Source organism: Roseovarius nitratireducens, assembly GCF_002925845.1.
Classification (GTDB): Bacteria; Pseudomonadota; Alphaproteobacteria; order Rhodobacterales; family Rhodobacteraceae; genus Roseovarius; species Roseovarius nitratireducens.
The window spans coordinates 1-56,129 of record NZ_PDNI01000025.1; the positions used below are offsets into that span (position 1 = coordinate 1).

Genomic DNA, 56,129 nt, shown 5'->3' on the forward strand with positions numbered 1-56,129 from the left:
GACGGGCATCGCGCGGCAGGGCCGCCGCGTGACCGGCGTGGACTGGCAAGGCGAGGATGGAAGCAGCGGCCATATCGCCTGCGACATGATAGTCAATTGCGCGGGCATGTGGGGCCGAGAGGTGGGGCGCATGGCCGGAACCAACGTGCCGCTGCATGCTTGCGAGCATTTCTATATCGTATCCGAGCCGATCGCGGGTCTGTCGCAGCTTCCGGTCCTGCGGGTGCCGGATGAATGCGCCTATTACAAGGAGGATGCGGGCAAGATGATGCTCGGGGCGTTTGAGCCCAATGCCAAGCCGTGGGGGATGGCGGGCATTCCCGAGAGTTTCGAGTTCGATCAGTTGCCGGAGGATTTCGACCATTTCGAGCCGATCCTCGAGGCGGCCGTCAACCGGATGCCGGTGCTGGCCGAGGCGGGGATTCACACGTTCTTTAACGGTCCCGAAAGCTTTACCCCCGATGATGCCTATCACCTGGGGCTGTGCCCCGAGATGGACAACGTCTGGGTGGCCGCCGGGTTCAACTCGATCGGCATCCAGAGCGCCGGCGGTGCCGGCGTGACGCTGGCGCAGTGGATGGAGGATGGCGAGAAGCCCTACGATATCGGCGATGTCGATATCAGCCGGATGCATCCATTCCAGGGCAACCGGCATTACCTGTTCGAGCGCTCGAAAGAGACGCTGGGCCTGCTCTATGCCGACCATTTCCCCTATCGCCAGAAGGCCACCGCCCGCGGCGTGCGGCGCTCGCCATTCCATGCGCAGTTGCTGGAAGAGGGCGCGGTGATGGGCGAGGCGGGCGGCTGGGAGCGGGCCAACTGGTTCGCGGCCAAGGGGCAGGAGCCCGTGTATCAGTATAGCTGGAAGCGGCAGAACTGGTTCGAAAATTCGGCGGCCGAGCACAAGGCGGTGCGCGAGAATGTCGGCATGTACGACATGACCTCCTTCGGCAAGCTGCGGGTCGAGGGGCCGGACGCGAAAGCCTTCCTGAACCATGTCTGTGGGGCCAACATGTCCGTCCCCGTTGGCAAGATCGTCTATACGCAGTTCCTCAACACCCGCGGCGGGATTGAGGCGGACGTGACGGTGACGCGGCTGTCGGAGACGGCTTACCTTGTGGTCACGCCGGCGGTGACGCGGCTAGCCGACGAGACAAGGCTACGACGGCATGTGGGCGACCGGCGGGTGGTGATCACCGACGTGACCGCGGGAGAGGGTGTGTTGGCGGTGATGGGGCCAAAATCGCGCGCGCTGCTGACCAAGGTCTCTCCCGGTGATTTCTCGAACGAAACCAATCCTTTCGGCACGGCGCTGGAGATCGAGATCGGCATGGGGCTCGCCCGGGCGCACCGGGTGTCCTACGTGGGCGAGCTGGGCTGGGAGATCTATATCTCGGCCGATATGGCGGGGCATGTCTTCGAGACGCTCTGGGAGGCCGGACAGGATGTGGGGTTGAAGCTCTGCGGGATGCACATGATGGACAGCTGCCGGATCGAGAAGGCGTTCCGGCATTTCGGGCATGACATCACCTGCGAAGACAACGTGATCGACGCGGGGCTGGGCTTTGCCGTGGACCTTAAGAAGGACGACTTCATCGGCAAGGCGGCGGTGGCAGCGCGCAAGGAAAGCGGGCCGGAGAACCGGATGGTGCAGTTCCTGCTGGAAGACCCGGAGCCGCTTCTGTTCCACAACGAGCCGATTATCCGGGACGGCGAACACGTGGGGTATCTCAGCTCGGGCAATTACGGCCACCACCTCGGCGCCGCTGTCGGCATGGGCTACGTGCCCTGCAAGGGCGAGAGCGCGCAGGACGTTCTGGGCTCGACCTACGAGATCGACGTGATGGGCACGAAGGTGAAGGCCAGGGCGAGCCTCAAACCCCTATACGACCCGAAATCGGAGCGGATGAAAACGTGAGGCGCGGCGTGGCGGCGCTGACAAAGGAACCTGGGTTGAGGCTGGTTTCGCGTTGCACTTGAACTTGAACTGGCCCCATTTTCGACCGGACACCTAGGCCTGAACCAGGAGGCTTAGGCATATCCCTAAGCACGTGCTCATGTCTGAAGTTGAAATCATCATGGATGGTGGCCGCCGGCGCCGCTGGAGTTCCGCCGAAAAGCTGCGGATTGTCGAGGAGACGCTGGATGGCAGCGAGAGCATCTCGACCGTCGCGCGCCGCAATGGCGTGGCGCCCAATCTTCTGTATCGTTGGCGCAAGCTGATGCTGGAAGGAGGGAGTGTCGCGGTGACCGGGGACGACGATGTGACCAGCAACAAGAAGGTGCGGCAAATGGAGGATCGCATCCGCGAGCTCGAGCGCCAGCTCGGCCGCAAGACCCTGGAAGCCGAGAGCCTTCGGGAGGCGCTGGACAGGTCGCGGGCAAAAAAACCGACCTTGCTTGCCGGGTCGTTGAAGACGGACGGTTCCCGATGCGGGGAGGTCCAGTCGGATGCGCGGGTGCGCCCGATGATGTAGGTCAGCACTGCGAGGCGGACGGGGCGCAAACCGATATGCGGAGCAACCTCTGAAAGTAGCGCCATGACAGCGCCGTTGGTCCAGCCTTCCGGCAGGGCGGGGTGGGTTTGGGTCAGGTTCAATATCTTGTCCTTGTCAGCGTGGGACAAGGCCGCAACAGGGCGTTCGCATCCCATCAAGAGATACGTTTTTTCGTTGCCTTGACTGTCGGGACTGCTAGAACACGATCACAGTTTGAGTTGACCTATCGGAACGCCAATTCCGTTGTTCTTCGAGCCCCTCGCATGGTTGCCGCCTTGCGGGGGTTTCTCTTTTTTGGGGTGTCGAGTCCTTCTGTCTGGGGTGTGGGTCAGTAATTGACCTGCTCAGATCCGTAGGTGCCCTCGTGATCTTCCCAGTCGACAAAGACGGCACGGGTCCGGATACTCGGGCAGGTGGCTCCGAAACCTTCGTCGCCCTGGAAGGCCGGCGGAAGCTCCCCCGGGGACGCGATACGCCATCGAAACTGCCCCGTGCTGTCGTATGAACCATGTCGAATGTAGCTCCAGCGACGACAATGCTCGCCTTCGCCGACCACTCCCTGGGACAAATAAGCGTCAAAGACATCAATGGAGCGGATAAACGCAAAGGCGGACCCGCTGACATCGATATCAGCGCCACGCCCGACAGCTTGCGCGAGATGGAGCGTTTCCATTCCGGGTGCCGAGGAGACTGTTGGCTCGGGGTTAAACCCCGCCAACCTGTAAAGGCGCACGACCGGGTCCGGCATTTCAAGCGCCACGCGCATCGGGCAGCGCCAGATCTGCAGCGGCGGCTCGACCGGCCAGGGCGTGATCCGCCGGATGAACTCCGCGCGCGCCCGCGCACACGGAGCCGACGCGGGCCAGCCGCCTGCGAGGCACAAGAGGATCGCACAATCGATCTGGTAGCCTTGTGCGGCAGCGGGTTTGGGCGCAAGCGACACGAGACCGAACGCGATCATGGCGGCCGTTGAGAGGGGCCGCCTCATGACAAAGCACCGCCGCTAACCTGTTGGCGCATAATTGGATTTATGTTAAGCAAGTCATAAATACTGACATATTTTGTGCGTCGTTTCATTGGAACATCTCCTGGTAAGCGTCAAGCACAAGACGGACTTCGGCCTGCGCAGAAGCTGATGCTGCGGCGAGGCAATTCAGGTAGGTTTGTGCCTCATCGAAGTAGGCGTTGAACTCGGTTCTGATGTCGTCGCCGTACTCGTTCAGGAGCGCAGGCGAGGCCGACAGCTCCGGCCGCAACGGCAACACGCAGTCCATCGCCAGCGTTTCGGCGTTTGCTGGGATCGCTAGGGCGATGAATGTGCTACATGCCAGCAACCGCGACATCTGGTGGTCTCCCGACATTCTAGGGGCGAATCGTGTGTCGGACCTATCACCGAAAAAATATCGTAATCAATCTAAAGATATCTATTGACCACCTAAAGCGTTTTTCGATACGTCGCAACATATCTTGTGGCATGCACTGTTTGAAGCGGTGCAAAAGCAGGTTACTTTCGTAGGAACTTCTTTCCTTCGGAGGCAAAATGGCAGGAACAAAGTACCCAGTGATCCTAACGTCGCACATGCAAGAGGCGATCGAGGGTGGGGCATGGATCGAGGTGGAATGCGTTGAGGCCCCGGAAAAGGGCGGCAATACGCATAGGGGTGGCTGGACGGTTTTCGTCTGCTCCAATGACGGTCAAGACGGTGTGCACCGGTCGGTCTATGTGACCAACCGGGATCTGAAACCACGCGTCTTCAAGACCGCAGCAGGGCTCATGAGCTTCTGCCTGGAGCTCGACGCAAAAGTATTCAGTTGCCCGCTCCGAGAAGGTGAGAGAGGCACGTGGGAGTTTGAGACGACAAGGTATCCTGGCAGCGGCTAGCCTCGTTCTCTGGGGGCTTTCAGGCCCTTCCTCTTATGCACAATCCGTTATCGATCTCGATGCTCCAGACCGTGTTGGTCGACTGACCAGCAGCGTTCTTGACTTCGCAAGACCTCAACCCGAGCAAAGCGACGTTGTCGCACGTTCTGAGGTCACCCCTCTTAATTCACCCCGCCTTTCCCCGTCTCGGGTCCCATCAGGTCGCCCTGCGATCGAGGCCATGATCCTCGATGTGGGGTCGGTCTATGCGGACCACCCGGTCCTGCGCAGGGCCGGGATGACCTCTCGCGACTGGCTCGCATTCTTTCGCGCCAACATCGCTATTGAAAGCGCATTTGATCCAGGCGCGCGGTCGCATGTCGGCGCAATCGGGCTTGGGCAGTTGATGCCGGACACTGCACGCGTGCTTGGCGTCGATCCGCATGATCCTGAGCAAAACCTGCATGGGTCCGCCCGCTATCTGCTGACACAACTTGATCGTTTCGGGACGCCGCAGCTTGCGCTCGCGGCCTATAATGCCGGCCCCGAAGCCGTGGCGCGCCATGGCGGTATTCCCCCCTACCGTGAAACCCAAGGTCATGTCCGCAAGGTCATGGCCGTCTATGCCCAATCCATCGGAGACCAGACATGAAGCGCATTGATTATACCCGGGTGGCATTGGCCGCGTTGCTGATGTTAGCCGCAGCCCCGGCGCTCGCACAGGACCTCAGCCCGGTCTCTGACATGATCGACAATATCATCGACGCGGTGACGGGTCCGATCGGTCGTGGCCTCGGCGTACTCGCTCTCGTGGGGTCCGGTGTCATGATGTTTTTCGGGCGCCTCAACTGGCCGATCTTCGTGGCCGTGTTTGTCGGCGTGGTGCTGATCTTTTCGGCCGAGACCATCATCGACGGCTTTGCGGCTCCTTGATCTGACCGACCGCAGAGACCCGCATGCGCGACACACCACTCTTTCTGGGGCTGACCAAGCCGCCACGGATATTCGGTCTTCCGATCGGATATTTCGTGGCGTTGGTCTTCGCATCCGTGATCCCTTTCATTCTGGTTGACGACATGCGGTTCCTGCTGGTGTTCCTCGCGGGCTACCCACCGCTTTGGCTGGTCGCAGACCGCAATCCACATCTGTTTCAGATTTTGAACGTGGTGATGTCGCGCACACCGCGAACGAGTGTGCGATCCGGTGATGGGGGCGATCTCTATGTCGCGTGAGTTTCGGGGGCTTCGTGCCAGCAGTGCCGTTCGGGATGCACTTGGGGACAAGGCTTTGAAAGCCGAGCGTCTTGGGCGGCATCTACCCTACATCGCTGCGGTGCGTGACAATGTCATCCTGACGCGGCAGGGTGATCTGATGGCGTCGGTCACGCTCGGCGGGATCGACAGCTTCACCAGCGATGACGCCCGGATCGATGAGATCAGCGAAGGCTTTGCCCGGATCGTCAGTCAGTTGGGGGAGCGCTTCGGTTTCCACATCAACAAGGTGTCACGCCCGGACGTCGCGGACCTTGCTGCGCCTGACGGTATGCCTTTTGCAAATGCCGTAGACGCGGCTTGGCAGAGAAGCCTGCGCGCACGTGACTTGAAAGCCCGCACCTTGATGCTGACAGTGCTGATTCGTCCGTCGATGCCGCAGGCTTTCTCGAAGGTTCTGGGCGTCCTTGGCGGCGGCCGCGATTTCCAGAAAGACATCGATACGAGAATTGTTGCCCTGGAAGAGGCCATGACCCTGCTCATGGCGATGTATTCCGACGCAGGCGCGGCGCGACTGACAGTCTCGAGCGAGGACTGGCTTGCGTTGTTGGCCGCGGTTCACGGACAGAGCTACGGCAAGATCATCGCGGCCCCCGGACAATTGCTGGCCGACACGATGAGCAATTTCGACGTCAGCTTTCACGGCAAAACCATGCGGCTGGAAAGCGGTGGACGCTCAAGATTCGGCGCGATTTTCGGGATGAAATCCTATCCCAGCCGCACCTGGCCAACCATGCTTGACGCGCTGGAACTGCCCTATGACATCACGATCACCAATTCCTTCACGCCGCGGCGCGCCAATGAAATGGTTGAGCGCATTCAACGTACCTTTCGCCAGCGGGGTGCCTCCGAGGATGCCGGCGTCAGCCTGACAGAGCAATTGATCGAAGCCGCCGACGCCGTGGCATCCGGCCGGTCGACTTTTGGGACACATCATGCCTCCGTGCAGGTCTTCTGTGACAGCGCCGAGGAACTGGAACAGGCAGCTTCCGAGATCTGGCGGGCGGGGCAAGAGACCGGTGCCGTTCTGGTCCGGGAATCCTGGGCCGCAAAGGCACTCTATTTCGCGCAGGCGCCGGGGAACTGGGCCTACCGGATCCGTGACGGGATCGTTTCCTCTCACAATTTCGCGGAACTGGCTGCGTTTCACAAGACACGGCCAGGGCGCGGACCTGAGGCCAGCCCTTGGGGCAAGACGATCACGGCCTTCCCGACTGTGACCTCCAGCCTCTACCGGTTCAACTTTCACGAAGCGGGGCGCCGGACCGATGAGCCAAGTGTCGGGCACACGTTGGTTCTGGGCCGTACGGGGTCTGGCAAGACACTCGGCACGGCTTTTCTCATGGCGCAGGCCCGCAGAGTGGGCGCGCGGGTCATCGTTTTCGACAAGGACCAGGGGTTGGAGATGGCGATCCGCGCTCTGGGTGGCAGTTATAGTGAAATCAAGGTTGGCCAGCCCACGGGCTTCAACCCGATGACCACGGAGACCGATGCGCGAGGGGCCGCCTGGTTGACAGATTGGCTTGGCGACATTCTGGCCCGCCACCGTCCACTTGAGACAGTCCAGACCGCAGCACTTAACGAGGCGGTCCGTCAGATCGCCGCTGCGGAACCGGACCTTAGAACCTTCGACGGTTTGGCAAGCCTCGTGGCCTCTACCGATGATGACGGCGATCTGGTGTCCCGCGTGCGGGAATGGACAGAAGTCGGTCGGTACGGTTGGCTTTTCTCAAGGCCCAGTGCCCAGTCGATTGCCATCGGCGAGGATGTCCTTGGTCTCGACATGACCGAACTTCTGGACCAGGACGCAGAACGCTCCGCCCTCCTCGCCTACCTCTTCCGCCGTATCGAGCGCGTGATCGAGGATCGCAGACCAACGATCATTGTGATCGACGAGGCCTGGAAGATGTTGGCCGACGATATCTTCGTCAAGCGCCTCCATGACTGGCTGGTTACCATGCGCAAGCGCAACTGCGTGGTGATGATGTTGACCCAGACACCGGGCCATCTGGACCAAAGTTCGGTCGGCCAGATCATCGCGGAAAGTGTGGCAACCCAGATCCTGTTTCCCAATCCACGGGCAAACCCGGAGGATTACGGCATCCTGCGCCTGAACGCGCGCGAGGCGGATTTTCTTTCCAGCCCGACAGCCGGGTTGCGGCTGGCATTGATCCGTTCCGGGGCCGACAGCGTGTTCGTCAATACCGATCTCGCAGGCTTGGGCGGTCTGGTCACTGTTCTTGGTGGCGGCAAGACCGGCGAGGAAAAAGCGCCTGCCGATTGGCGCAAGAAAGAAGAATTCTGGAAGGACATGATGTGAAAGCACGATTTTTTCTGTTGGTCGCCATGGCGGCCCTGAGCGCTTGCGAAGGTGCATCAACAGGCGTGCGTTCGCCCTGTTTTGAGCGGCCAGCGATGGCGTTCTCGGCCCCTGCTCCCGACCGTGTTTCGCGGAATGCGCATTGTGATTTCCAGAGCTTCTAGAATGGCGGTTCCGTTGGCCTTGGGTCTTGGCTCGCTTGCCTCCGCGCAGGGCGTGCCAGTGATCGACGGCTCCAATCTTGCCCGGGCCGTGTCGCGCGTTGAGGAAATCGCACGCGACGCCTTGCGGCAGGGCCAGAAGCGCGACGCCCGCCAGGAACAAGCGGATATCTATCAAGAGCAGCTTGAAGCCTACGAACGTTTCCTTGAGGAGACCACCGGAGTCACCGACCTGAGTGGGTTCGAGGCTGGTGGGCCCGGCTGGGCGAGCGCTGCAGAGACTTACCCGGCACTGGAAGATAATCCTGATGCCGATCGTCTCTTCGGTGAGCCCAGCGACGTGGAACGCATGATCATCACGGTGGCGCGGCGCTATGAGGGTCACCCCGGCGTTGCGGCCGCCGGTCTGACGCCACTGACGTGGCGTATCCTGTTTCAGTCCTTGATCAAGCAGGAAAGCCGTTTCAACAATGCGGCTGTCTCCCCCGTGGGTGCGCGCGGTTTTTGTCAGCTGATGCCGGGCACAGCATCGGATCTCGGTGTGAACCCATATGATCCTTGGGAAAACCTGGACGGTGGTGCACGCTACATTCTCACGCAACTGAACCGCTTCGGTCGGATCGATCACGCTCTGGCGGCCTATAATGCAGGTCCTGGCCGTGTTCTCGAGTATGGTGGTGTGCCTCCTTTCGAGGAAACCCAGACCTACGTCCGGCGCATCAACGGCTATTACAACGACTATCTTGGCACCATCACCGGCGTCGACATGACGGGGTCACTGGCGGGCGTTGATGGCGCCTCGGCCGCCTGGGGCAACTGGGCGGATGCCTCGGTCGGCTATGGCGCCTACATGGGCACCCAGATCGATCAGGCCATGACCCGGATCGCGGCGCTTTTGCGTGAAGATCCGCCCGAGAACGCAAAAGAAGCGCTGGACCGCTCCACCTATATGCTTGCTGAACGGGCGCGGCTCATGGCGCTGACGCTGCGTCTGCGCGCGGCCCACGTGAAAGTCGAAGCGGCACAAGGTTTGACCGAGGCCGCCGATCACTTAGAGCAATCCACTTTCTGGAGGTATTCCGATGAGGGCTGACACCCGCCTTGCCGCTATCCTTGTCGCGGGCACGCTCATGGCGGCACACCTGCCCCCTGCCTTCGCTCAGGGTGTGCCGGTGATCGATGGATCGAACCTCGCGCAGAATATCGAGCAGCTGCAGGCCGCGCTGCGCGATGCGGAAAACCAGCTCCAGAAAATCGAGGAATTGCGCACCCAGATCGAGCGCCTCACTGATATTCAGGGCCTTCTTGATGACGTCCTGGGTTCAATTACTGGCCTGAATGAAATCGCAGCCCTTTACAACGATGTGGAGGACCTGCGTGCCCGCGCCCAGAAGATCACCGATCTATCGGGTTTCATGGACAGCCTGTCGCTCGGGGATTTTGACAGCCTGCTGGACGATCTGCTCGATGGCGACGTCACCATGGGAGAGCGCCGGGCCGCTGATGCCATGCGCGAGACGATGGCCAGTGCGGGGTTCACCTCGGAAAAACTCACCGAGCTGAACGACGCCGGGAACCCGCAAGGCGCTGCCATAGCCGATCTGGCGGCTGCCAATGCCATGGTTATCGGGCAAGCCCAGATTTCCTACGAGGAAGCCGCCCAGAGCATCGAGCGTATCGATGGGCTGGTGGAAGCGATTGGCGATCAGGAAACGCTCAAGGAATCGATCGATCTCAACACGCGTATGGCCGCGGAGACGAATTACATGCTGGGCCAGATGTGGCGCCTGAATGCCGCCCAAGGCTTGGCGCAAGGTCAAAACGGCATCGATTTCGCGGCCGAGCAGGCCCGCACACGCTCCTTCTTTGATTTTTCCGGCGCTGAGGACTGACCCTTGAATACATCACTCAAAGCACTTGCAGTTTTCATCACCCTCGCAGGCAGTGCGTGGGCCGAAGGCCAGCAAGACCTGCCCGACGATACATTGCTCGGAGAGGTCGTCACTGCCACCGAAAACGGGGAGAAAGAACGGCTCCTCAAGCTGATGCGCGAGGTACAAGCAAGGGGGCTTTTGATGTTCCCGAAGCCGAAAGCCTGCACCTTCAGCTATCCGGACACTGAGTTTTTCAACAACGAGATTTTCCGCGGGGCGGTTCGATGGGGCTTTGGCACGGACCTCAGGGAGCTTGCGATGTCGCAAGGCTTCTGCGGCTGCATCTATGATCTCGGATCGCTCGATGCGTTTACGCAGGAACGGATAGGAAAAGCGGCTCAGGGTGCGATCATCAGTGATTTCAGTGTCTTCCGCAAATACCGCCGTAGCGATTGGTCAGATGTAAACGAGCGCTATCAGACCTTCCAAATGGAACAGTGTGGTAGTTGAGGATGGCCATAATCGCTGAGGTTCTGGCATTGGTCGATGCAACTGTCGCGAACGTAGCAGCCGACACATATGGTGACACGGTTGCTGCGGTGCGCCCTGTTGTACAGGCCGCGTCTGTGTTGGTGGTCGTTCTTGTCGGCGCGAATATGGCTCTACAAGCCGTGCCGCTCTCTGTTTCCACAATCGTGTCAGTGGGGCTGCGCATTGTGCTGGTCAATGTGTTTTTGATCTACGCAAACCTTTCTGTTCCGTACGAAGCGCTGACAAATGCGCCTGCCGAACTTGGTGCAGGTATTCTCAACTCCCTCTCTGGTGGCGATGTCACAAATCTTTATGACGGCATCGACGATCTCTACTCCCAAGCCCTGAATGTCGGACAGGCGATCAGCCAGAATGGCGGTTGGCTGGCCGGTGCCATGACCAGCGTCGTCATGTTTCTTGTGGCCGCCGCCATGGCGACGATCACCATCATCGTTCTGTCGGCAGCCAAGATCATGTTGGCGGTATTGATCGCCATCGCACCTGTGGCCGTGGCCTGCACATTGTTCAAACAATCGGCGCCGCTGTTCGAGGCCTGGGTCAAACTCGCCATCGGTTTTTCCTTCGTCCCGCTATTCGTGGCTGCCATGGCCGGCTTCACCATAGCGACGGGTGAAGCCGTCGCACCTGATAGCCTCGACGGCGTCGAAACACTCGGGGACGCGATCTCATTCATCGTGGTGATGATGATCGGTGCCGGCCTGATGTTGCTCGTGCCAACTTTCGCCCAAGGTCTTGCCGCCACGAACATCGGCCTCGCCTCGATCGGTGCAAATGCCGCGCGGATGCCCGGGAATGCGTGGCGCAATACCGGTGCCGCAATCCGGGGCGGCGACGACATGCGACGAGGCTTCAACGCAGGGCTTCAGGGACAAGGCGTCTCTGACCGATCGTCCAGCGCGGCCCGTGCCGGGAGCTATGCGGGCGGTGCGGTCAAGCTCGCCGGAAAGATGAAGAAGGGATAGTCATGAGTGATTTCGACATCGATTTGGTGATGGGTCCGCGCCGGGCAGCGCGCGCCGCATGGATCGTTGCGGGCTGTTCCTGCGCCGTTACCGTGCTGTTGGCTTTGACCATCACGGTCATGTTGCCCCTGCGCGAAACCGAAGTGTTTACCGTTCTCGTCGACAGCACGTCGGGTGCAGCAGAGCGCATCTACCAGGTTCAGCCGACCGGTATCACCGATGAGGAAGCGATCAAGGAGTCGCTGCTTGTCAGCTATATCACCGACCGTGAGAGCTATTTTCGGGTCGGCATTCAGGAACGGCTCGAAAGTGTCCAGCGGCGCTCCAGTGGGCCAGCCCGCGCCTCGCTGATCGACCTCTGGACCACGGGGTCCGAGAATTATCCACCGCGCAGCTATGGCACGAATGCGCAGGTCGATGTCCGCGTGCGAGCAATCACCTTCCTGCAGGACGACGTGGCCCAGATTCGGTTCGACAAACGCCTCACGCGGCCCAACCAGGCACCGGTTACGCAGACATTCATCGCCACCGTGGGATTTGAGTTTGCCCCCCGCCGCGAACGCTCCCTGACACGCGTTTGGGAGAATCCCCTTGGCTTCTCGGTGACAGCTTACCGGGTCGACGCCGAAACACTGACACGAGAATAATTCATGAAAACTTGTCTACTTGCCATCGCAACGGTCTGGGGATTGCTCGCAACACCCGCCTTGGCCGAGCGCGCACCGGTCACCATGGGACAGGACGCCCGCGTTCGCCACGTGACCTTCAACCCCACGGATGTGATCCGGATCGACACCCACCTTCGAGTAAACACGTCAATCGAACTCGGTCCTGGCGAACGGATTAATCAAGTCCTGATCGGTGACTCCGCGTCCTATGAAGTGGAGGTTCTGTCGAACCGCAATACGATCTCGATCAAGCCTGTCGAGGCACGGGCCGCGACAAACCTGACGATCTTTACCAACCGCCGTGCTGTCGCCTTCTATCTGACAGAGGGACGCTCGCGGACACAGTCTTTCCGGGTCGTCGTAAACTTTCCCGACGAGCGACCCGCCGGGCGCCAGCTTGCGGCTGGAGGCCGAGATACCGGCTATCAATTCGCGGGCAGCGGTGCGATCCGCCCGGTGCGGGTCTGGAATGATGGGCGCTCGACCTTCTTTGAATTCCGGCCCGGCGTGCGGCCCTCGATCTTCGGCTTGAACGCCCAAGGCTACGAGATCACCCAGAACAGCCAAACCCAAGGTGCGGTCGTCCGTGTCACCGGCGTGCGGGACGCCTACACGATCCGCATGGGCGACGATCATATCTGCATCACCCGTGAGACTGGTGGGTTCACGACCGAGGCTGCTGCCGTGGCCGCCCTGCGTGGACGGGAGTTCTGATCATGAGCGACGAGAAAACCGGGGAAAAAGAATACAGTTTTGCGCCCAAGCGGCGCGCGTCGCTTGGGCTGAGGCTTGGTCTGGGGGCGCTCCTGTTGGCGGGGACCGCCATCATTGCCTACCCGCTTGTGCAAGGCAGCGGCGTCACTTCTGCCGTCGAGACATCGAAAGCCGACGACTTTCAGGATCAGGTCGATGGTGACGGGTTCGGCCGCATGATAGCCGAAGCTGAACCGACCGAACAAAGATCGGAGCCGAGGTTCGATCCCGGACCAATCGAGGATGAACTCGCGGCGCAGCGCCAGGCGCTGGAGGAGCAGAACGCCAAGCTTGCGAGCGACGTAGTCGCCCTACAAGCCCAGTTGACAAGACTGGCCGAGGCCCCTGCCCCCGACAATTCCGCCGAACTGGCCGAAGCGCTACGCTCGGTTCAGGAACAGAACACGGCGCTCATCGCCCAGATGCAAAGCGAGATGGACACCCGATTGGCAGAAGCCGATCTTGAAGCGCAAAAGCGCATCGCGACGCAGGTTGCCGCACGCGCACGTGTTGCCGATGGCCGGATGGAGCAGTTGATGGAGCAAATTCTCGGCCTGCAGCGCCAGAACGATGCCCTGCAACAGCAGATCGATGACGGTCTGAGTGACGCCCTGCGCGCGCAAACCGAGCGGGATAAGCTCGCCGCCGAGGAAGTAGCGCAACGGGCTGAACTGGACCGTCGGCGGGCCGAGGCGGCAGCGCTGCGCGACACGCAAATCCGATCCGAGGGGGTGATCTTTGATACGGGCGGCCAGACGGGCAGTCCGGCATCCGACCCCGAGAGGGGCCCTGCGGTCGGAGATGCCACCGCGCGCGCCTTCGTGTTGGAGGGTGCTCAGCCCGTTCAAGTCGCGACAGCGGAGGTTATCGCCAATCCTTCCAACACGGTTCTGCAGGGCACGCTCATCCAAGCGTCACTGGAAACCGCCATCGATTCCACATTGCCCGGACAGATTACCGCCATCGTGAACTACCCGGTCTCGAGTTTCGATCAGTCCCGCGTTCTCATTCCTGAAGGTTCCCGCCTCTTCGGGACGTACAATTCGAATGTTTCTTTGGGCCAGGCCCGCATTCTGGTTGGCTGGTCACGCATCGTCACACCCGAGGGGCAATCGGTACAGCTCGCCGCATTCGGTGCGGACGATCAGGGCCGCTCTGGCGTGACGGGCTCCGTGAACTCACGCTTCGGGTTGCGCTTTGGCACCGCTGCTTTGCTGTCGATCATCGGCGCAGGACCGGCAATCGCCGCATCCGAGGCCAGATCCGAGACCGGAGCAGAGATTGCCGAGGATGTCGCGGGCAGTTTTACGCAAGCCACCGATGCCGTGATCGGCGAATATGCCACCCTGCCTCCAATTATTTCGGTCCCGCCAGGGGCCGCGATCAGTGTGATCGTCGACCGAGATCTCGAGTTCTATTAAGTGCGTTTCTTGTGCCCCAAACTGACTATGTGGCGAAACGCGCGTTCGACCAAAGGGAGAGGCAGCGTGTTTCGACGCGACACAAACCTGAAACGCACGGGCGGCCTGCCATGAACCAGGCGGCAGAAAAAACCAGTTTTCTTTCGACCTATCTAAAACCGCTGGCTGCACCGCTCTCCGATCCCGCCGTTGTCGAAATAGCGGTCAATCCCGATGGAAAGGTCTGGGTGGAAACCCGGGGGGCTGAGCATATGGTTGGCCTCGAAGGCGTTTTCTACTCCCCTGCCCAAGCTCGGGACCTTGCAACGTCCATTGCCAGCGCCACCCACGGACAGATCAGCGAGAAAAAGCCGCTGGTGTCCGGCAAGATCGAGATGAACGGCAAGCCGATCCGGGCACAGGTCGTCTATCCACCCGTCGTGGATGGCGGGCCGTCGATCACCTTGCGCCGCTATAGTGAAGACAAACTCACCTTGGGCGACATCGGTCTGCTGCACGGTGAACTGGTAGACCTGGACACCGAACGACAGAAAAAAGCCGAACAGGTTATCGCACTCACTCAGGCGGGGAACATTCGAGCCGCCATGAAACTTTGCATCGACGAGCGGCTGAACATCATGATCAGCGGCGGGACATCTACGGGCAAAACGACCTTTGCCCGGGCGCTTCTCGCGCTGGTGACCGAGACGGAGCGTATCGTGACTATCGAGGACGCGTTCGAGCTCTTCCCGCCGCAACCCAATCGCGCGATGCTCAAGGCGGACCGTATCCCCTCAAGTGAACGCACCGCGGCCAAGTTGCTGGAGACCTCTTTGCGCATGCGTCCTGACCGGATCATTCTTGGTGAGCTGCGCGGCGATGAGTGCAAGACCTTCCTCGACGCGATCAACACCGGCCATTCCGGCTCTTTCACCACAATTCACGCCGATACCGCGCAGAAGGCGCTCGACCGCCTAGCCCTCATGGTCATGTCCGTGGGCATCAACATGAGTTTTGAGGAGATAAGGCGCTACGCTGCGTCCAGCATCGACGTCGTGGTGCAGCTTGGTCGGAAGGACGGGCGGCGTGGGGTCGAACAGGTGTGGGTGCCGGGCAGCTCGAATCCCTGAGGGGATTTGCTGGTTCACATCGGATGATGCGTGCGCGCAGCGAAGATGCATGACAATGCATCCCGCCCGGTAAACGGAAATAAATTCGTTTACCGGTTGTCACGGTCAACCCAAAATTATAGGTTTACCGAGACAGTCATCTGGAGGCCGACATGGCCAACCTAAGCTCAGTGGCACGCTCAGCCTATGGCGATCTCTTGCGCCTGCTGAAAGACGACATGGTCGCCAATGTGCGTGGCTCGCTCGTCACCAAGGAGCGCGGCGGCAAGGTCTACTGGTACGCAGCCGAAAAGATCGGCAGTGACGTAAAATTCTGGTATATCGGTCCGGATAGTGCCGAGACGCGCAATCGCGTGGACCGCATGAACGAACTGCGGGAACAGGCAGCGGAGCGCAAGCGCGAACGCGCCAGGCTCGCGCGGCTGCTGCGCGCCGAGGGCATGACCCCCGTAGATCGCGGCACAGGCGGGCTGCTGCTCGCCATGGCCAAGGTCGGAACCTTCCGGCTGGGCGGCACCCTGATCGGCACGAATGCCTTTCGTTTGATGGAAGGAGAGCTGGGCACCACCCTTCCCCTTGGCAGCGTGGCGAACACCGGGGATGTCGATATCGCACAATTCGAGCGTCTGTCGGTTGCCTTGCAGGACGCCGTCGAACCATCGCTTGCCGAAACCTTCTCGGCGCTCAAATTTGACCCCGTTCAGGGTCTTGACCGCGATAGTGTCTGGCGCTGGCAGCAAAGCGGACAGACCGGCATGATGATCGAATTCCTGACGCCATCTTTCGACGCGGAAGAGGGCATTCGCGATCTCCCCGCCCTCGGCGTCAAGGCGCGAGCCCTGCATCACTTGAACTATCTGATTTCCGATCCGATCCACGCCGTCGCCCTCTATCGGGACGGCATCCTTGTGCAGATCCCAAGGCCCGAGAAATTCGCCATACACAAGCTGATCGTTGCAGACCGCCGCCGCGACGGGCCCGAGTCCTTCAAGGCTGAGAAGGACCGCCTGCAGGCCGCGTTCCTTATCGAAACCATGGCCGAAGATCGCCCGTCCGATATCTGGGACGCTTACGCCGACGCAATGGCGCGTGGCCCCAGGTGGCGTGAGAGGATCGAACGGACGCTGCAGCGAATGCGCGACACACGAGAGATTCTGATAGCGTGCGAGGCAGTGTAGCACGGTCACTCGCGATGTGCAGGAATAGTCGTTTTCTGGTCTGGTTCCAAGGATCAGGTCGCGCGGGCGGCTCGCTTTGAAGGCATATGTAACTCCCGGAAACTTCGCTTGATTTTGGCGGGATAGTCAACTTATTGCCTGTCCTCTGACATCCGCCTCTCGGCACCGTTTCAAGCGACCATTGCTGCCGCAGTCTCGTTCCAATGATGGAAAGCTGCCGTTCTCGTTTGACTATAAACGGAGGCGGTCATTTTGTGGCGACGGGGACGGAACAGGTTTGCGGTTTCATCATGAACGGTCAGAAACCTTTGCGCCTGCCTGGCCGATTTGAAGCGCCCTTGTATCTTCTCCCGCTTTCGGGTCGGCCTGTGTGATCCTTCGATACGATTGTTCAATCCTTTATGTGCTCGATGATCGACGTCCAGCGTGAGCCGCCGCAAGGCCGCTCCGTAACTGCGCCATTTTATCTGTAATAATGACTCTCGGTTTTCCCCATCGGGCAACCAATCTGGCGATAAATCGCTTCGCGGCCCGCGCATTCCGGCGAGATTGAACCAGGATGTCAAGAACTTCTCCGTTGCTGTCGACGGCACGCTATAGCCAATGCTTTACGCCTCGGATCATGATGACCACTTCGTCCAGGTGCCATTTGTCCGAAGGTTGCCGTCGAGCCACCCTCACCTGTTTTGCGATCTGAGCACCAAATTTTCCGACCCAGGCTCGAATTGTCTCATAGCTCACCAAAATGCCGCGCTCCGCCAACAGGTCCTCGACATCACGAAGGCTGAGCGCGAAGCGATGATACGCCCAGACGGCATAGGAAATGATGGAGCGCGGGAAATGGTAACCCTTCAGGCGAGGTTGGGAAATCTGGCTGATCATCATCCCGCGCTACCGCCTGTCCGACGTAGGGTCAATAAGTTGACGATGCCCCGTGCTGTTCAACCAGTCCACCGCCTCGCTTCGGCCAAAGGCGCGCACGTCACGCGACTAACGCCCGTCACGGGATGTCGAGCAGCACCGCCCCCGCGCGTCCCGGGCGCATGACTGTTTCATGGGCGGTGGCACAGTCCTCGAGGGGAAATCGTGCGTGAATAACTGGTCGCAGTGTGCCCGCCTCGACGGCTGTGGAAAGGCGCGCGATGGCGGCCTGCCGCTTGGCATCCGGAAGGATGTAAATCAGAATGATGTCGATCTTGAGCGCCTTGAAGAGATAGGGCCCGAACGGGACCTGCGGTGTCATGTCCTTGCCGGACCCGTAGGCGGCGATGGTGCCGTTTGGAGCCATCACCTCGTGCAGCAGCGTGGCATTTGCCCCGAATTCCACCTCTATGGCGCGGTCGATCCCATTCCCGCCGGTTGATTGCAGGATCTTTTCGGCCAGATCGGGATCGGCATAGTCGAAGACCTGCGCCGCCCCCGCCGCGCGCACCCGGTCCATCGCGGAGTGCGAACAGGTGGCGATGACCTCCGCCCCCGCCGCACTGGCAAGCTGCACGGCATTGTGGCCGACCGCCCCCGCCCCGCCCGACACCAGCAGCCTTTGCCCGGCCACGCAGCCGCCGCCAAAGACGGTGTGCGCCGCCGTGAGGCCCGGTATTCCGAGGCAGGCCCCGATGTCGAAATCCACCCCCTTGGGCAGGGGAACCGCCTGCGCGGCCGGCAGCGCGATATATTGGGCCGCCGTGCCATAGGCGCGCTGCCACTGTCCGTTCCATATCCAGACGCGTGTGCCGATGCGCGCAGCAGGCACCCCGTCGCCGACCGCCTCGATCACCCCGGCGCCATCGGAATGCGGAACGACGCGGGGAAAGGCGGGCTTGGTAACACCGGGGCGGGCCCCGGCGCGGGCCTTAGCATCCGACGGATTTACCCCCGAGACATGCAACCGTACCAGAACCTCGCCCGGGCCCGGGTCGGGCGTCGGTATCTCGCAAGCGGCCAGAACCTCGTTGGGCGGGCCGAAACGGCTGTAACTTATGGCGTGCATGGTCGTGATTCCGATCAGGTGAAGGCAAGGTCAGAGCTGCCGCAGCGCATCGGTGGCTGCGGTTTTGCGCCCTTCCCCGGTCCCGCTCGCGTCGGCTGGTGGGCAGACTCAAACCGTTGATGCCGTCCGGAAGACGCCCCGCGAAGCGGTCTGGAGATTAGTGTCGCAGCGGCGCTTCGATTTGTCCACCGGCTAGTCAACTCGCCGCCCGCGTCGTCCCGCGCAGGATGCATTCGAGCGGGCACCTGATCCGGAAATGCTCCTCGGTTGCCCCCTCTTTGGTCCCTGTGATCAGCGCCGTGAACCGCTCGCCCGCGATCTTGCCGATATCGCGCGCGGGAATGCGGATCGTGGTCAGGCCGGGTTCCATCTCGCCCGATCCCTTGAAATCGCCGATCCCGATCACCGACAGGTCATCGGGCACCACAATACCACAGCTCTGTGCGCCGTAGATCACGCCTTGCGCGATAACGTCATTTCCACACAAGAGCGCGGTTGGGCGGTGCTCGCCCTGCAAGAGATCCTGCCCCAGCTGCTTGGCCTGGGCGATGCTGTAGGGCACTTCGCAGTGCCAGTCCGAGATCAGCGGGATGCCTGCGGCCAACAACCCGTCGCATGCGCCCGCGAGCCGGGCATCGGCGCGGTCATTCCCTTCGGAACGCGGAAAGATCAGCCCGATGTCGCGATGCCCCAGCCCAATCAGATGCTCGGCCGCGCGGAGTCCCGCCTCGCGATTGTCCGCGCCGACACAGGGCAACACGGCATCGGGTGCATAATTCCAGAGCCCCATCGCCGGGATGCCCTGTTGCTCCAGCAAGCGCATGCTGGCCTCCGCGTGCTCCAGCCCGACAACGGCGATCCCGTCCACCCGATGCTCCATCAGCTTGCGCATCATCGCGTATTCGCGGTCGAGGTCATAGGAATGCGAGGCGATCAGCAGGGTGAACTCGGCGCGGTCGATGGCCTCGGAAAAGGACTGGATCATCTCGGCAAAGATGGCGTGGTCGATGGTCGGCACGATCAATCCGATGGTGCCACTGCGTCGTCCATGCATCGACTGGGCGGACCGATTGCGGATATATCCCAGCTTTTCCACCGCGCGGGTAATGCGTTTCCGGGTCGCCGGGCTGACGAGCGCGGGATGGTTGAAACTGCGCGACACGGTGGAGGGCGACACCCCCGCGGCATTTGCAACGGACACGATATCCACTTTCCCTGGCTTTATATCAGACATCTGGACCGTGTTCCCGACCAATTTATGAAAACATTTGCATTCCTATTTTCATTACGTAGCGTAATGGGTCAAGCAGGCTGGTCCATGACCGACCGCGCCAGGCGCCGGGTACGGTGCGCCTAAGCCTGCCCATGATGTTGAAGAGGACTGCATGATGAGCGCACAGGATGATATCGCCGCTGTCGAGCAGGTTATGGCCCGGGCCCGAGCGGCGCAGCGCGCCTATGAGGCCGACGGCTCGCAAGAGCGCTATGACCGGGCCGCGCAGGCCGCCGCATGGGCGATCATGGAGCCCGCGCGCAACCGTGCGCTAGCCGAACTCTCGGTCGCGACCACCGGTTTGGGAAACGTGGCCGACAAGATCACCAAGAACCATCGCAAGACCCTGGGCCTGATGCGCGATATCGCCAAGGCGCGAACCCACGGCGTGATCCGCGACGATCCTGCTACCGGCATCACCGAGATCGCCCGCCCGATCGGCGTGATCGGTGCCGTGGTGCCCTCGACCAATCCCGGCGCGACACCGGCGAACAATATCATCAACGCACTGAAATGCGGCAATGCCATCGTGCTCTCACCCTCGCCCAAGGGGGTGCCCACCTGCGAGCGGCTGCTGGAGCATATCCATGCCGAGTTCGACAAGATCGGGCTGGATCATGATCTGGTGCAGATGGTGCCCGCCCCCGGCTCAAAGGCCAAGACACAGCGTATGCTGGAACTGTCGGATCTGGTGGTGGTGACCGGCAGCCAGGACAATGTGCGCCGCGCCTATACCTGCGGCACCCCGGCCATCGGCGTGGGCGCGGGCAATGTCACCGTGATCGTGGACGAGACCGCCGACCTGGCGGCGGCGGCGGCTAGGATCGCGGCCTCCAAGACCTTCGACAACGCAACCTCCTGTTCGTCAGAGAACGCGGTCGTGGTGGTCGATGCGGTGTACGATGCATTTGTCGCGGCGCTGGCCGAGGAAGGCGGCGCGCTGGTGCCCGAAAGCGCAGCGCCGGGCATCGTCGAGCGGCTCTGGCCCGACGGCCATCTGAACCGCGAGGTTATCGCCAAGGATGCAGCGCGCATGATCGAGGCGCTTGACCTTGCACCAGAGGCCCCCCCCAATACCCGCTTTGTCGCCGTCGAAACGCGCGGCATCGGGCCTGATCATCCGCTCTCGGGCGAAAAGCTGAGCCTCGTTCTGGCGCTCTACCGCGCCTCTGATTTCGAGGATGCGTCGTCCATCGTTGCGCGCATCCTGTCACATCAGGGGGCCGGCCATTCCGTGGGCCTCCACAGCGCCGAAGATACCCGCGCACGCCATTTGGCCGAAACCCTGCCGACCTGCCGGGTGATCGTCAACCAGCCGCATGCCTTCGCCACCGGCGGGGCCTTCAACAACGGCATGCCGTTCTCGCTGTCGATGGGCTGCGGAAGTTGGGGCGGCAATTCCATCGACGACAACCTTCACTGGCGGCATTTTCTGCAAACCACGAAGATCGTTCGTGAAATTTCTCCGCAGGAGCCGACGCTTGACGAGGTTTTCGCAGGCTACTGGCAGGTGGCGGGCCAATGAAGCTGCGGCGCGATGCCCCGCCCCGGGGCACCCTGCGCGATTGGATCGACGCCCGCGCCGAGGCGGGTGGCCCGGCGATGTGCTTTCCCGACGAGGGGGGGGCGATTGACTGGCCTGCTCTGCGCCTGCGTGCACGTGCCATCGCCGGGCTGCTGACCGCCAGGGGAATTGCCCATGGCGAGAGCGTGGCGATCATGCAGCCCAATGGGCAGCTCTCCATCGAGGCGCTCTTCGGCGTGCTTTACGGCGGGTTTCGCGCGACGATGATCAACCTCGTGGCCGGCGCCGATGCGATTGGATATGCTCTTGATCATTCCGGCGCGCGGGTAGCGTTCGTGCACCCCGCGCAGCAAGACGTGTTCCAGCGCGTCAATCCCGGCGGGTCTATCACGGCGCTCGACATGGTCGAGTCGGCGCCGGGCGCGAGCCTGCATCCAGTCGCGCCCGGCGATCATGCGCTGCTGATGTATACCTCGGGCACGACAGGGCAGCCCAAAGGCGTTGTCCACACCCAATCGAGCCTTTTGGCCGGGGGGTGGACCACGGCCATCGCCCATGAGGTGAACCCCACGGATACCGGGCTCTGCGTGCTGCCAGCCTATCATATCAACGGGCTCTGCGTGTCCGTGATGGCGGTGCTGGTCTCGGGAGGACAGCTGGCGATGTGCGCCCGGTTTTCCGCCAGCCGGTTCTGGGCGCAGGCTGCGGAGACGCGGGCGACGTGGTTCTCTGTCGTGCCTACCATCGTCTCGCATCTCGTGCATGGCGAGGCCAGCCCTGATCCTGAGACCCGCGCGCGGTTGCGGTTCGGGCGCTCGGCCTCCTCGCCGCTGCCGGTCGAGGTGCATTCCGCGTTCGAGGCCCGGTTCGACGTGCCCATCATCGAGACCATGGGGCTGACTGAAACCGCCGCACAGATCCTCTCCAACCCCCTGCCCCCCGGCACGCGCAAGATCGGCTCGCCCGGCATCGCCTATGGCAACATGGCCGAGGTGGCGGGACCGGACATGCGCCCCCTGCGTCCGGGCGAGGAAGGCGAGATCATCGTCAAGGGCCCGAACGTCATGCTGGAATATTTCCACAACCCAGAGGCCACGCGCGACAGCTTTACCCCAGATGGCTGGTTGCGCACAGGCGATCTCGGACGCAAGGATGCGGACGGGTATTTCTATGTCACCGGGCGGCTCAAGGAGTTGATTATCAAGGGCGGCGAGAATATCGCCCCGCGCGAGATCGACGAGGTGCTCTATACCCACCCGGACGTCGTCGAGGCTGCGGCCTTCGCCCGCCCCTGTCCGCAATACGGCGAGCGGGTAGAGGCGGCGGTGACGCTGCGCGAGGGGGCGACAGTGCGCGCCGGGGCGCTGCTCGAATTGTGCCGCGCGCGGCTGGGAGCGTTCAAATCCCCTGACCGGGTGCATGTCCTGGCGGATCTGCCAAAGGGACCCTCGGGCAAGATCCAACGCGTCAAGCTGCCGCAATTGCTGGATCCGGAGCCCGACGGCACCCTATGAGACGGGGCTTAGTCCTAGGATCTCGCGCGCCTGCGCCGGGCTGGCCACGGGCCGCCCGTAGCGCTCGCACAGATTCGCAGTGCGCGCCACCAGCGCCGCGTTCGAGGGGGCGAGCCGGTCCCTGTCGAGACGCACATTGTCTTCGAAGCCGGTGCGGCAATGGCCCCCCTCGGCGATGCACCATTCGTTGACCACGATCTGCCCTGGGCCGATCCCGGCGGCGCACCATTCCGCGTCCGGCATGAGGCGGTTGACGGTGCGGATGTAGAAATCGAACACCTCTCGATCGACCGGCATGGCGTTCTTCACCCCCATCACGAACTGGATGTAGAGGCTGCCGGGAATGCGCCCGTCGCGGTTCATCGCTGCGGCGTGGAAAATGTGACCGAGATCGAAGGCCTCGATCTCGGGCTTGATGCCGTAGGTCCGCATTTCTTCGGCCAGCCAGTCGATCAGCTCCGGCGCGTTCTCATAGACGCGACCGGGAAAATTGTTCGATCCGGTTGTGAGCGAGGCCATTTCGGGTCGCAAGCTCAGCATCGCGCCGCGCTCGCGGCCTGTGCCGGTGCGCCCGCCGGTCGAGAACTGCACGATCATGCCGGGGCAGTGCCGCTCGATCCCTTCCTTGAGGTGGGCGAATTTCTCCGGGTCGCTGGTCGGGCTCTCGTCATCGTTGCGGACATGGCAATGGGCGATGCTGGCCCCCGCCTCAAAGGACTCATGGATCGCGTCGACCTGTTCGGAGACAGTGATCGGGACCGCCGGGTTGTCTTTCTTGCGCGGCACGGCACCGGTCATGGCGACACAGATGATGCAGGGTTTGCTCATGGCTTGATCCTCCGTTCAAAGGTCGATCTCGGGGCGAGTCTCGGCGAAGGCGGGCAGATCGGCGCAGGCCTGCGAGAGCGCGCGCAGCGCAGGGACCCCTTGTAGGTCGACCATCTGGGCCATCGCGACGGCAAGGAAATCATGCGCCACCACGGTGGAAATCACCGGCTGCGACATCTCGGGCGGCAGGGCAGTGTCGGCAAAGCGCTCCTCCAGCCAGCCCAGCCCAGACATCACCTGCCCGATATTGTGGTCGATCCAAGGCTGATGGACCTTCTCTTTGGGACGCATGACGCGCTCGTAGCGGGCAGCCGCGGCCTTGTCCATGACGCCGAGCGCGACGGCGGTGACGCGCAGCGCCTCGCGCCGCGCGGGCCCGGCGGCGGGCAGCAGCGCGCGGTCCGGCCCCGCGATCCGGTCGATCTCGTCGAGGATGGCGCTGCTTTCGAAGATCATCTCGCCATCGTCGAGGATCAGCGCCGGCACCCGGCCCACCGGATTGAGCCGGCGCAACTCTTCAAGATCATGCCATGCGGTGAGCGGGCGGCGCTCGAACGGCAGGCCTAGCAGCTTGAGCGATACCGCGACGCGGCGGGTGAAGGGCGACAGGTAACGGCCGATCAGGATCATGGTGCCTCGCTTTCGGTTGCGGTCAGGTGCGGGCCTCGGCCCGTCTTCTTGCGTCCACGAAACAGGCGGCGAGACCCAGGATCAGGGATCCGCAAAGCATCAGGTCGAGCGCCACCGGGCGGCCATGCTGCGTGAGCGTCACATAGCCGAGCGCGACCACGAGGTAGAAATAGCAGCGCCCGGCCCATCCCAGCGGCATGAAGCAATAGCCGAAGGCCGCGATCGCCCCCGCCAGCTGGGTTGCCAGTACCTCCAGCACCGGCACGATCACCGTAGCGTCGATATCGGGAAAGCTCAGCAGCGGCTTGTTGAAGACGAAGGCGAATGGAATGATGAAGGTGGTGCTAGCGATCTGCAGGGAGCGGATGGCGGTTGTCCAGAACGAGGCCCGCGCCAGTTTCGCCGCCGCCAGAACCGAGACCGCCACCGGCGGCGAGAGGGTGGAGAAGACAGCGAAATAGAAGACGAAGAAATGCGCGCTGAGCGGTTCGACTCCCACCTCCTGCAGGAACGGAACCACGGCCAGCGAGGCCACCACATAGGCAATCGGCGTGGGCAGCCCCATGCCCAGCACCAGCGACAGCAGCATCGCCCCGATCAGCAGCAGGATCTCGTTATCGGGCAGGGTGGTGGCCAGCAGCGTGGCCAGCCGCCCGGAAAGATTGGTGCTGGTCATCACCTGCCCCAGCGGGCCGATGGCGAGAATGAGCAGCGACAGCAGCGTGGTCAGCACCAGCCCCTCGCGCACAGACGAAACAAGTTCGGCCCGCGACGGCCTGTAGGGCCCCTGAAGCTGCGACAGCACCAGCGCCGCGGCGATGCCCGCCAGCGCCGCGTAGCCCGCCGAGCGAAAGCCCAGAAGTAGCCAGATGACCAGCACCAAGGACACAAGGAACGTGGGTGCCATGCGCCGAATCAGCCGCCCATCCACCGGCTCGTCAAGTTTGGGCAGGTCACGGCGGAGCGCGTAGGTGCCAATCGAGAACAGGACCCCGGTGAGATAGAGCAGTCCCGGGATCAGCGCCGCCAGCGCCACCTCGACATAAGGAAGCCCGAGAAAGGCCGCGATCAGGAAACCGGCCAGCCCCAGGACCGGCGGCAGAATCTGCCCCGCCGAGGAGGCCGAGGCCTCAATCGCCCCCGACATCGGCGCGCCGAAGCCGTGGCGCTTCATCATCGGGATGGTGAACCGACCGCTGAGCACCACGTTGGAGACCGCCTGTCCCATCACAGCGCCGATGGAGCCGCTGGCGATCACCGCCGGCAGTGCCGCGCCGCCGCGCACCGAACGCCCCGTGGCCTTGCCGATCTCAATGGTCAGACGCAGCATTCCGGTGCCCAGCAGGGTGGTGCCGAAGATGATCAGCAGGAAGATCTGGTCGGCGGCGACGCCTGAGAACAGGAAAAAGCCTTGGTTGGTATTAAGCGATACATAGTTCATCACGAAACCGTCGGAATAGCCGGTGTGACGCAGAAGGCTCACCGGGATGTGCTGTCCGAAGAAGAAATAGAGAATCGAGCCGGCACAGAGCGAGGACAGCAGCAGCCCCCAGTGAAACCAGGTCAGGTAAATGATGCTGCCCATGATCAGGTAACCGGCCCAGAGGGTCACCGGGTCGAAGAACGGCGCGTTGACCACCATCCAGTCAAGATTCCACCAGAAATAGCCCAGCCCGCCGAGCCCGGAGGCGATAGCCAGCAGCACCAGCACGCGGTGCAGCCCGGCAGCGCGCACCCGGCGCCCGGCCTCGCCCTCGATCTCGGACGGGGCGTCGATCTCGCTCAGCGCCAGCAGCCCGCTCATGGCGACGATGGCCATGGCGAAATTCACATAGAAGACCGGTCCGCGCGACACCAGCCCGAAGACCGACAGCGAGAGATAGGCGATGAGGCCGAGGCCCGCGATCCAGATCGCGGCCTCGAGCGTACGGCTCAGCCCGGTTCGGCCTGATCTGGGCAAACGCTCTGAAGACATTGATCACGCCCTGTCATGATGGTGTATGCGTGGGGCGGGGGGCGGCCCGCGCCGCCCCCTCCCCTCGTGGTTCGAAAGGCTGTCCGTCCCGGTCAGTCGCCTGGATAGGTCATCGGCTCGAAGTCCTTGCGGCGTTCCCACAGGCCCAGTTCCTTGTAGGCGCGGATGGCACCGGGATGCGCGTTTTCCTCGCTCAACCCGGAGATCATGTTCGCCTCTGACCAGAACTTCCAGAAGCCCTGACCGCTTTCGCGCAGGCCGGGGCCGTGCTTGTGCACACCCATGACCAGATCATAGGCGACATCCTCCGGAAAATCCGGGTGGACGGCGGCGAAGATCCGGTTGGTTCCGGCGAGGAAATCCTCGGTTTGGCCGGGCAAGCTGCCTGCGGGCACGGTGACGCGGCCATAGGTCATGCCGAATTTCTCGTTCACCGTGTCGATCGCCTCGTCGGTCAGGCCGAGATAGCGGATCTGCTGACCCGAGGCATGCAGCTTGCTGGTCAGGGCATTGGTCCACCAGATGGTCTGGTCGCCATTTGTGACCAGTGCGGCCAGCGCCGCATCGGTGGTACCGTCGATCAGTTCCTGGGTCAGGACCGCGGGGGAGACGAAGCGGATATCGCTGTTCTCCTCGGTGATGCCGTAACCATGTTCGAGATAGAGTGCCGCCGACATGCCCCAGTCGCTCTGCGTGGGCAGGCCGATCGAGATGCTCTTGCCCTTGAGATCGGCAACCGACTTGATCTCGGGGTCGAAGGTCACGAAGAACTTGCCCTGAGCGACCACGCCTTCACCGTAGAGCAGCTTGAACTTGATCGGCACCGGCTGCGGGACGAATTTCGCAAATTCCTCGCGCCCGCCCTGAAACGCGGCCTGGATCACGGTGTCCTCGGTGCCGAAGACCGTGGTTGTCCAGCGCCGCTCCTCGGCCATGGCGCGCACGTTGAACATGAATCCCGGTGTCTCCTGCGCGGCGGGCAGCACCTGCGAGCCGTCCCGCGCCATGCGCGCGGCGAGCACGGTATTGGTCTGCACGGCACCGCAGCCCAGCGGACAGGCCAGGAACGGCACCACGGTTTCGGCGGCGGCGATGCCCGCCGTCAGCGTTGAGGCCGCGAGTGCCGCAGCAGCGGCCAGAGACCGCATCCTCATGAACTTGAAATGTTTCATTTAGTCCTCCCTTGGTTGGCTGTGTGCCGGTCGGACGTGATGCCGCCAGCAGCTTTGAGTGTCGTCAACGCAACTCCTCCGGCGTTGCTCCTCTTGCATGCGCTATTTCAACGTCCTGCCCCCATCGACATAGACGGTCTGTCCGGTGATGAATCGGCCCCCCTCCGACATCAGTAACAGCATGGTCGCGATCAGATCCCCGGCCTCGCCGAAGCGGCCCATCGGGATCTGTGCCAGGGCATGCGCCGCCATTTCGGGATCGGCGAGAATCGTGGCTTCGGTCAGCGGTGTCCGGGTCATGGCCGGGCCGATCGCGTTGACCGTGATGCCGGTCCGCGCCCATTCCAGCGCGAGCAGTTTCACCAATTGCGACAGCGCCGCCTTGCTGGTCGAATAGGCGGAGTATTGCTCGTTCACCACCCGGCTCGAAACCGAGGCCAGATGCACGATCCGGCCGCCACGCTCCTGTTCGGCCATGACCCGCGCGGCGCTGCGCGACAGCAGAAACGCCCCAGTCACGTTCACCGCCATGGTCTCGATGAAATCGGCGACCGACAGGTCCAGCGCCGGGGCGAAACGGGCGATGCCCGCACTGTTGAGAACGGCGTCGATCCGCCCGCCGTGGTGCTGCGCGCAGGCAATCACCTCATCCACGCTCTGCGGGTCGGTCACATCCAGCGCGCAGGACAGATGCCCCTTGCCGGGCAGCGTGCGAAGGGCGTCGGAGGTTTCCTGCTCCAGCCGGTCCGCCAGAACGATCCGCGCCCCGCGCGCCGCGAGCCCGGATGCAAGCCCGAGCCCCAGACCCTGGGCACCCCCGGCGACAAGGACCACATGGCCCGAGACATCAAACACCGGGTCAGCCATTGCCTACATCACCGCGCCACGACCCGAGGGGTCGTTCGTCTTGTGGTGCAGCATCCGGCGGGCATAGTCGATATCGGCCACCTCGCGGCCCAGTTCACTGACGATCCGGGCGGCGCGCTCGACCAGTTGCCGGTTGGTCTCCGCCAGCTCGCCCCTGGCATAGAACACCGTGTCCTCGAAGCCGGTGCGCATGTTGCCGCCCATGGCGACGGCCATGGTCGTCAGCGGCAATTGCGAGCGGCCCACCGAGACGATCTGCCAGTTCGAATTCTCCGGGATCGCATCGAGCATCGTCAGCAGGTATTTCGGCTCTGCCGGGATGCCGCCATTGATCCCCATGACAAAGCTGAAATGCATCGGATCGGAAATGATGCCCTCCTCGCGCAATTGCAGCATGTTGAAGATATGGCTGACATCGTAGACCTCCAGCTCGTTCACGATGCCACGTTCGCGGCAGCCAGTGATGAACTCGCGGTTCCATGCCTTGGAGTTGTTGAACAGGAATTCCGCATCCTTGTGCTGGAAATGGAACGTGCCGGCATTGACCGTCAGCATGTCCGGGGCGGGATCGAGATCGAGCAGCGCCATGCGCTGCTCCTGGGTGAAGCCGGACCAGACGCCGTTGCCCTCGCGGCGGATGCCGATGCCGTTGCCGACCTGGGTGATCATGTCGGGGCAGCGTTCCTTGATGCCTGCGATCACCTCGCCATAGATAACCGGATCGGCGCTTGTCCGCCCCTCCTTGTCGCGTACATGGATATGGGCAATGGTCGCACCCGCCTCGTAGCAGTCGGCGAATGTGGCGATGATGTCCTCGGGCTGCTCAGGCAGCCTCGGATTGGCCTCCTTGCCATGAAGCCCGCCGGTCGGTGCAATCGTGAGCACCACCTTGTCGGTGGATTGAAGTACCGGTTTCATTCACGTCCTCCCTGAGACCAAGAACCGCGCGCGTCCCTTGTTGCCGCGTCAGCCCGGTTTGATGCTGAACAGAACCTGTCCAAATTCGACCAACTGGGCATTCTCCGCGCCGATGCTCTCGATCACACCGTCGGTGTCCGCGTGGATAGTGGTGAACAGCTTCATCACCTCGATCACGCAGAGCGGATCGCCCTGCCTGACCGTACTGCCCTGCTCGACGAAGGGCGGCGCATCGGGCGACGGCGCGCGATAGAAGGTGCCGACCACGGGGGCGCGCACGAGGGCCGCGCCATTGTCCTGACCCTGCGATGCATCCGGCGCGGTCGCGTCCGGTGTCGCGGGGCTGGCCACCGGCGCGGCTGGCGCTGTCGGTGCGGCGTTCTCGCTCGCCGCACGCCCGGCACCCCGCCGATGCACGATAAGCTTGATGTCCTGCGTCTCGAGCACGACCTCCTCGCAGGAGGACGAGTCGATGATGCTCAGGATCTCGCCGACTTCCTTAAATCCGGGCATGGACATCTTCACCTTCTTCGGCCTCATCCATCGCCCAGGTCGCTGATATCTCTTCCGCCGCCGCCAGCAGACGCGGGACATGCTGGACCGCCACGCTCATCGGCATGCGCGCCTGCGGTGCGGAAACCGCGACCGCCGCGCAGACCTTGCCGCGCACATCGCGCACCGGAACCGCCGCGCAGATCACGCCAGCCAGGAATTCCTGATTATCGACGGAATAACCTTGCGTCCGGATCTGGGCGAACTGTTCCTCGAGCGCCGGAATCTCGGTCATGGTCGTGTCGGTATAGGCATGCAGGTCGGACAGGGACAGCAGATGCTCGCGCCGCCGCTTGGGCTGATGCGCCAGAAGCATCTTACCCATCGAGGTGCAATGCAACGGCACGCGCGAGCCCACTTCGTAGCGCAACCCGAATGGCCAGGAGGCCTCGACCCGGTCGGCATAGAGCAGGGCGCCGCCGGAAATGATGCCGAAGTTGCAGGTCTCGCCGGTGGCCGCCGACAGCCGTTCGAGGATCGCGTGCTTGGAGCCATGCCGCACCGCCGTCTGAAACACGTTGAGCGCAAAATTGAACAGCCGCGGGCCGGGCACATATCCCCGGCTGCCCGCCTCCTGCACCAGAAGACCGTCCATTTCCAACTGGTGCACGATGCGGTGCACCGTCGGGGTCGGCATGTCGAGCAGCACCGCGATCTCCGACACGGTCAGCGGACGGCCCGAGGATCCGATGCATTCCATCACCGCGAATGTCTTTTGCGATACGCTGGAGCGATCGCCGAGCGGATTGGCAAGATGTAGAGGGGCCGTCATTCAATCTGTCCTTCCCGTCAGGAGAATCTTCATATTATCAAAATCCGGAATGAAATTTTTTACAAGATGAAATTTTGCTTGCCAATCTGCCAGATATTGAGAGGCTATGAACCGTGGCAGCAAAAGGACCGGCATCACCGTGAAGAAAGTCCTGATCGCGAACAGAGGGGAAATCGCCTTGCGGGCGGTGCGGGCCTGCAATGCGCTCGATATCCGGTCGGTTGCGGTCCACTCGGAGCCCGACGCCGCCTCGCCGCATGTCTGGGCCGCGAGTCAGGCTGTCTGCATCGGCCCTGCGTCCAGCACGCAGAGTTATCTCAATGCCGACGCGCTCTTGCATGTCGCCTGCGCCACGGGTTGTGACGCGGTCTATCCGGGCTACGGGTTCCTTGCGGAAAATGCCGATTTCGCAGAGCGTTGCGCGACCGAAGGGCTGATCTTCGTCGGGCCCGAGGCAGACACCATCCGGCTGATGGGCGACAAGGCTGCGGCCCGCAGCGCCGCACTCAGACATGGCGTGCCGGTGGTGCGCGGATCCGACGGCGCGGTCCGTGAGGCGGACAACATCGAGGAACTGGTCGAACAGATCGGGTTTCCGGTCCTGATCAAGGCCAGTGCTGGCGGCGGCGGGCGCGGTATGCGAATCGCTCGCTCCGCCGAGGAGTTTGGCGCGCTGTTCGCACAGGCCAGCCGCGAGGCGCAGCAGGCATTCGGCGATCCTGCGGTCTATCTCGAACGCTTCGTGTCGAATGTCCGCCATATCGAGGTGCAGGTCTTCGGCGATGGCAAGGGCAACGCCGTGCATGTCGGAGAGCGCGATTGCACCGTGCAGCGGCGTCACCAGAAACTGCTCGAAGAGGCCCCCTCGCCGGTGCTGAACTCCGAGGAGCGCGCGCGCATCCATGACAGCGCCCTGCGCCTCACCGCCGGTGTGAATTATCGCGGCGCGGGCACCGTCGAGTTCATTTTCGACGCCGCGACGCGCGAGTTCTTCTTCATCGAGATGAACACCCGCATTCAGGTGGAGCATCCGGTGTCCGAAATGCTGACCGGCGCGGATCTGGTCGCCGAGCAGTTCCGCATCGCGCGGGGCGAGGGGATCTCGGTGGGCCCGCCCGCCGCCGACTGTGGCCATGCCATCGAATTCCGCATCAACGCCGAAGCCTTTCGGCATGATTTCCGCCCCTCCCCGGGCCGAATCACGAGGTGGGAGCCGCCACGCGGGCCCGGCATCCGGGTCGATGGCTTCGTCGCCGCTGGCAGCACGGTGCAGCCCTATTACGATTCGATGCTGGCCAAGCTCATTGTACATGGCACCGATCGCGGCCACGCCCTCGAACGCGCCCGCGCCGCGCTGGCCGCGTTCATGGTCGAGGGCATCGACACCACCATCGACCTGCACCGCGCCCTCGTCCGGGATCCGGAGTTTGCGGTGAGCGGAATTCACACCAAGTGGGTCGAGGAAAGTTTCTTGCCGCAGCTGTTCGAGAGGGAAACATGAGCCGCACGATCCGTCTTGTTGACGTCACCCTGCGCGATGCGCATCAATGCCTCTGGGCCACGCGCATGACCACCGCCATGATGCAGGAGATCGCCCCGCGGCTGGATCGCGCCGGGTTCGAGGCGATCGACCTCGTCGGCGGGGCGGTGTTCGATGTCTGCGTGCGTTACCTGCGCGAAGACCCGTGGGAGCGCATGCGCATTCTCAATCAATGGGTCACCGAAACGCCGCTGATCATCCACACACGGGGGCAGAGCCTCTTTACCTTTGAATTCTTTCCCGACGATATCGTGGAACTGGCGGCCGAACGGTTTGCCGCCAACGGCATGCGCTATCACACGCCCTATGATGCGCTCAACGACATGCGCAATCTGGAAATCCCGATCCGCGCCGCCAAGAGCCACGGTCTGCACGTCGTGGGCGGGCTGGTCTATACCTACAGCCCCGTGCACACCGACGCCTATTACCAGAAAAAAGCCAAGGAGTTGATCGCGCTTGGCGTCGATGGCATCTTTCTCAAGGATGCCAGCGGCCTCTTGCGGCCCGAGCGCGTCGCCACGCTGATCCCGGCGCTCAAATCGGTGATGGGCGAGATGCCGCTGCAGATCCACACGCATTGCAACTCGGGGCTCGCCCCCTATGTCGTGCTGCAGGCGGTCGAACATGGGGTCGACGTGGTCCATACCGCCACCTCGACCCTCGCCAATGGCGTCAGCCACAGCCCCACCGAACGGGTCACGCAGAACTTGCGGCGGCGCGGCTACGGCGTGGATATCGACCTCGGACCGGTGGAGGAGGCCGCCGAACGGCTGGCCTTCATCGCCGAGGCCGAGGGCAAGCCCGTGGGCGAGGTGCGCGAATATGACGAATTCCACTATTGCCACCAATGCCCGGGCGGCATGGTGTCGAACCTCGCCTATCAGCTTGAGGGCATGGGGCTTCAGGGGCGGCTGAACGAGATCCTGGAAGAGGCATGGCATGTGCGCGAGGATCTGGGCTACCCGATCATCGTCAGTCCCTTTGCCCAATATGTCGTGACCCAGGCAATCCTGAACGTCATGGGCCGGGATCAGGGCCGCGCGCGCTATGATACCGTCCCGAACGAGGTGCAGCTCTATGTGCGTGGCGGCTATGGCGAGATTGCGGGCACGATCGACCCGAACCTCTATGACAAGATCACCCGTGGCCAGGACCCAATCACCGAGCGTCCCGGCTTGCTGGTGCCTCCCGGCATCAAGCGGCTGCGCGATCAGCGCGGACCGTTCCAGAGCGATGACGACTTGTTGCTGGCGGCCTTCTACGACGACGGACAATACTCGGCACTCAAGGCCGTTGGTCCGATCCGCATGGATTATCCTCTGGGGGAGACGCCTTTGCTCACGCTCATCAAGGGCATCGCGGCGCGTCCCGACGTCACGGGTTTTCACTACTTCGAAAAGACGCTCCGGGGCTGACCGCCGCGCCTGCATGGCACGCGGTCATCGGGGGAACACATTGCGGCTTGATCCGCCGTGCCCTGGTGCCAATCACATTGCTACAATGGATGGTCCATTCATTGAGCGTAGCGCTCATTTTATGATCCCGTCTGGCTCCGAGCTAGGTGCCTGTTGACGTTCGGGATTGAATCGGGCCATGAGCAGAGGAGGCACTGATGGGTCGGGCGGTTGAAATTTGACACAGGGATTTGACGGCACGGGAGTTGCGCGCTGAAGCTGGGCGCATCAGGGACGGGCGTGTAGTTCGGCGGATGCTTGCGATTGCGCTCGTGCTTGGCGGGACGGATCGCAAGACGGCAGCCGAGAGTTGCGGGATGGATCGGCAAGCATCTGGCCAAGCACGGCTTTCGCCGCCTTTCGGTGCGCCCTGAGCATCCCGGGACCGATCCGGCGGCGCAGGAGGCTTTCAAAAAAAACTTCCATGATATCGTAGCTGAAACGCTCCCCCAGGAGGCCAGGGGCAAGCCGCCTGAGGTGGGGCTCCAGGATGAAGCCAGACTCGGGCAGCAGGGAACTCTCACACGCAAAAGGGCCCGGCGCGGCACCCGCCCGCGCGCACCTCGCGATACGCGATACAAATGGAGCTACATCTTCGGCGCTGCCTGCCCGGGCCGGGGTGTCGCGGCTGGGTTCGTCCTGCCTTACGTCGATACCGAGGCCATAAACCTCCACTTGGCCGAAACCGCCAAAGCCGTCGCAGTTGGGGCCAATGCGGTCCTTGTGCTCGACGGGGCCGGATGGCATGGCGCAAAGGCTCTGAGGGTTCCCGCCAACATCACGCTCCTGCCCTTGCCGCCCTATGCCCCTGAACTCAATCCAATCGAAAACGTATGGCAATACCTGCGCGCCAACAAACTGGCGATCACGGTCTTCGACAGCTATGCCGAGGTCGTCGATAAATGTTGCGATGCATGGAACTTCTTTGCTGATTGCCCAAACACAATCACCTCGATCACTTCAAGGGATTGGGCAACGGTCAATGCATAGGGCGGTTGGTATAAGAGCGCAGGATTTCACCCTTATCCGCAACTGAACTTAGAACTGAAGGGGCTAGATTAACTCGGGCTCCGCAAAGTCCGACGAAGCTTTTCGGCGACCAGATCGTGTTTTCTTTGGCTGTACCCTGGCGGCCTCTGCGTATCCCTGTAGTGCTCCTGTATAGGTCTGGACCGCAGTCTCGAATTCCTTGTCGCCCATGGAGATCGCCGCAGGCGCAGCGGGCTCTGGTTGTTCGAGTGTGATTTTCTTCGGCCTGCTCGAGATTGGTGTTGCAGCAGGAGGATAGGGCAAGGCATGCCCCTGCCGTGCTTTGTCGATCTCCGCAAAATGGCGGTCGGCATAGTAACGGATGTGATCCGCCTTGATGGGATATTGCCCCTCAGGCAGAACAAGGACCTTGTCGAGCGGGAAGCGCAGCAATTCAGCGGGGGATACCAGCGCCCGTTCTTCCGAACGGTGGCTGACATTTGCGCTTTCCGAGAGCTTGCGCACAGTTGCCTGTGATCTGGTCTTGCCCACGATCGTGCGCTTGCCCAGGGCTGCGGACAGCACGTCGGCGGTGCGATCATCCTGCGGGGTCATGTAAATCTGCACACCAGCACCGGCCTGCAGCGCTCGGCGGTCGGTTTCGCCGTAGATGCCTTCAAGACCGGGGATCGACTGCGAGATGATAAAGAGCCGCCCGCCATAAGAGCGGATCGTCTTGATGCTCTGCAGGACCAGGGGTTGTTTGCCCAGTTGATCGAACTCATCCATCAGGAACATGACAGGATGTGGCTCGTCCGGTCCGGGATGCGCGCGCTGCAAACATGCGATGGCATCGGCGAACAGGAGCCGGATCAGGGGGGCCAGTGTTTTCAGGTGCTCCGGCTGCACGACGATATAGAGCGACTGTGGCTCTCGTCGGAAAGTCCCAAAGTCGAAATCGCTTGCCTGTGTCGCCCGGTCCACCGCCGGATCGAGCCAAAGCTCCAATCCGGCCCCGCGGATCACACTGACATAGGAATCGAGAATCTTGTCCACTTCGTCGGCCATGCTCAGGAAAATCTCTGCCACCACCGGGTTCGCGGTCTGCATCGCAGCCCGCTTGTAGAATTCCTTTTTATTGCCGCCGCCGGTCATGAGCCGCAGCGCCTCACCGATCGTCGGCTTGCCGGTCTCGATGGCGTAGAGGCAAGACGCCACGAACAGGCTGCGTCCGGCCTGGAAAAAGCTCTGCGCGTTCACGCTTTCGACGATGAGGAACAAGTCCGCCATGGTGTTGACAGCGGTGTATTGCTGCTCGGGGCTGGGCAGATCGGCAATGCGCTGGAGAGGATTGAACCGGTGCGTGCGGGTTAGGACGGGCCCGTTCTTGCCTTCGGGCTGAACGTAGTCATAGGGCGAAAAGTACCAGACCTGGTTGTTCAGCGCCTTTTGGCGGTGGATGGATGTCTTCTCGAAATTCTCGCCCTTGACGTCGAGGATCACGGCACTGCCCTGGAAGTGCAAAAGATTCGGCAATACGAAACCAACCCCTTTGCCGCGGCCCGTGGGCGCGATCATCATCGCATGCGGGAAGCGATCTGGCGTGGCCGACACGAAGGGCGCGCGGGACGCAGGTGACCCGAGCTTGCCGAACAGAAAGCCATTCTGGGAGAGAGATGCCGACATACGATTGCGGCGGAGCTCGGGACGCGACTGGAAATGTGCATCATCATAATCGGTGAGCGACCCGCGATGAACGGATGTCGCCCCTGTCGCCGCCAGCAAAAGGGCAGGAAGTGCCGTGATGAGCCACGCAGTATGTTCCACCGCAGGGTTTGCCTTGATCCGTGGATCAGACAGATTGAGCAGCCAAAGTTCGAAAATATCGAACCCACCCAGGTCTTCGCCGAATCGCGCCATCAGATAGAGCGTGGCAATCGCGGCACCGATCCAGGTGCCAACACCGAGTCCGAGCAGGATGGCGATCGGATACCGCCAACGGCTTTCCATTGCATGCAGCATGTTTTGGATCCTCTAAAGGCCGTAATCGCCACTGGTATCGTCCCGGTCTCGCCCCCGCTCCTCGGCGCGCTCGAAAGCCTCGATCCGGGTCCGGTAGGTGGCGGCGGGTTCGCTGTCGCGGCCGGCAATGTCATCACCCGCATCCACCGCGGCGATGGCCTTTAGCTCCGAGAACACGGCTTGTCGCAGACCAGGGTCTTCGATGCGGTCCATGAGCGGATCGATCCGGCCCGCTGCCAGCTGATCCATATCCCCGTCGCGCAGGTCTTGCCGCACGTCGGAGATCAGCTTGTCCAGCGTGGCGATGTCGGCAAGGCGGCTGCCCTGCCCCGCGTCGAGAATGTCCTGACGCGCCAGATCCGCCAAAAGATCACGATCCATGTGCAGCCCCGTAAAAACATCACGCGCGCGCGCCTGCATGTCGCGTTCGAACCCAAGCCAGTCCGAGCGCTCCTGGGCGTCCACTGGACGTGACGCTTCAAGTTGCGCCTCGCTGCGATGGGGTGCGGTGAAACGGGCAGCAACTTCTTCGACGCTGCTGTCCGCCTCCTCGAGCCGCGCCTCCATCGGTGCCAGAACCCGCGCCAATTCCGCTCGGAAACTACCCAGTGCAGCATCGGCCTCAACCGAGAGCGGATTGCCCTCCTCTCCTGCCCGTGAGGCCAGCCCCGCAATCCCCTGCACACTGTAGGGATCGCGCTCCGACGACACCGATAAAGAATGATCCGCAAGAAAGTCGCGGCCCAGAAGCGTGCCCATTTCGCGGGCCTGCCCGGCAAAGAGCTGTTCCAGCTCTACCTTCTCGGCACCGGGCGCCATGTCCTGAATGGCGCTCCAGGCGGTTTCGGCTTCCGCCTGCAATGTCTCGCGGGCGGCGATCAGACGACCGATCACGTCCACTCCGGCCACGGGGATATCGGCCCCTTCGGCAAACCCTTCTTTCACCGGCAGTCCTTTCATAAAGTTGTTGGCGGCATGCTGTGCGCTCTCCGCGATGCGTCCGAGCCATCCATCCGGAGGGGTGTCGGCCTCCAGGCGCATCCCGGCAAGTTGCGCCAGCTGCCGATACCCCTCAGCGTATCCACGTATCTCGGCGTCTCGCAGGGCGCGGGTTGCAGGATCCAGCGGCGCAACCACTGGCTCCCGCTCCTCTTTGCGGGCCGCCTGCAAATCGGTGTCCCGCGGCGCGTTTTCCATGATGCCGCGCGACAGGCGGGAAGAGGCGTTCAGCACCAGCCCGTGCTCACCCGCGATCTGCGCATGCAACTCGCGCATCATGTCATAGCTGATCTCGGAATGACGGCTGATCGAGAGGAACTTGCCATCCTCCATCCCGACCTTGTCGACAAGAACATGGGCATGCACATGATCTGTGTTGCAATGAAGGGCTGCCACATACCGATATCGATCCCGGTAATCCCCGCCGAACACCTCCTGCGCCCATTCGCGCGAGATGGCTTCCGCCAACTCCGCCTCGGTTCCCTTGGGAAAGGACAGGATGATGTGATCGGTATGACCCCGTTTCGGGGCCCCGCACCAGGAAGCACTCCAATCGGCAATGACACTTTCCATGCCGCGCTCGCCAAAGACACGATCGATGCCGATCTGGTTCGACCAGGCTGCGACCTGCGCCTCGTCGCGCAGGATGTATTTCATCTGTCGGCGTAACTCTTTGGGCGAATGACACCCGCCCGTGCCAACCCGCTTCACCACGCTTTGCGGCACCCGCAGTGCGTTCCAGGACATTACCGCAACTGCCCCGCCGGACGTGCCACGCCGACGGCCCGACGATACGCGCGCTTCGCCTGCCATGGCTGCAGACCGCCGCCCCACATGAGGCAGTATCTCGCCCAATACCGCCTGCTGGAGGGTGCGTGTTTCAGCCATCGCGCTGCCCCTCCCCAACGTCCCGAAGATCGGACACTCGGACGAAGGACCCGCGCAGCGAGGCCGCGCGCAAAGCCTGCACAGCCCGGGCAACCTCTTCAGCCCGGTCCGCAAGCCGACCGACCAGTGCCGCGTCGCGCGCGTTCCACCGCAGCTTGCCCGCATGGGCAAGCTTCAGCATCTGCACAAGATTGCGCGCCAAGGCATTGAGCTGATTGGCCGACGCCTTGAGCGCCGCGACCTCGTCCCGGCGAAACGCGACAATGCCGGATGACAGACGGATCATGTGCCGGAGCAGACCCGACGTGGTCATGCCCGTCTCGGCCACAAGCGCCTCGAATGCTTCGGCCTCACGGGCGGACACCCGAACCTGCAGCACGTGGCCCTTTGTGGTTCGATCCGTCACCACACCGCGCGCCCGCACGCGGGCGACAGTGGGCCGGGAGCAGCCAACACGCACGGCGATCTCCCCATCGCCAAGCCCTTGAGCGGCAAGCCGGAGAACCTCTTGTCGGGCTGTGGTGGAGAGGCGTTTGGACATGGGCGGCAAGATTTATCATTAGATAGTTTTTGTAAACACGAAAACTCTAATGAGTCACCGCACAAGTTTTGTCATACACAATACCGTTCCTGTCAACGTCCCTTCGGTCCGTTGTCGCACCTTTGGTGATCAGCAGGCAGGGCCTTGGCCATGCGTGCTGCAAACCCCGCGCGACAACGAATAGACCGAAGGGACACCGCCTCCCCCGCGCCGCGATCCGGGACGTAGGCCCGGATCCTGAACAGGCGCGGGAATGACGTCGGCGCAGCCGACACGATATCGCTTCATTGGCGTTGAATGCTCAAAGGGGTTTTCCCGGAAGGAGAAGAAGACCTTGTGGGATTGGAACGCCTGCGCGGCACCGTGCTTATACCGTTGGTGCTGTCACGGATGGTCGAGGATCATTTGCCAGACGCCATAAGGCCCATGAGAGCCAACCCCTCGATGGCTTCGGGCAATGTTGGAGCATTGCCGCAACGGCGCGATGGCGCAAGTGATGCATGACACAACGCCTGCTTGCATGCATGCCCGATTGACTAAACGCGTACGCCGATGATTGCAGCAACAGCAGATCGCCTCAGCAGCTGCAGATTGTTCTGACCCAAAAATTGACCGCCTGTATCGCTCCAGGTCTGGACGCCATCTCGAGGCATCGCCATAACGGACCAAGATATACGTTATGGAGACATTTAATGCTTGTTGTGACAGCCATCTCCGCGAAGGGCGGTTCGGGAAAGACAACCCTCATACAGATGCTTGCGTCCGCCATGCTGGCACGCGGCCGCCGTGTGCACGTCATGGATGCGGATGCTGACAAGCAGATCCTCGAATGGGAATCAAAAAGCGCGCGCGCCGACTTCGGTGATCTGCCACGCCTTCCATGGCCCACAGGCTTGACCGTGGCCGATGCCCCCGAGACCGTTGAAGGCCTTTACCACGCGCTGGACAGCTTTGAGGCTGAAGGTGTGGATCTGGTTCTGATCGACACCCGCCCCGGCGAACACCCCGACACCGAAACACTGGCGCTGGCCTGCGACATGATCCTGGTGCCTGCCGTGCCGGTACAGTCGGATTTCGTGGCGGCCCTGAAAACCCTGACATGGGTCATTCGCATGATCGAGACCCTCGGGCTGGACGACCCCGCCCCGCTGTTTTCTGCGGTGTTGATGAACGCGGACAAACGCGCGATCGATTTCGTGACCGCAGGCGATGACTTTGAGCGTGATGCAGCAAGACGCAGGGTTCACCGGCAGGACCTTGAGGTCTTCGAGGTGATTTCAACCCTGCCGCTCCTACCAACGCCGGTGCCCCACCTCGCCGCGATCCAGCGCATGTCGCTGACCGGACCGCTCGGATACGTGCGGGACATTTATGAACAGGACCTGCGTCATCGGTTGCAGGCGGGGCATCTTTCCTCGGCCCTGACACTGTGCGGCGACGTCCTTTGCGACATCGAGGCCATGGTGGACGCCGCCAATGGCTAGGAAGATTCCAAACCGGTCCGGGACCGCTGTCTCGAACGAAGACAGGCTGGCACGGTCGCGGCAGTTCGCCACAAGCGCCACGAAATATGCAGCTTTAAATCAGAGTGCGGCGGCAGCGGTCACGACAGAAGGCCCAGCGGCAAATTCGGTGGACAAGAAAGAACCCCGGAAAGGGGAAAAGGCGGCCAAGGCTGAAACGGCGCGCATCAACTCGGGGGTATCTACCCAGCCGTTGGCGAATGATGCTTGCAGCAATAGCGCCGAAGGGCAGTCTCGAACCTATTACGTGCGCATCGGGGCTGAGGATCAGGCACGTATTGATGCGCTGGCAGAGCGATCTGGCCTTGACCCGGACTACGTTCGGCGTGCCTTGATCAAAGCGGTTCGCGCCCGCATTCAAAAACTGCGCGACACAGCGACCTGGCATGAGGTTGCCTCGGCTGCACGACCACGCCTGGCCGAGCCCAAAGGCACCGGTGCCCCCTTCATGAAATCGATGATCAGGCTCGAAGCCACCCATGTGGCGGCGTTGCAGACGAGCATTGATGACCCGCTCAACGTCTACGGGGCTACACAACTGTTATCCGCCATCGGCAAGGCGCTGCTGAGATCCGAGATCGACGAACTCGCCCAAAAGATCAGCGACATCGAAGTCCGGGCAGCGCGTCCTGATCCAGCGTAAAGGCATCTCGAGCAGTCACGACAGCGATTTGACCGCCCGCCTCGATCATGTCGATGAGCTGTGCCCATTCGGCAGAATCAGCATCACGTTGCGTTGCGATTCCGTCCTGCACAGAGAAGGCAGCCTGCTCGCCGGACGCCGCAAGAAAGACAATTCGTTGTGGCGCTTTGTCATCGCTGTGACGCGATAAAAAATACGCATGGCTCACGTTTGGGTTGTAGACACGGTCTGGATCGCAAACTAAGAGCAAAGTCCCGTCGTTTGCAGTCGCAGCATAGGTCTCCAGACCTCGCGACAAGCCGACCTCCCACTCGGCCGCGACGGAGGATGAAGCCGCGCCCAGAAAGAGCGCAATATGTAGAGGCCTGTAAAGCAAGTTAGTAAACTCCGTTTTGTGTTGGTTGCGCATATATAGGTACAGGTATCTACCTGCCACCTGATAACTGCGGCTCCGACCAAATGGAGGTCAGGAGTAGAGCATGAAGAATTATGCGGGTTACCCCGTAGAAGTCATTTGGGCGACAGTGAACGGTGAAGATGTCGAGGTCGGCGTCGTGTTCCAGTGGATCTGCGGCATGCGCCGTACCAGATGGTCCGATGGCTTTGATCAGGTGGACGGCGCAAACTTGAGATACGTGCCTTATGATGACGCGGGCTAGACCGCGATCAGCGCTACGATGCTCGTGAGCGAGCTGAGCAGGACACGATTGTGATCCGGGGGCAATAACACCGAGAGAGAGAACACGCGGGGCAGAGATCGTTGCAAATGCGACGACGGTTTGCAACGCTACCAAAGAAGACCGATAGGAGACCCATGAGATGAAAGAGATTTTCAACGTTGGCGAGACAATCTTGCTGGACGGCGCGCCGCTTGCACTGGTGACCCCCGATGGCGTCAAGGCCTGGATCGAAGACGGCGTTCAGCACAGCTTTCGCCACGACCAAGTGCGCGATCCGCTCAACGGCCAGTTGAAATACCGCTGTCTCTACGAGAAGGACGGGTCGGATATGCCGTTCGTGCTGGTAGGCAACCCTGACAGTCACGAAGGCGCGCACGTTATTCTGTTCGACCAGAAGCCAGACGCATAGCCCTTCGGAATCTTATCCCAGGTGGCGAACACTAGAGCCCCTCGGCTTCGCCCGGCGGCAGCGTCCACCTTGCAAGAGGGATGCAGACCCGTCAGGGCTGAAAGCGGATCGTGAAGGCGACCATGTGGCAAACGTCTTGGGATGGCTCAGGATGAGACAGACCAAGACGTATTGGCACAGGAAGACAGCAAGGTCAGAATTCAGGGCGGAGCCTCAGCAGCCCGGCCCCGCTTACGGGGCTTGCCCATGTCGAAACCTTCACCATTGTAGACAGTCACGCACATCGCAGCATGGAAGCCTCTTTCCCAGGTGCAGCATCGTGTTCGGCCCATACCTGTCAATTAACCATAGCCTGGATTGCTGCATTCGCAGCCCGCTTTGCCGACATTCGCCGCACGCTCGAAACCGTCAATTGTCAGCTGGGTAAATCTAATTGCAGCTCTGTGCACGCCCATTCTCTGTAGTCTGGTGAACAGTTCTTTAAGTATTCGTTCGGGTCAATCTCGGTCAGCACAGTGTCTCTTGGCACCGTAAATCTGATCTGATGCGCAAGAAGGCATCCGATCACATAGTCATCAAATTCATCCTCATGAAACTTGCACGCGGCGATCCCAAAGTGCTTGCTGAGCAAGGGGTCAATGTTTGAGTAGATGAAGTTAAGACAGGCGTATTGAACATCGCAATCTCGGTCATCGACAAAGTGCTGGATTTGGTTTCGGAGCGCTGCAATGCGCCGATAGCTCTCTATGTTCGGAACTTTGATGCCGGAGGTGGCCCATAACACGCTCGGCAGTCTAGAGAAGTCATGTGTTCGGCCGTTTTTTAGCAGCCAATCCAAGTCAATGTCGTCATCAGTGGTTTTTTCGCCAATGTTCTTGAACAAGAGTAGAGGATGTTCTTTGGCAATGAGTGCCTTAAGAACGAGCTCTCCCGCATGAGCGGCGGCTAAAGGCGCAAGCGATTGTCGATGCTCCATTCCCGGATCAAAATATACGGCGTCTGTGTTTGCCCGCTTCAACGCGTCAGTTGCGAGCCCCAAAATTCTCGTTGAGATACCCTTCAAACTTTCATGCATTGTATCGGCCGTGGATACGAACGCGTTCACTGAGGTCAATCATCAAGCAAAACTTTGCTGAAGGCTTGGTTTCGCTTCTTAGCCATAGAAACCAAGGTGTCATAGCCAAACGCTTGTATAAAAATTTCGCCGTTGTCGAAATAATGGGTCCAAATCTTAGGATCGTGGGGATTTTGGAAATTATGCCGTTTAAGGATTTTGATTAAGCTCGGAGTCAAATCGGCGATAATAAAGGCACTGCGGCGTGCAACTCGCTCAAACGACATGTGGGCACCATCCGTTCGAGTAATGCCGCCAGCAGCAATTGCCTTTTCCAGTGTGTCGATGACCTGCGTCACCGGATCGGATTTGGCTGGTCCAAAGCTGTAGTCGTCTCGGCTCGGCTTCTTAAACTCAACGATAGTCAAAGTGGTGCCATCCTCGTCACCTAAAACCATCGTATCATCATAAAACAAAAGGTCCGTGACCTTGTCACCTTTTTTGCGTCCGCCACCGTGCATTGTTCGATCACTCGACACATACGGTAAGAAAGCAAGAGCGTCGTCGATCAGCCAAAGGTTATGCTGGAAATACTCGATATCTACACTGTCACTGAACCGGCGAAATATCAGAGAATGAACCTCATCCTCAGAACCACGCTTCTTCGAATCGTCAAATTTTCGAGCCGCGTCGAGTAGCTCAATAATGCTCTTGCGATGGATGACATACTCGGCAAGTGCTTCCTTCTTTCCAGCATCAATGCGGCTCGCCAAATCTTTGATTTTTTCAGCGTATGACGCTGGATCATTGGCAGCCTCAGTTATCTGCTTGAGCAAATCTCCTGTGTTGCGATACCGAGATAGCGCGAGGTCTTGAACGAACTCTTCTGGCCCCCAGTGATTTGGTTTCTTGGCGACATACTCCGAAAGCGATTGCCCCTTTAGGCCCAAGCGCAAGATCGGGTTCTCGTGCAAGGCGACATTGAGTTTCTGCGCCTGCCCGGTTTTGATCTTTTCGATCTGCTGCTTTTCTCGGTCCTGAATCTTGTCACAGACAGCGCCCACGATTTCTTCAACCGCCTTGGGCGGCAGGTCCAAGCTGGTGCGCGAGTCGTTCAGACGGGTTTCAAAGGCATCGCCTCGCACGACTGCAACAATGATAAATTTGCTGTCGTCCTCGTCCACGAAATGCGTGGCACCCAGCTTGTTTGACAGGTCGCGGGGGTGTCCAACAATCCGGTCTGCCGCGGCGAAAAGAAGGCAATGGCTCTTGAACTGTTTCGTCTTGGGTATCTTGGTCAGCGTATAGTTTAGGGTGCATGTTGCGCCGTCGATAGCAGTGTCGATCTGGCCCGCAGCATGTTCAACGAAGATCGCTTTGAAGTAGCTGGTGATGTTCTCTGGTTCTTCATCGTCGAATTGAAGAAGGATTTCTGGCAACCCGCGATACAAGAAATATGGGAGAAAGTGTGATCCGATTTGATCTTTTACATCCTGCTTTGACAAACCGCCAATAAGATCGAACCAATCATTCAGTGGCTCATCCAGCTCGACACACAAGCCGCAGCCGGGAAAGTCAGGTTCACCGTCATGGAAAATGATTTCCTCGTCCTGCGAAATGTCAAAGCGGAAAGTCTTCGTCGCCTCGGCAGCAGCCGTTTCAAACCTGCTGGAGTAGTGAATACGCGAAAACACTTTGAACGCTATAAAGCGACCAAATCCGCGTCCGCGCTTGCTGAGCTTGTATCCGCTAAAAGGCGTCCTAAACGACCTATAGTTTTCGTCATTCAGACCGACGCCATTGTCGGTGACGCTAATCATCACCTTGTCAGGGTCATTTAGGTTTTCGAATTTGACGAGGATCTTTCCCTTGCGAGATGCTTGGTCGTCGAAACGCTGTTCGATTCCGTCCATCGAATTTGAAAGCGCCTCGAATACGGGCAGCAGGAAGCCTTGCACGTTTACCGACAAGTTGGTGCGTTCGAGAACAGCCGGCATGTCCGGCTTGATCAAGGCATCGGCATCATGCCCAGGAGCTCTTTCGCCATCCATATTGTTATCCTTGCTCACCACTATGGCGGGACCACTGTCGTATTCCATGTGTTGATAGCAGGGAAGGCTTGCGTCCGCATCCTTAAACCTAGGGCAATGTCCGCTTTGCCGCTGTCAAACAAATGCACTGCAAGTACAGCGAATGCCTGCAATCCGCCCTGCACGTTGCTGATGCTGCGGATGCGAGCAAATTGCGCGCAGATGCAGCGAACGACTGGAAGGTCCCGCAAAGCTGCCCGTCACTCGGCCTTGCTGAAATCCCGCGCGAGAATTTCCCGCGCATGCGCGACCCCTTCTGGGGTCAGGCTCAGCGATTTCGCCTTGCGCCTCGGATCCTCGATCAGACCTTTGTCATGGAGCCGGTCGGTGATGGCCCAATCGACCCCCTTCCAGACCTGATCGCCGTAGTGCAACGTGAGGCTGAGGATCGCGAGAACCGCATCATCGATCTTGTCGGTGTCAAGTGCCATCTCCCGCTCGTTTTCTTGATGGGGAGGGTTTTGCGCAATGTCACCGCGCTTCATGCATATCCCCGCCGCTTCTTTACCGCCGCAAGCTTCATCAGTGCGGTCACGGCGCGCCCTTCATCCGGATGCTGCTCGATCATCATCTGCCCGCGCGCGCCAATGCGGCCCCATTCGCGCACCAAGCTGGCGCCCCCAAAGAGATCGGGCTGAATGCTCATGCGGTAAAACCGCCGCATGTTGCAGGCTGGATCGATCCGCCGCATCTGCAGGTCGGTCGGGAACACCTCAAGTTGAGCGACAGAGTGAGACATATCGTGATCCAGCAGGCTTTCTTCCATAATATCAAGTGGACGCATGCCCTGCCACCTTGATTTCCCCGCGAGGGGAAAAGGGGGCTCACGCCCCCTTCTCGAACTTCATGACCGGGATGCCGAGCTTTTTGGCTTTGTCGGCAAGGTTCTCCTGGATGCCGGTGCCCGGGAAGACGAGGACACCCACGGGGAGCACATCCAGCATCGCGTCGTTGCGCTTGAAGGGGGCGGCTTTCGCATGCTTGGTCCAGTCAGGCTTGAAGGCCACCTGCGTCACGCCCCGGGCGTCGGCCCATTTGGCGGCGATAAGTTCTGCGCCCTTCGGGCTTCCACCGTGCAGAAGGACCATGTCGGGATACTTGGTCCGGACCTGATCGAGCTTGCCCCAGATCAGGCGGTGATCGTTGAAGTCGGTCCCGCCGGTGAGGGCAACCTTGGGGCCTGCGGGCAACATCACCTCGGTCTCTGCGCGGCGCTTGGCGGCGAGGAAGTCGCGGCTGTCGATCAGCGCGGCCGTCATGTGCTGGCGGTTCACCATTGATCCAGTGCGGGGGCGCCAGGTCGATCCCGTGTGATGGACGAACTCGGTCGCGGCGTGATCGCGCATCATGTCCATGCAATTCCGCCGTTCGATCAGGGTCAGGCCTTCGGCCGTGAGGCGCTCGAGTTCGACGGATTTCACCTCGGAGCCGTCCTGCTCCCGCTGGAGGCGGCGCTGCGCCTGTTCGTTTTCATCAAGCGACCGCTCAACCCTCGCCGTGGCACGGTGGAAGAGGTTGACCTGGCCCCAGAGCACCTCTTCGAGGTCGGGTTCCATGCGGGTGTCTTCCAGGGTCGCGACGAGGGCATCGAAGATGTCGGCGACTGCGACCGCGAGGCGCTGCCCATCGGGCATCGGGCGCGGATCGGGCTCATCAAAGGGGCGGAAGCCGTAAAGCTGCAACTCGTCGAGCGCATGGGCGGTCTGGGATGCGGTGTGGGCGGGCTCATACGCATCGTCGTGGGTGTGGATCGTCATGTGTTTCTTGCCTCCGGGCCTGTCTCGTCCGCGCGACAATCCGCGCGGCCTTCATGGGCTGCGAAAGCTGTCACTGGGGACGTCCCCTCACCCCGCCTTCGGGGCCGGAACGCATGTGGAGGAGGGCGGCAGGCAAGCTATTTGTTTCGCGATGCAAAGCGGGGGCTCGTCCCCCGCGGCGGAAATGGCTTGCCTGCCGCCCTTGATGGGGCGTCCCCTTTGACGGCCGCCTGCCCATCTCTTGAAGGCCGCTCGGGTGTCGGGTGGATGATATTTACCCGGGAAGAAGCAAAGGTGATGATCCACACCCACGACAGGACTGCAGGACCCCTACCCCCTCAGCCCCTGACCGCTCTCTGCGCGATGCAGCTCAGCCCAACAGGCGCTGCCGATCCTCGCGCCCGATCTGCCCTACCAGATGCTGGCGCAACACCTCCGCGCCGTTCGCCCGGAGATCATCGTTGAAATCCCCGAGAAGCGGCTCGAGCACTTGGGCTGCAATCCCGACCTCGGTCGCTCTGGCGCTCAACCTCTCTGCCGCGCGTTGCCCGGCAGGATCGCGGTCGATGGCGATGTAGAGGCGCTGCACCCCCTCCGGCAGCAGGACGGCCCCGAGATGACCCGACGAGAGCGCCGCCCAGACGGGAAGGCCGGGGGCTACCTCGAACAAGGACAGCATGGTCTCGATGCCTTCGCCGACGACGAGGATGTCCTCATGTGGGGTCAGCCTGACGGCATTGCCAAGTAGGTGACCCATGGCCCGCCGCTGCGTTTTGACATCCGCTTTCCCCTGACCGTCAAGAGCCAGCCAGGTGCGATGCACACCCTGCAAAGCCCCTGCCCCATCTGTGACCGCAGCTATCAGCGCCGGTCTGGGGATGCTCCGGGTCTGACCCTCATCCCGATGCCAGCACTTCGGGTGGAAGCGCAGCGCATTCGTCAAGCCGCCTTGGGTGATGCCCCGGGCGCGAAGGTACGTGTCGGCAAGCGTGCCTGCGACTGGCATAGCGGCTGCAAAGAGCCGCGCCGCCGCGGCTGGTGTGCCACCGGGGGCCTGGGCCTTCTTCGGCACTGGCCTATCCGGGCGGACCGGCTGCGGACGGCCCAAATGCGCTCGGGCCTCGGCCAGAAGATCGGGAAAGCGCGAGATCCCGGTTCGCTCGCGGATGATGTCGAGGAGATCGCCATGCAGTCCGACAGCCGCGTCCTGCCATTTGCCTCGGGCTCCCGGTCCTGATGTGGGTCCAGTCAGCCGCACGAAGAGCGACCGGCCGGGATTGTTCTGCAAATCGCCGACGATCCAGTAGGAACCTTCCCGCCGTCCGGCGGGAAGGTAGGCGCGACACACGCTCTCTGCGTTCTCCGCCAGAGCGCGGATCACATCTTCGGTCTCGGAATACATGGCTCAGCACCCTCCGCGCGCATGTATTCCTGTCACGGGACAACGTGCAAGAAGACGATCAAGCACTGCGATGCCGCTGGAGTCTGCGGGGCAGAAGAGCCGCAGCTTCCAGGCGATGATCTCCGAGAAGAACCCATCGGCCTTGAGCCGGTCCTTGGCGGCCTCAGAAAAGCCCGACAGCTCGATCCGGTTGACGCCCATGACGCGCGAGCGGTGCAGCTCCGTCCCTTCGGCCAAGCGCACCACGGTCTTGCCCTCCAGAACGAGGGCATGAACCTGTGCGGCTGTCAGCTGCGGCGCGTCAGCGGCCAGCGTGGTCGCGACCCAGGCGGGCGAAACGCGGCGGCCGATGATGCGCTGGCCATCGTCGGTTTGTAGTCGGTAGACGCGGGTTTCATCCTGCGGCAGTTGCTTCCAGATCGGCAGCAGTAGGCCAGACACGATGTGCAGGGTGGCTTCCGAGAACTCCGGCACCTCGGCCAGTTCCGCGGTCCATGCGGCAGTGAAGGCCGCCCGATCTGCCTCAAGCCAGTGGGTGTCTTCCATGATCTTCATAGGCACGGTGCTGGCGTCAGTCGGGCGGATCAGCCGCAGGCGCGGTTGGATCGTGCAATCGTCCAGCATCAGGCTGGTGGCAGGCACCTGCACAGCAGCCCGATTTGAGCGGCTGTTGATCAGGAGGCGCGCCTTGGGGTCCTCGAGCCAGTCGAGCGCATCCGCCAGCGACAGCGGCGTGTTGCGCTGCTTTTGCGCGATGGTCAGGAGCTGGGTTTCTGCGCCAGAGCCGGGATGAGTGTAGATGACGCGCGCATCCGTGACGCGGAAGCTCTCGGCGCGCAGGGTCTCGAGCCCAACGTCATAGACCCCGGCAGCGATGGCCCCCTCAATGCGCTGGTCGAGAAGTTCTTCGAAGGCCGAGAAGAGCACCGCCTGCAAATGAATCGTCAGCGCCAGAAGGCGGTTGAGGAAGGTCGTGATGGGCGGCAGGTCGTCTTTGAGGCCGTTGTCATCGGTCAGGCTGAGTCCCGTCGCATCTTCGAAGGCCCCAAGGGAGCAGCCCGCCACATCGCCGCGATAGATGCGGCGGTAGAGCTGGCGCAGCGCATCGCGGGCATAGGGGGACTCCAGATTGTCCTCGGGACGGAACAGCCCCTGCCCCCCGGTCTGGCGCTGGCCGCGCGTGATGGCCCCGAGCGTGTCGAGACGGCGCGCGATGGTCGACAGGAATCGCTTTTCCGCCTTCACGTCGGTGGCCACCGGCCGGAAGAGCGGCGGTTGCGCCTGATTGGTGCGGTTGGTGCGGCCCAAGCCCTGAATGGCCGCATCGGCTTTCCAGCCCGGTTCCAGAAGGTAATGTACCCGCAGGCGCTGGTTCTTGGCCCCCAGATCAGCGTGATAGCTGCGCCCCGTGCCGCCGGCATCCGAGAAGATCAGGATGCGCTTCTGGTCATCCATGAAGGCGGCGGTTTCCGCGAGATTGGCCGATCCCGCCCGGGATTCGACCACAAGCCGCGCGGCATGCCCCTCGCCCTTGCGCACAATGCGGCGCGACCGGCCCGTCACCTCGGCCACGAGGTCGGTGCCGAAGCGCTGGACGATCTGGTCGAGCGCACCCGGCACGGGCGGCAGCGACGCCAGCTTCTCGATCAACGCATCGCGCCTGCGGGCCGCTTCGCGGCATTCCACCGGCTGACCATCGCGCATGACAGGCCGGGACGAGAGGTTGCCCTCGCTGTCGGTGAAGGGCTCGTGGAGCTGTACCGGGAAGGAATGGGCGAGGTAGTCCAGTACGTATTCCCGCGGGGTGATGTCGACGCGGATGTCGTTCCATTCGTCGGTCGCGATCTCCGACAGGCGCCGCTCCATCAGCGCCTCACCTGTCGAGACGATCTGGATCACCGCTGCATGGCCAGCCGCGAGATCGGCGTCGATGGCGGCGATCAGCGTGGGGGTTTTCATCGAGGTCAGCAGATGGCCGAAGAAGCGCTGCTTGGCAGACTCGAAAGCCGAGCGCGCGGCAGACTTGGCCTGCCGGTTCAGCGTGCCGTACTCACCCGTGATGTTCGCCGCTTCCATCGCGGCGGCCAGGTTGTTGTGAATAATGGCGAAGGCCCCGGCATAGGCATCATAGAGGCCGCGCTGTTCGGGGGTCAGCGCATGTTCCAGCATCTCGTATTCGACGCCGTCATAGGAAAGCGAGCGGGCAGTGTAGAGACCGAGGGAGCGCAGGTCGCGGGCGAGAACCTCCATGGCCGCCACGCCACCGGCTTCAATCGCCTCTACGAATTCCGCCCGGGTGGCAAATGGGAAGTCCTCCCCGCCCCAAAGACCGAGGCGTTGCGCATAGGCGAGGTTATGCACCGAGGTCGCGCCGGTGGCCGAGACATAGACCACGCGGGCATTCGGCAACCTGTGCTGCAGGCGCAGACCCGCCCTGCCCTGCTGCGAGGCCGTGACATCGCCGCGCTCGCCCTTCGATCCGGCGGCATTGGCCATCGCATGGCTTTCGTCAAACAAGATGACCCCGTCAAAATCCGCCCCCAGCCAATCAACGATCTGGTCGACGCGGGATTTCTTGGCCCCGCGCTCCTCGGAGCGCAGCGTGGCATAGGTGGTGAACAGGATGCCCTCGGTGAGCGGAATGTCGCGGCCTTGTGCAAAGCGCGACAGCGGCGTGACCAGCAAGCGCTCCTGCCCAAGTGCGGACCAGTCGCGCTGCGCATCCTCCAGCAGCTTGTCGCTTTTGGAAATCCAGAGCGCCTTGCGCCGACCTTGGGCCCAGTTGTCAAGCACGATCCCGGCTGACTGGCGGCCCTTGCCCGCACCCGTGCCGTCGCCCAGGAAAAACCCGCGCCGGAAACGGATGGCGTCTGGATCGTCGTCCTTGGCGGCCAAGACCATGTCGCCGGTCTCATCCACGCACCAGGACCCGGCAAGATGCGCGCAATGCGCCTCGCCGGCGTAGATCACGGTCTCGAGCTGCGCGTCGGACAGCAGGCCATCGCGCAGGATGGCGGCGGGTAGCTTGGGGCGATAGGTCGGTTTTGGCGGTGCGACCGAGGCCATGGCCGCCGATTGCACGAGCTTCGTTGGGTGTGGTGCCGCACCGGGGATGTCGATGGCCTGCAGGCGGAAGGTCTCATAAATGGTATCCGACAGGCGCGCACTGGCCCCGTCCTCGCTCGCATCGCGCAGGCTATAGGTAAGGTCTGCGGCCTCGATCTGCGCGGCAGTGTTGGTGGGGAGTGTTGCTGGCGTGGCGCGCGATGTGCTGATGGCCGTGCGCGTGGTGCGGGCATAATTTCCCGGGAAGAGGGAAGATCGGCCCTGCCCTGCTGATGCGACCTGCGCCAACGCGAGGCGCGGGGGGACGTGGGTGGTGATCAGCGAGAGCAGGCTGGCGACATCAGGCGATATCGGGTGCGTCAGATCGGCAGTAATACCGCCCCGCTCGCCACCGCGGCATTTGTCGAAGACCGAAATCCGCGTCTCGAAGCTGGTGCCGTGTTTGACGAAGGCAGCACCCGACACGTGGCCTGTGAACACCAGATGCGCGGTCTCAGTCAGGCGGGCGAAGGTTTCCGCCCAGGCGGGCGCATCGGGCGCAAAACTCGCTCCCGTGACGGCGACCAGCCGTCTGCCGGGGGCAAGACGCGCCAGCGCCGAGCGCAGATGCCGCGCTGTCGCCTCGGTCGTCCGACCATCGACTTTGGCCACAGCCGAGAATGGCGGGTTCATCACGATGACGCTCGGGCGCAGGTCCGCGTCGAGATGATCGTCGATCTGGGCTGCGTCAAAACCCGTGACGGGGCGGCCCGGAAACAGGAGCCGCAGAAGATCGGCGCGGGTGTCGGCAAGCTCGTTGAGCATCAGGCTGCCGCCCGCGATTTCCGCGAGGATGGCCAAAAGGCCTGTTCCGGCCGAAGGCTCAAGCACCAGATCGCGCGCGGTGATCTGCGCCGCCGCCAGTGCCGCCAGCCCCATGGGCAGCGGCGTCGAGAATTTCTGGAACCGCTCCATCTCCTCGGACCGCCGCGTATGGGTCGGCAAAAGGCCGGACACCTTGGCGAGGATCGGCAGCAGCGCGCCGGGCGAGCCAGCCCGCGCCAAGAGCGCGCGGCCAAACTTCCGCAGGAACAGAATGAGCGCTGCCTCGCCCGCCTCATAGGCCAGTTTCCAGTCCCAGGCACCCTCCGCATCGGAGCCGCCGAAGGCGCGCTCCATCTCAACGCGCAGGCGCAGCGCATCGATCTGGAAACCCTGCGCCAAATCAGGCTGCAGCGCCTCGGCCACGCTCAAGATCGCAGCAGCCGTATCGGGGGACGGGATGGGGACAACGGGTGCAAGCGCGCGCGTTTGGACAACAGGGGCGAGATGGGTCATCGGGAAACTCCGGAATGAGGGACAGGATCAGGCCCGGACACCCTCTTTCGGGCACCCTCAGGCCTGACCCTCCCCGGCCTTCCTCTTCCTCTCAAACCCCATGTTATTCGCAGGCGGCTTGTTTTTGTTCCCGTTATGTTCTATTTTGAGAGCTACGCTATGAAGGGAGACCCCCGATGGAAAGCACAAACCAAGCCCTGCCCGCGACGCCAAAGCAGATCGCCTATGCGCGCGCGCTGGCCCTGCGCAACCAGACGCTTCTGCCGTGGGAGGTTCAGCAAGATCGGCACTCCTTGAGCGCCTGGATCGACGCACAAGCCAAGCTGAACCCGGGCGCGCAGGACAGCCGCCCGACATCAAAGCAGGTCGCCTTTGCCGAACGCCTCGCCCGGATCAAGCGCCGCGCCGTGCCGGACGAATGTTTCCGCGACAAGGGGCTGATGTCGAAGTGGATCGACGGGAACAAGTGAGGCTGAGCAGACCCTGCGATGATCGAGATTACTTCAGCCGATCAACAACCGATGCCCCGCCCGACCTGGCAAGCGCGATCAGGCTGGACTGGATCTTGGATGTGAAGACGGAACTGAACGTGCCGATGGGCGTGCGGTCCTCCCAGACATAGGACCGCTCCAGAATATCTGTGTTGATCTCGTCCAGCATGACCCATTTGCGGACATGGGTCTCCAACCCCACGCGCTGCGACTCGATCTGTGGCACCTCGATGAACTTGCGCGAGGCCAAGGGCGGTTGCGTCGTGATCGGCAGGATGAACACCACGGTCTCGCTATCGGACCTGGCGACAGTAACAGCGATACAGACAGGCCGCGTCTTGCGGCCCTCGGTCTCACCCGCCATCTGCTCGCGTTTCCACAGGAACGGATAGCGGAAAACCTCTCCAGCACTCGGCTTAGTCATCCGCCTGCGTCAAGTCCCGCTCGAGCCCTTCTATCATCAGCGCCTTGAGATCCTCTGGCATCTGGTCAACCATGTGAGCCTGTTGCGTGGCCCCCCGCGTGAGGCTCTGATACTGATCCATGCTCATCAGCACGAATTTCGGCTTGCGATGCTTGGTGATCGCGATCGGCGACCGAATGGCCGCGTCAAACAGGTCACTTGTGTGCCGCGTCAGGTCGGCCGCCTTGAACTCGGGAAGCTCATGCATGATCGGGGTCTCCATTTGTGCAGAATATACATACATTCTGGATATTCTGCAAGAGATGGGTTGCGCTGAGGGCAGGCTGACCCAAAGCTTTGGGTCATCCCCAAGAAATATTACGGCGACAAGAGCCTGATGTCGAAATGGAACGATGGGAACAGATGACGAGTATCAGTCGGTGGATGGCGTTCTGGTGCCCGGATCACTGAGGGATTCCTTCTGCCTGCGAAATTCTGCCCGTAGCGCTTCCGTCGGTGAGGGCGGAGAATCCAAAGCTTCGAAGAACGCCTGATGGTCGCATGGCTTCAAGTTTGTGAAGTCAGGGCTGTTGCCGTTTTCTGATTTCAATCTTCCGGACCTCCAAGAGCGCATACGCTGTAACTCGTCAGCCGACAGCCGTAATCGAGTAGTGTGCTGTTCCATCCCAAACAAGATCCCAAGACGCGCCGGGCCGAACGTTCTGGATGGCGTGCGGCTCAAAGCAGACCAGGCATTTCCCGCCCGGCGCAGGAGCCCGGACTGAGGGATAAATTAGGCCCCTGGATCCAGCTCGGCGCAGATGCTGGGCCAGGCTTTGACCTTCGGGATATCCTACCGTCGGATCCGGATGCAGCGCCGGATGACCCGGCTCCTCGGTCATGTCGTCGAACACGCCGATAAAGTCGGCCAGCAATTCCACATATCGGGCGCTGTCATGGAAGCTGCCGGTAAAGCCGAGCTCGCGTGTGCGGTGCCAGGCCACTTCGCTGACGGAAACCATCACATCCCATGCGCAGTACCAAGCGCCCCGCTCCTCAGTGTTGAAGCGGTTTCCGCCGGCGCGGGTGTAGGTGAAGGCGGCGTTGACATGACTGTCGCCGTAGATGCGCAGATCACGGCTCCGGCGCTGCCAAGCGAGCTCGCGCGGGTCCAGATGCGGGTTGCAGCCACGTTCCGCCAGAAGACGGCCGCTGGTCAGACCCTCGATCTCAGCCAAAATCTCCATCTCGTCATCGGTATCGACGAGACCGCGCAGGGATGGCGGCTTGTGGTAGGTGGCGGGCAGGAGACGAACGAGACCACGATCGGAAACCTCGGTCTGCTTCATGCCCCACCACGCAACGCATCAAGGTAGGTCCGCACCGCGAGGATCTGCGGCAGGCCCCCGTCGATGGCGGTGTCGACTGGACGGCTGCCCCCAAACAGCGGACCGGTGTTCGGTCGGGTGAACCAGCTTCGCGCGAGCGGCTCGGAGAAATAGAGCTCGAGCGACTTGTAAATGCCGATCACCGCACTGAGCCGCAGCAGTTGGTCCTTGGTCAGTTCCCCCGCAAAGTCCGGCTTCTTGGCGCGCTTCCATGTGCTCTCTGACATGTCGGCAAGGCCAGCCGCTTCCTTAAGGCTGAGACCCCAGGCATCGGCCACGCGAGCATAGGCTTTCAACGCGACGGCGTTGATCTGTGCGGGTTCCCGGATTTTCTCTGCGACGTACATGGCGTCCTCCATTGGCCTAATATAGTCCATATGGGCCGCTTGTAAAGGTCAAATGAACCTAACGTCTGCTTTCCACTCACCGGAACCGACGCCCAGCTTCGGTGAACGTGTACTCATTGACGATGATCCCCTCCTCAATGGCCTCATCCGAGGTCAGGTGGTCGTATTCGGCCTGAAGCTGACGATAGAGCCAGCGGGCGAGATCGCGCAGCGCCTCGGTCACGATTTCTTCCGCGTCCTCGGTGGGCGGCTGCCAGGTCGGGCTGTCGCGGGTGACGTCCACGGACATGGTGTATTCGTGGTAGTAGCGGCCACGATGGCTGACCTCGGCAGCAAGCTGGTAGAAGTTACGCCGCTGGATTGCCTGCAGCCGGTCGGCAATGCCGTGCAGCGTCGCGTACCGGGGCGCATAGTCCCGGATACGCGCGGCCGCGCCCTTGGCATGGGACCAGTAGCCTTCGAAGCAAGCCCCATCCCCTTGGCTCCAGAACCCGGAAAACCA

The 56,129-nt window shown here is 61.8% G+C and carries 51 protein-coding genes and 3 pseudogenes (1 of these 54 running past the window's edge); 25 read left to right on the forward strand and 29 right to left on the reverse strand.

Features of this window, described 5'->3' with window-relative positions:
* A partial coding sequence (locus CRJ03_RS04475) for a GcvT family protein (RefSeq protein WP_104017722.1) occupies positions 1-1,918 on the forward strand: 1,918 nt, incomplete at its 5' end.
* A 121-nt stretch (positions 1,919-2,039) separates the two neighbouring features.
* Positions 2,040-2,437: pseudogene (locus tag CRJ03_RS04480) on the forward strand (transposase); the annotation flags it as partial.
* A 389-nt stretch (positions 2,438-2,826) separates the two neighbouring features.
* On the opposite strand, the gene CRJ03_RS04490 reads toward CRJ03_RS04480, so the two are convergent.
* Complete coding sequence (locus CRJ03_RS04490; protein ID WP_240611554.1) at positions 2,827-3,459, reverse strand: hypothetical protein; 633 nt, start codon at positions 3,457-3,459, stop codon at positions 2,827-2,829.
* A gap of 112 nt (positions 3,460-3,571) precedes the next feature.
* Complete coding sequence (locus CRJ03_RS04495; protein ID WP_104017774.1) at positions 3,572-3,841, reverse strand: hypothetical protein; 270 nt, start codon at positions 3,839-3,841, stop codon at positions 3,572-3,574.
* A gap of 759 nt (positions 3,842-4,600) precedes the next feature.
* On the opposite strand from CRJ03_RS04495, the gene CRJ03_RS04505 reads away from it, so the two are divergent.
* The 13 genes from CRJ03_RS04505 to CRJ03_RS04565 all read left to right on the forward strand — a co-directional run bounded on the left by CRJ03_RS04505 (position 4,601) and on the right by CRJ03_RS04565 (position 16,628).
* Positions 4,601-5,011, forward strand: coding sequence for a lytic transglycosylase domain-containing protein (locus tag CRJ03_RS04505; RefSeq protein ID WP_104017725.1), 411 nt, complete (start codon positions 4,601-4,603; stop codon positions 5,009-5,011).
* A complete protein-coding gene (locus CRJ03_RS04510; RefSeq protein ID WP_104017726.1) occupies positions 5,008-5,292 on the forward strand; it encodes a TrbC/VirB2 family protein in 285 nt (94 codons plus the stop codon). The genes CRJ03_RS04505 and CRJ03_RS04510 overlap by 4 nt, the downstream gene beginning before the upstream one ends.
* 23 nt (positions 5,293-5,315) lie before the next feature.
* On the forward strand, positions 5,316-5,591 hold the full coding sequence (locus tag CRJ03_RS04515; RefSeq protein WP_009819926.1) for a VirB3 family type IV secretion system protein: 276 nt from the start codon (positions 5,316-5,318) through the stop codon (positions 5,589-5,591).
* Positions 5,592-5,646: 55 nt separating this feature from the next.
* The gene (locus CRJ03_RS04520; protein ID WP_165375234.1) at positions 5,647-7,950 is read left to right on the forward strand and encodes a VirB4 family type IV secretion/conjugal transfer ATPase; all 2,304 of its coding nucleotides are present in this window, start codon (positions 5,647-5,649) and stop codon (positions 7,948-7,950) included.
* A 135-nt stretch (positions 7,951-8,085) separates the two neighbouring features.
* Positions 8,086-9,204 (forward strand): lytic transglycosylase domain-containing protein, encoded by a 1,119-nt coding sequence (locus CRJ03_RS04525; RefSeq protein ID WP_104017728.1) that lies wholly within the window; start codon positions 8,086-8,088, stop codon positions 9,202-9,204.
* Entirely contained in the window at positions 9,194-10,003 is an 810-nt protein-coding gene (locus tag CRJ03_RS04530; protein WP_104017729.1) for a type IV secretion system protein, read from the forward strand. Before CRJ03_RS04525 ends, CRJ03_RS04530 begins: the two co-directional genes overlap by 11 nt.
* 3 nt (positions 10,004-10,006) lie before the next feature.
* Positions 10,007-10,495 (forward strand): hypothetical protein, encoded by a 489-nt coding sequence (locus CRJ03_RS04535; protein ID WP_104017730.1) that lies wholly within the window; start codon positions 10,007-10,009, stop codon positions 10,493-10,495.
* Between the two features lie 2 nt (positions 10,496-10,497).
* On the forward strand, positions 10,498-11,499 hold the full coding sequence (locus tag CRJ03_RS04540; protein WP_104017731.1) for a TrbL/VirB6 family protein: 1,002 nt from the start codon (positions 10,498-10,500) through the stop codon (positions 11,497-11,499).
* A 2-nt stretch (positions 11,500-11,501) separates the two neighbouring features.
* Entirely contained in the window at positions 11,502-12,146 is a 645-nt protein-coding gene (locus tag CRJ03_RS04545; RefSeq protein WP_104017732.1) for a VirB8 family type IV secretion system protein, read from the forward strand.
* Positions 12,147-12,206: 60 nt separating this feature from the next.
* Positions 12,207-12,881 (forward strand): TrbG/VirB9 family P-type conjugative transfer protein, encoded by a 675-nt coding sequence (locus tag CRJ03_RS04550; RefSeq protein WP_163025967.1) that lies wholly within the window; start codon positions 12,207-12,209, stop codon positions 12,879-12,881.
* Positions 12,882-12,883: 2 nt separating this feature from the next.
* Entirely contained in the window at positions 12,884-14,341 is a 1,458-nt protein-coding gene (locus CRJ03_RS04555) for a TrbI/VirB10 family protein (RefSeq protein ID WP_104017734.1), read from the forward strand.
* A 110-nt stretch (positions 14,342-14,451) separates the two neighbouring features.
* Positions 14,452-15,450 carry a P-type DNA transfer ATPase VirB11 gene (gene virB11, locus CRJ03_RS04560; protein WP_104017735.1) on the forward strand — a complete coding sequence of 333 codons (999 nt, stop codon included), beginning with the start codon at positions 14,452-14,454 and terminating at the stop codon, positions 15,448-15,450.
* A gap of 152 nt (positions 15,451-15,602) precedes the next feature.
* The gene (locus CRJ03_RS04565) at positions 15,603-16,628 is read left to right on the forward strand and encodes a nucleotidyltransferase family protein (RefSeq protein WP_104017736.1); all 1,026 of its coding nucleotides are present in this window, start codon (positions 15,603-15,605) and stop codon (positions 16,626-16,628) included.
* 170 nt (positions 16,629-16,798) lie between these two features.
* On the opposite strand, the pseudogene CRJ03_RS04570 reads toward CRJ03_RS04565, so the two are convergent.
* The 3 genes and pseudogenes from CRJ03_RS04570 to CRJ03_RS04580 form a co-directional block, all read right to left on the reverse strand.
* Positions 16,799-17,510, reverse strand: a pseudogene (locus tag CRJ03_RS04570) (IS6 family transposase).
* A 118-nt stretch (positions 17,511-17,628) separates the two neighbouring features.
* Complete coding sequence (locus tag CRJ03_RS04575; RefSeq protein WP_104017737.1) at positions 17,629-18,618, reverse strand: NADPH:quinone reductase; 990 nt, start codon at positions 18,616-18,618, stop codon at positions 17,629-17,631.
* Between the two features lie 196 nt (positions 18,619-18,814).
* A complete protein-coding gene (locus tag CRJ03_RS04580; protein ID WP_104017775.1) occupies positions 18,815-19,852 on the reverse strand; it encodes a LacI family DNA-binding transcriptional regulator in 1,038 nt (345 codons plus the stop codon).
* Positions 19,853-20,006: 154 nt separating this feature from the next.
* Between CRJ03_RS04580 and sauS the strand changes: the two genes are divergently transcribed.
* Entirely contained in the window at positions 20,007-21,416 is a 1,410-nt protein-coding gene (gene sauS, locus CRJ03_RS04585) for an acylating sulfoacetaldehyde dehydrogenase (RefSeq protein WP_104017738.1), read from the forward strand.
* Entirely contained in the window at positions 21,413-22,930 is a 1,518-nt protein-coding gene (locus tag CRJ03_RS04590) for an AMP-binding protein (protein ID WP_104017739.1), read from the forward strand. The genes sauS and CRJ03_RS04590 overlap by 4 nt, the downstream gene beginning before the upstream one ends.
* Here CRJ03_RS04590 and CRJ03_RS04595 read toward each other — a convergent pair.
* The 8 genes from CRJ03_RS04595 to CRJ03_RS04630 form a co-directional block, all read right to left on the reverse strand.
* A complete protein-coding gene (locus CRJ03_RS04595; RefSeq protein WP_104017740.1) occupies positions 22,925-23,758 on the reverse strand; it encodes a 3-oxoadipate:acetyl-CoA acetyltransferase in 834 nt (277 codons plus the stop codon). The genes CRJ03_RS04590 and CRJ03_RS04595 overlap by 6 nt on opposite strands.
* Before the next feature lie 15 nt (positions 23,759-23,773).
* Entirely contained in the window at positions 23,774-24,388 is a 615-nt protein-coding gene (locus CRJ03_RS04600; RefSeq protein ID WP_104017741.1) for a glutathione S-transferase family protein, read from the reverse strand.
* A 22-nt stretch (positions 24,389-24,410) separates the two neighbouring features.
* Entirely contained in the window at positions 24,411-26,363 is a 1,953-nt protein-coding gene (locus tag CRJ03_RS04605; protein WP_104017742.1) for a TRAP transporter permease, read from the reverse strand.
* A gap of 92 nt (positions 26,364-26,455) precedes the next feature.
* Positions 26,456-27,535 carry a TAXI family TRAP transporter solute-binding subunit gene (locus CRJ03_RS04610; protein WP_104017743.1) on the reverse strand — a complete coding sequence of 360 codons (1,080 nt, stop codon included), beginning with the start codon at positions 27,533-27,535 and terminating at the stop codon, positions 26,456-26,458.
* Positions 27,536-27,637: 102 nt separating this feature from the next.
* On the reverse strand, positions 27,638-28,402 hold the full coding sequence (locus CRJ03_RS04615; protein ID WP_104017744.1) for an SDR family NAD(P)-dependent oxidoreductase: 765 nt from the start codon (positions 28,400-28,402) through the stop codon (positions 27,638-27,640).
* Between the two features lie 3 nt (positions 28,403-28,405).
* Complete coding sequence (locus tag CRJ03_RS04620; protein ID WP_104017745.1) at positions 28,406-29,320, reverse strand: beta-keto acid cleavage family enzyme; 915 nt, start codon at positions 29,318-29,320, stop codon at positions 28,406-28,408.
* A gap of 48 nt (positions 29,321-29,368) precedes the next feature.
* The gene (gene accB / locus CRJ03_RS04625; protein WP_165375236.1) at positions 29,369-29,833 is read right to left on the reverse strand and encodes an acetyl-CoA carboxylase biotin carboxyl carrier protein; all 465 of its coding nucleotides are present in this window, start codon (positions 29,831-29,833) and stop codon (positions 29,369-29,371) included.
* On the reverse strand, positions 29,820-30,644 hold the full coding sequence (locus CRJ03_RS04630) for an IclR family transcriptional regulator (protein WP_104017747.1): 825 nt from the start codon (positions 30,642-30,644) through the stop codon (positions 29,820-29,822). The genes accB and CRJ03_RS04630 overlap by 14 nt, the downstream gene beginning before the upstream one ends.
* 139 nt (positions 30,645-30,783) lie before the next feature.
* Here CRJ03_RS04630 and CRJ03_RS04635 point away from each other — a divergent pair, with 139 nt between their 5' ends.
* The 3 genes and pseudogenes from CRJ03_RS04635 to CRJ03_RS04645 all read left to right on the forward strand — a co-directional run bounded on the left by CRJ03_RS04635 (position 30,784) and on the right by CRJ03_RS04645 (position 34,628).
* The gene (locus CRJ03_RS04635) at positions 30,784-32,145 is read left to right on the forward strand and encodes an acetyl-CoA carboxylase biotin carboxylase subunit (RefSeq protein ID WP_206018298.1); all 1,362 of its coding nucleotides are present in this window, start codon (positions 30,784-30,786) and stop codon (positions 32,143-32,145) included.
* Positions 32,142-33,599 (forward strand): pyruvate carboxylase subunit B, encoded by a 1,458-nt coding sequence (locus CRJ03_RS04640; protein WP_104017748.1) that lies wholly within the window; start codon positions 32,142-32,144, stop codon positions 33,597-33,599. Before CRJ03_RS04635 ends, CRJ03_RS04640 begins: the two co-directional genes overlap by 4 nt.
* 230 nt (positions 33,600-33,829) lie before the next feature.
* A pseudogene (locus tag CRJ03_RS04645) lies at positions 33,830-34,628 on the forward strand (IS630 family transposase).
* 63 nt (positions 34,629-34,691) lie between these two features.
* Here CRJ03_RS04645 and CRJ03_RS04650 read toward each other — a convergent pair.
* From CRJ03_RS04650 to CRJ03_RS19595, 3 genes are all read right to left on the reverse strand, one after another.
* Positions 34,692-36,629: a type IV secretory system conjugative DNA transfer family protein gene (locus tag CRJ03_RS04650; RefSeq protein ID WP_104017749.1), complete on the reverse strand. Its 1,938-nt coding sequence runs from the start codon at positions 36,627-36,629 to the stop codon at positions 34,692-34,694.
* Positions 36,630-36,641: 12 nt separating this feature from the next.
* Positions 36,642-38,285, reverse strand: coding sequence for a relaxase/mobilization nuclease domain-containing protein (locus CRJ03_RS04655; protein ID WP_165375237.1), 1,644 nt, complete (start codon positions 38,283-38,285; stop codon positions 36,642-36,644).
* Between the two features lie 223 nt (positions 38,286-38,508).
* Entirely contained in the window at positions 38,509-39,057 is a 549-nt protein-coding gene (locus CRJ03_RS19595) for a plasmid mobilization protein (RefSeq protein WP_129590234.1), read from the reverse strand.
* A 608-nt stretch (positions 39,058-39,665) separates the two neighbouring features.
* Here CRJ03_RS19595 and CRJ03_RS04660 point away from each other — a divergent pair.
* Both CRJ03_RS04660 and CRJ03_RS04665 read left to right on the forward strand, forming a co-directional pair.
* Positions 39,666-40,541, forward strand: coding sequence for a nucleotide-binding protein (locus tag CRJ03_RS04660; RefSeq protein ID WP_129590235.1), 876 nt, complete (start codon positions 39,666-39,668; stop codon positions 40,539-40,541).
* Positions 40,534-41,223, forward strand: coding sequence for a hypothetical protein (locus CRJ03_RS04665; protein WP_129590236.1), 690 nt, complete (start codon positions 40,534-40,536; stop codon positions 41,221-41,223). The genes CRJ03_RS04660 and CRJ03_RS04665 overlap by 8 nt, the downstream gene beginning before the upstream one ends.
* Here the strand turns inward: CRJ03_RS04665 and CRJ03_RS19600 are convergent.
* The gene (locus CRJ03_RS19600; protein WP_206018299.1) at positions 41,180-41,599 is read right to left on the reverse strand and encodes a hypothetical protein; all 420 of its coding nucleotides are present in this window, start codon (positions 41,597-41,599) and stop codon (positions 41,180-41,182) included. The genes CRJ03_RS04665 and CRJ03_RS19600 overlap by 44 nt on opposite strands.
* A 103-nt stretch (positions 41,600-41,702) precedes the next feature.
* Here CRJ03_RS19600 and CRJ03_RS04670 point away from each other — a divergent pair, with 103 nt between their 5' ends.
* Together CRJ03_RS04670 and CRJ03_RS04675 are read left to right on the forward strand one after the other, a co-directional pair.
* Positions 41,703-41,882 (forward strand): hypothetical protein, encoded by a 180-nt coding sequence (locus tag CRJ03_RS04670; RefSeq protein ID WP_104017753.1) that lies wholly within the window; start codon positions 41,703-41,705, stop codon positions 41,880-41,882.
* A gap of 160 nt (positions 41,883-42,042) precedes the next feature.
* Complete coding sequence (locus CRJ03_RS04675) at positions 42,043-42,312, forward strand: hypothetical protein (RefSeq protein ID WP_104017754.1); 270 nt, start codon at positions 42,043-42,045, stop codon at positions 42,310-42,312.
* Positions 42,313-42,727: 415 nt separating this feature from the next.
* Here the strand turns inward: CRJ03_RS04675 and CRJ03_RS04680 are convergent, their stop codons facing one another.
* From CRJ03_RS04680 to CRJ03_RS04710, 7 genes are all read right to left on the reverse strand, one after another.
* Positions 42,728-43,387 carry a hypothetical protein gene (locus CRJ03_RS04680; RefSeq protein ID WP_206018300.1) on the reverse strand — a complete coding sequence of 220 codons (660 nt, stop codon included), beginning with the start codon at positions 43,385-43,387 and terminating at the stop codon, positions 42,728-42,730.
* A 35-nt stretch (positions 43,388-43,422) separates the two neighbouring features.
* On the reverse strand, positions 43,423-45,465 hold the full coding sequence (locus tag CRJ03_RS04685) for an ATP-binding protein (RefSeq protein WP_104017755.1): 2,043 nt from the start codon (positions 45,463-45,465) through the stop codon (positions 43,423-43,425).
* Between the two features lie 191 nt (positions 45,466-45,656).
* The gene (locus CRJ03_RS04690) at positions 45,657-45,887 is read right to left on the reverse strand and encodes a DUF6429 family protein (RefSeq protein ID WP_104017777.1); all 231 of its coding nucleotides are present in this window, start codon (positions 45,885-45,887) and stop codon (positions 45,657-45,659) included.
* Between the two features lie 50 nt (positions 45,888-45,937).
* Positions 45,938-46,195, reverse strand: a complete 258-nt coding sequence (locus CRJ03_RS04695; RefSeq protein ID WP_104017778.1) for a WGR domain-containing protein — start codon at positions 46,193-46,195, stop codon at positions 45,938-45,940.
* An 85-nt stretch (positions 46,196-46,280) separates the two neighbouring features.
* Complete coding sequence (locus CRJ03_RS04700) at positions 46,281-47,213, reverse strand: DUF2493 domain-containing protein (protein WP_104017756.1); 933 nt, start codon at positions 47,211-47,213, stop codon at positions 46,281-46,283.
* A gap of 370 nt (positions 47,214-47,583) precedes the next feature.
* Complete coding sequence (locus CRJ03_RS04705) at positions 47,584-48,615, reverse strand: DUF7146 domain-containing protein (RefSeq protein ID WP_104017757.1); 1,032 nt, start codon at positions 48,613-48,615, stop codon at positions 47,584-47,586.
* Between the two features lie 3 nt (positions 48,616-48,618).
* Complete coding sequence (locus tag CRJ03_RS04710; RefSeq protein ID WP_104017758.1) at positions 48,619-52,998, reverse strand: strawberry notch family protein; 4,380 nt, start codon at positions 52,996-52,998, stop codon at positions 48,619-48,621.
* A 176-nt stretch (positions 52,999-53,174) separates the two neighbouring features.
* Here CRJ03_RS04710 and CRJ03_RS04715 point away from each other — a divergent pair, with 176 nt between their 5' ends.
* Positions 53,175-53,468 carry a hypothetical protein gene (locus tag CRJ03_RS04715; protein WP_104017759.1) on the forward strand — a complete coding sequence of 98 codons (294 nt, stop codon included), beginning with the start codon at positions 53,175-53,177 and terminating at the stop codon, positions 53,466-53,468.
* Between the two features lie 28 nt (positions 53,469-53,496).
* Here CRJ03_RS04715 and CRJ03_RS04720 read toward each other — a convergent pair whose 3' ends face one another.
* The 5 genes from CRJ03_RS04720 to CRJ03_RS04740 form a co-directional block, all read right to left on the reverse strand.
* Positions 53,497-53,913, reverse strand: coding sequence for a hypothetical protein (locus tag CRJ03_RS04720; protein ID WP_240611555.1), 417 nt, complete (start codon positions 53,911-53,913; stop codon positions 53,497-53,499).
* Positions 53,906-54,160, reverse strand: a complete 255-nt coding sequence (locus tag CRJ03_RS04725) for a type II toxin-antitoxin system Phd/YefM family antitoxin (protein ID WP_240611556.1) — start codon at positions 54,158-54,160, stop codon at positions 53,906-53,908. Before CRJ03_RS04725 ends, CRJ03_RS04720 begins: the two co-directional genes overlap by 8 nt.
* 379 nt (positions 54,161-54,539) lie before the next feature.
* Positions 54,540-55,241 carry an RES family NAD+ phosphorylase gene (locus CRJ03_RS04730; RefSeq protein WP_104017762.1) on the reverse strand — a complete coding sequence of 234 codons (702 nt, stop codon included), beginning with the start codon at positions 55,239-55,241 and terminating at the stop codon, positions 54,540-54,542.
* Positions 55,238-55,639: an MbcA/ParS/Xre antitoxin family protein gene (locus CRJ03_RS04735; RefSeq protein ID WP_035714338.1), complete on the reverse strand. Its 402-nt coding sequence runs from the start codon at positions 55,637-55,639 to the stop codon at positions 55,238-55,240. The genes CRJ03_RS04730 and CRJ03_RS04735 overlap by 4 nt, the downstream gene beginning before the upstream one ends.
* A 64-nt stretch (positions 55,640-55,703) precedes the next feature.
* Positions 55,704-56,129 carry the 3' portion of a DUF8835 domain-containing pootine gene (locus CRJ03_RS04740; RefSeq protein ID WP_104017763.1) on the reverse strand. It continues 219 nt past the right edge of the window, so only the last 426 of its 645 coding nucleotides appear in the window; its start codon lies beyond the right edge, outside the window; its stop codon occupies positions 55,704-55,706.

What these genes read in the sequence shown, in the direction of transcription:
- CRJ03_RS04490 (WP_240611554.1), bottom strand. Translation starts at nt 3,459, where the DNA reads ATGATCGCGTTCGGTCTCGTGTCGCTTGCGCCCAAACCCGCTGCCGCA.
- CRJ03_RS04495 (WP_104017774.1), bottom strand. Translation starts at nt 3,841, where the DNA reads ATGTCGCGGTTGCTGGCATGTAGCACATTCATCGCCCTAGCGATCCCA.
- CRJ03_RS04505 (WP_104017725.1), top strand. Translation starts at nt 4,601, where the DNA reads ATGATCCTCGATGTGGGGTCGGTCTATGCGGACCACCCGGTCCTGCGC.
- CRJ03_RS04510 (WP_104017726.1), top strand. Translation starts at nt 5,008, where the DNA reads ATGAAGCGCATTGATTATACCCGGGTGGCATTGGCCGCGTTGCTGATG.
- CRJ03_RS04515 (WP_009819926.1), top strand. Translation starts at nt 5,316, where the DNA reads ATGCGCGACACACCACTCTTTCTGGGGCTGACCAAGCCGCCACGGATA.
- CRJ03_RS04525 (WP_104017728.1), top strand. Translation starts at nt 8,086, where the DNA reads ATGCGCATTGTGATTTCCAGAGCTTCTAGAATGGCGGTTCCGTTGGCC.
- CRJ03_RS04530 (WP_104017729.1), top strand. Translation starts at nt 9,194, where the DNA reads ATGAGGGCTGACACCCGCCTTGCCGCTATCCTTGTCGCGGGCACGCTC.
- CRJ03_RS04540 (WP_104017731.1), top strand. Translation starts at nt 10,498, where the DNA reads ATGGCCATAATCGCTGAGGTTCTGGCATTGGTCGATGCAACTGTCGCG.
- CRJ03_RS04545 (WP_104017732.1), top strand. Translation starts at nt 11,502, where the DNA reads ATGAGTGATTTCGACATCGATTTGGTGATGGGTCCGCGCCGGGCAGCG.
- CRJ03_RS04555 (WP_104017734.1), top strand. Translation starts at nt 12,884, where the DNA reads ATGAGCGACGAGAAAACCGGGGAAAAAGAATACAGTTTTGCGCCCAAG.
- virB11 (WP_104017735.1), top strand. Translation starts at nt 14,452, where the DNA reads ATGAACCAGGCGGCAGAAAAAACCAGTTTTCTTTCGACCTATCTAAAA.
- CRJ03_RS04565 (WP_104017736.1), top strand. Translation starts at nt 15,603, where the DNA reads ATGGCCAACCTAAGCTCAGTGGCACGCTCAGCCTATGGCGATCTCTTG.
- CRJ03_RS04575 (WP_104017737.1), bottom strand. Translation starts at nt 18,618, where the DNA reads ATGCACGCCATAAGTTACAGCCGTTTCGGCCCGCCCAACGAGGTTCTG.
- CRJ03_RS04580 (WP_104017775.1), bottom strand. Translation starts at nt 19,852, where the DNA reads ATGTCTGATATAAAGCCAGGGAAAGTGGATATCGTGTCCGTTGCAAAT.
- sauS (WP_104017738.1), top strand. Translation starts at nt 20,007, where the DNA reads ATGAGCGCACAGGATGATATCGCCGCTGTCGAGCAGGTTATGGCCCGG.
- CRJ03_RS04590 (WP_104017739.1), top strand. Translation starts at nt 21,413, where the DNA reads ATGAAGCTGCGGCGCGATGCCCCGCCCCGGGGCACCCTGCGCGATTGG.
- CRJ03_RS04595 (WP_104017740.1), bottom strand. Translation starts at nt 23,758, where the DNA reads ATGAGCAAACCCTGCATCATCTGTGTCGCCATGACCGGTGCCGTGCCG.
- CRJ03_RS04600 (WP_104017741.1), bottom strand. Translation starts at nt 24,388, where the DNA reads ATGATCCTGATCGGCCGTTACCTGTCGCCCTTCACCCGCCGCGTCGCG.
- CRJ03_RS04605 (WP_104017742.1), bottom strand. Translation starts at nt 26,363, where the DNA reads ATGTCTTCAGAGCGTTTGCCCAGATCAGGCCGAACCGGGCTGAGCCGT.
- CRJ03_RS04610 (WP_104017743.1), bottom strand. Translation starts at nt 27,535, where the DNA reads ATGAAACATTTCAAGTTCATGAGGATGCGGTCTCTGGCCGCTGCTGCG.
- CRJ03_RS04615 (WP_104017744.1), bottom strand. Translation starts at nt 28,402, where the DNA reads ATGGCTGACCCGGTGTTTGATGTCTCGGGCCATGTGGTCCTTGTCGCC.
- CRJ03_RS04620 (WP_104017745.1), bottom strand. Translation starts at nt 29,320, where the DNA reads ATGAAACCGGTACTTCAATCCACCGACAAGGTGGTGCTCACGATTGCA.
- accB (WP_165375236.1), bottom strand. Translation starts at nt 29,833, where the DNA reads ATGCCCGGATTTAAGGAAGTCGGCGAGATCCTGAGCATCATCGACTCG.
- CRJ03_RS04630 (WP_104017747.1), bottom strand. Translation starts at nt 30,644, where the DNA reads ATGACGGCCCCTCTACATCTTGCCAATCCGCTCGGCGATCGCTCCAGC.
- CRJ03_RS04640 (WP_104017748.1), top strand. Translation starts at nt 32,142, where the DNA reads ATGAGCCGCACGATCCGTCTTGTTGACGTCACCCTGCGCGATGCGCAT.
- CRJ03_RS04650 (WP_104017749.1), bottom strand. Translation starts at nt 36,629, where the DNA reads ATGCTGCATGCAATGGAAAGCCGTTGGCGGTATCCGATCGCCATCCTG.
- CRJ03_RS04655 (WP_165375237.1), bottom strand. Translation starts at nt 38,285, where the DNA reads ATGAAATACATCCTGCGCGACGAGGCGCAGGTCGCAGCCTGGTCGAAC.
- CRJ03_RS19595 (WP_129590234.1), bottom strand. Translation starts at nt 39,057, where the DNA reads ATGTCCAAACGCCTCTCCACCACAGCCCGACAAGAGGTTCTCCGGCTT.
- CRJ03_RS04665 (WP_129590236.1), top strand. Translation starts at nt 40,534, where the DNA reads ATGGCTAGGAAGATTCCAAACCGGTCCGGGACCGCTGTCTCGAACGAA.
- CRJ03_RS04670 (WP_104017753.1), top strand. Translation starts at nt 41,703, where the DNA reads ATGAAGAATTATGCGGGTTACCCCGTAGAAGTCATTTGGGCGACAGTG.
- CRJ03_RS04675 (WP_104017754.1), top strand. Translation starts at nt 42,043, where the DNA reads ATGAAAGAGATTTTCAACGTTGGCGAGACAATCTTGCTGGACGGCGCG.
- CRJ03_RS04680 (WP_206018300.1), bottom strand. Translation starts at nt 43,387, where the DNA reads ATGCATGAAAGTTTGAAGGGTATCTCAACGAGAATTTTGGGGCTCGCA.
- CRJ03_RS04685 (WP_104017755.1), bottom strand. Translation starts at nt 45,465, where the DNA reads ATGGAATACGACAGTGGTCCCGCCATAGTGGTGAGCAAGGATAACAAT.
- CRJ03_RS04690 (WP_104017777.1), bottom strand. Translation starts at nt 45,887, where the DNA reads ATGGCACTTGACACCGACAAGATCGATGATGCGGTTCTCGCGATCCTC.
- CRJ03_RS04695 (WP_104017778.1), bottom strand. Translation starts at nt 46,195, where the DNA reads ATGTCTCACTCTGTCGCTCAACTTGAGGTGTTCCCGACCGACCTGCAG.
- CRJ03_RS04700 (WP_104017756.1), bottom strand. Translation starts at nt 47,213, where the DNA reads ATGACGATCCACACCCACGACGATGCGTATGAGCCCGCCCACACCGCA.
- CRJ03_RS04705 (WP_104017757.1), bottom strand. Translation starts at nt 48,615, where the DNA reads ATGTATTCCGAGACCGAAGATGTGATCCGCGCTCTGGCGGAGAACGCA.
- CRJ03_RS04710 (WP_104017758.1), bottom strand. Translation starts at nt 52,998, where the DNA reads ATGACCCATCTCGCCCCTGTTGTCCAAACGCGCGCGCTTGCACCCGTT.
- CRJ03_RS04715 (WP_104017759.1), top strand. Translation starts at nt 53,175, where the DNA reads ATGGAAAGCACAAACCAAGCCCTGCCCGCGACGCCAAAGCAGATCGCC.
- CRJ03_RS04720 (WP_240611555.1), bottom strand. Translation starts at nt 53,913, where the DNA reads ATGACTAAGCCGAGTGCTGGAGAGGTTTTCCGCTATCCGTTCCTGTGG.
- CRJ03_RS04725 (WP_240611556.1), bottom strand. Translation starts at nt 54,160, where the DNA reads ATGCATGAGCTTCCCGAGTTCAAGGCGGCCGACCTGACGCGGCACACA.
- CRJ03_RS04730 (WP_104017762.1), bottom strand. Translation starts at nt 55,241, where the DNA reads ATGAAGCAGACCGAGGTTTCCGATCGTGGTCTCGTTCGTCTCCTGCCC.
- CRJ03_RS04735 (WP_035714338.1), bottom strand. Translation starts at nt 55,639, where the DNA reads ATGGAGGACGCCATGTACGTCGCAGAGAAAATCCGGGAACCCGCACAG.